Below are 56,277 nucleotides of genomic sequence, written 5' to 3'. Positions count from 1 at the left end.
TAAGCAAAAAGCAGGGGTGTTTCACACTGCCCATAGGTCGTAATGTTACGGGTAAGGCTTACTTTATTATGGGAGAGGCAAGGTGAGTACAAAATTCTTGCACCACTTTCTGCAGCCGGCATCGCTGGCCGTTATTGGCGCTTCGGAAGATTCTGAGTCTCTAGGCGGGCTGGTGCTGCGCAACGTTCAGGAAGGCGGCTTTCGCGGCAAACTGTGGGCGGTCGATCAACGCGGCGAAGCGGAAGTTTTTGGCGTCTCCCGTGTAGCGCAGATTAGTGAATTGCCGGTTATCCCGGACCTGGCGGTTATCTGTACCGATATTGAAAGCGTGCCGGGGCTCATTGATGAGCTGGGGACGTTGGGCGCCAAGGCGGCACTGGTTCTTTCCGGTGGCGCCCATCTGGATCGTGACCGTCACGATCAGGAGTCGGTGAAAAAGCGCATGCTGAGCGCTGCCCGAACATCAGGCATACGCCTTTTGGGGCCAGAGTGCATGGGCATTATCGTGCCCGGCAGAAAGCTCAACGCGTCTTACGCCAGTCAACCGGTCAAGGCCGGACGAGTGGCCTACCTTGGGCAGTCAGGCATGCTGGCCAACGCCATGATCGACTGGGCCGCCGGACGCGATATCGGCTTTTCTCATGTGGTTACGGTGGGAAACAGCGTTGATGTGTTGCTTCCCGATGTGCTGGACTACATCAACCAGTATTCCCCCGCTCAGGCCATTTTGCTGCACCTTGAGCACATTCGTGATGCCCAGCATTTTATGACGGCACTGCGCGATGCCTCACGTAACCACTTGGTGGTTGCGATCAAAAGCGGGCGCACATCCGCTGCGGCACTGACCGAGCCTTTGGTCACACCGGGCATTGCCCATCGCGATGCTGTTTTCGACGCGGCGTTTTCCCGGGCCGGCGTTGTACGCGTCGACGACTCTGACGATCTCTTGGATGCGCTGGAAACGCTATCGCACATGCGCCCGCTTAAAGGCGACCGGCTGGCCATTGTGTCAAATGGCCTGGGCCCGGCCATGCTGGCGATTGATAAGCTCATCAGCGCCGGTGGCAGGCTGGCCCGCTTTAGCAATGAAACCCGTGAAATTCTTGAGCAGCAGGGGCTGGACATCAGCAAGCCGGGAGAAAACCCGGTGGATCTCAGCGGCAACGCGACGCCGTCCCGCCTGGTCAAGGCGCTGGCTATCGTCAGCGCCGACCCGGGTGTCGATGCTGTATTGCTGGTGCATGCCGCTACCCGTCTTGCGCCGTCTCAAGAAACGGCGCAGGCGCTGATTGAGCAGCGGCCCAAAGTGCGGCGAAACCTGCTCACCAGCTGGATGGGGCTTAAAGAAGCGCAGGCCGCGCGCCATGCCTGTAGCCAAGCGAGCATTCCAACGTATATATCTCCAGAGAAAGCGGTCAAGGCTTTTATGCATATGGTGAACTACCAGCGCGTGCAGACGCTGCTGCAGGAAACACCGCCGAGCCTGCCGTTTGCAACCAGCGCCACTATTCGTGCTCACTGTCATGGTTTGATTCAAGCAGCCCGTGCCGACGGCCGGCAAACGCTTACCCACGGGGAAACCGCCCAGGTGCTCAGCGCGTACGGCATCCCCACAGCCCACAGCCTATATCTGCATACGCCGGCAGATGCGCGGGAAAAAGCCGCGCAGATTGCAGGCCCCAAGGCGCTGAAGGTTGTCCATGAAGGCAACTGTCGACCGTTTCGCTATCGCAAGCATCCACACAAGATTTCTGCCGGCCTGCTGCAGGATCTGGAAACGCCCGAGCAGGTCGCCGACGGAATCGTGCGCCTGGGCGATAAAGTACGAGAAAAATTTCCCGATTACACGATCCGCGAATATTGCCTGCAGCCCATGCAGCGGGGCAAGCACTCCATGCAGGTGTGTGCCGGTATTACCCGCGATGCGGTGTTTGGGCCGCTGATTGTTTTCGGCACCGGCGGGTATAAAGCCAACGTGCTGGCGGACCGCCAGGTCGCACTACCGCCGCTGAACATGAGCCTGGCCGCCGACGTAGTAGGGCGTACGCACGTGGCATCGCTGATACGTGAACATTCGGCAGAGCCGGAGCACGACATTAAGCAGCTTTGCGAGCTGCTGGTCAAACTTTCGCAGATGGCAACGGACTTGCTGGAACTGCAAGGGCTTGAGCTCAATCCGCTGCTGCTCAACCGTGACGGTATGGTAGCGGTAGACTTTGCCATGGACCTGGGCAAGCCGGCACGCTTTGCGATCATGCCGTATCCTGAAGAGCTTAGGGAATGGACGACGCTGAAAAACGGCTGGCCGGTTGAAGTGCGCCCGGTACGTGCCGAAGATGCACCGCTGATTAGTGCTTTTCATCGCCGGCTTTCTGAACAGAGCATTCGCTTTCGCTACTTCCACAACAAAGCCGATCTTTCCCAGCGGGATCTGTCTATCCTTTCGCATATTAACTATGACCGCCAGATGGCCTTTATTGCCGAGTATCAGCCGGAAGAGGGCGAGCGTGAAATGCTCGGTGTCGTGCGCGTATGGAATGATCCGGATAATCTACGCACGGAATTTTCCATTATTATCCGCGATGATTTGCAGGGGCTGGGGATCGGTAGCCTGTTAATGCAAAAAATGATCAGCTATTGCCGCCATATCGGCATTATCGAAATGGTCGGCACTATCATGATGGATAATCGTCCCATGCGGGCACTGATGAAACACTTGGGATTCAAGTGCCGTTTTGATATGGAAGAGCAGGTAGTAGAGGCCGTTTTACGGCTGAACGAGCCGGAAAACGAGTGGCAGCGCCACCGGCTGGAAAGCTCCGTATAAAGAGCGCCGTCACGCCGTAAACGGCCTCCTGGATCGCTGCCAACGGCTCAGGGCGCCAGACGAAAGCGCTGCCAGCTCTCGCTGTCGCGGCGCTCGTAACGAATCCGGTCATGCAGTCGGCTTGGCTGACCCTGCCAGAATTCGATCATGTCCGGCAGTACACGGTAGCCCCCCCAGTGAATGGGCCGTGGAACTTCCTGATTGTCGTACGCTTGTTCAAAGCGCTGCTGGCGTTCTTCAATCCAGTTGCGATCGGGGATGATGACGCTTTGAGTGGCGATCCATGTACCCAGCTGACTGTTGCGCGGGCGGCTGTTGAAATACGCGTCGGATTCATCGGCATCTACCTGCTCGACGCTGCCTTCAATGCGCACCTGGCGAGACAGCGCCGGCCACCAGAACGTCAGCGCTGCATAGGGCACGTTGCTCAGCTCGCTGCCCTTGTGGCTATGGTAGTTGGTATAAAATACCATGCCGTTTGCATCAAAACCTTTGAGCAGCACAACCCGTGCGTGCGGGCGCCCCTGGCTATCCGCTGTGGCCAGCGTCATGGCATTGCCGTCTTCGCCTTCCTTTTCCAGCGCCAGCGTTATCCATTCATCGAATAACGTGAACGGATCGGCGGGCGTTTGCGAGTCGTCAAGACGACCGCCTTCATAGTCACGCCTGATATCGGCTATGTTGCGTGTCATGGGGTTTCTCTCTTGAATGTATGCATCATGTTGGCTGCTATAATAGCAAAGCTCAACCCGATCAGCTCAGCTGAACCATGAGCATGTAGGCTACGGTGCCCAGCACAATGGAAAGCAAGGCGTTGCGTCGCCATACGTGCAAGCCGGCCACCACCAGCGAAGCGAACACCAGCGGCAGGCCGCTGTCGCCCATGTTCAGCTGCCAGCTCGACGTTAGCGGCGTAAAGTCACGCAGGGCATAGATTACCAGAATCAGCATGACGGCCGGCGGTAAATAGCGGCCAAGATGCAAGACCAGCGGGTGATCGGCCTGTCGTGACAGGGCAATAAAGGGAAGAATACGGGTCGCGAAGGTGGCAAGTGCGCAAACCACGATCAGTTGCCATACCGGGTCAGACAGCATGAGAATTCTTCCGGCGTTGGTCATGAGAGTAATGCGCCAGCAGTAATAAACTGGCGCTGCTGATAGCGCCCAGCAGCAAATGGCGTTCCGGCAGCAAAAAAACGGCGCCGAGCCCTGTCAGCAGGGCGATGCCAAAGGGCAACGCCTGTTTCAGCCGCTTGGCCTGCTCAAGCGTAAGGACAATAAACAGCGCAGTCAGAGCGAACTCTATTCCCTGGCTATTAAACAGCTGGGCGCTGCCTACCGCAATACCGATTAGAGTGCCGGTAAACCACCAAAGATGATTGAGCAGGCTGATGCGAAACCCCAGCGCATGAGAATAGGCCGACTGGCTGGTCAAAAGCGAATAGGTTTCGTCGGTCAGGGCAAAGATCATGTAGAGCTTGCGCCAGCCCGCGCCTTGAAAGCGCTTTAGCAAGGATAAGCCGTAAAACACATGGCGCGAATTGAGCATCATCGTCGCCACGGCGACCTCGGTTAGCCCCGCGCCTGCAGCCAGCAGCGTCGTCGCCAGGAACTGCCCGGCACCGGCATAGATGATCAGCGACATCACCGCGGCTGCATACCAGGGAATGCCCACTTCAATGGCCACGATGCCAAAGGCGGCCCCCAGCGGTAAGTATCCAAACATGACCGGCAGGGTTTGCTTGCCGGCTTCGCGCCACGTTTGACTGATCACGTGCCTGTCTCCTTGATCACACACTTTCCCTTGGTGGAACTATACCGTCCGGCATGCTTGTTTACCCGGCTCATATTCTATGAGAAAGACAAAATAAATGCGAAACTGCTCTATCGATATGTCATCGGCTAATCTGAGGAGCAGGCTATGCAGCGTATTCGTGTCTGGGATGTTTATGTAAGGCTTTTTCATTGGGCGTTGGTCCTTGCCGTGCTGGTATCGTTTTACACCATGAAAACCGAAGCCAAGCCGTTTCTCTTCCCGGCAGAGGTACATGCCAAGGCGGGCTATATTGTCCTTGGGCTGCTGGCCTTTCGCTGGTTCTGGGGCATTGTCGGCAGCTTTTTTGCACGCTTCGCGACATTTCTGCGCTCTCCGCAAACGTCTCTGGATTACGCTTGGGGCCTGATCAAGCGAAATCCCCAACCCTATGCCGGACACAATCCCATCGGCGGCTGGATGGTATTGGTGATGCTGCTGTCACTGACGTTTCAGGGAGTGAGCGGTTTATTTCTCAGCGATGATATCTTTTTTGAAGCGCCGCTTTACGCCGCGCTGGGACAAGACGTTAGCAAAACGCTGCTGACGCTACACAATTACAACGCGACGCTGCTGCTGGTACTGATCGGCTTGCATCTGGGGGCCATTGTGTTACATCGACTGCTGGGCGAGAAGCTGGTGGGTGCCATGTTCACCGGCAACAAGCGCTTGCCCGGCCCGCCCGTGGATGCCGCTCCCGATTCGCCTACGCTGACGCAGCGTCCGCTATGGCTGGGCCTGGTGGCTATTGCCGGTGCCGCGAGCGTCAGCTTGACGTGGTGGTTCTGGTAAAACGCTCACACGCCTGAAAAACATACGCGCTAAAAAAGTACATACGCACTAAAAAGGACATGCGTACTGAGAAATACAAAAGCGGGAAGCCGCAGCTTCCCGCTAAAAGCTATTCGGAAAAGTCGCCCGAAAGCCGGCAGCGCCGCTATGCGGCGGCTGGTTTATTCGGCGCGATAGTCGTCGTGGCAGTTTTTGCAGGTTTTGCCTACTTTGGACAGCTGGGCGCGCGAGGTACGAAAATCCTTTTCCTGGGCAATCTTGGCCAGTTTTTGTGCCTCGTCCATCATATCCTGCTGCTTTTGCTGAAAGTCATCCGGATTGTCGGCAATCTTGGCAAGCGCATCGGTGTTGATGCCGTGGCCGTCGTTTTGGTAGGTGCCATCGACAAACCCTTCCCACGGCATGGAAGCCAAATCCGCTACGTTTTGCGCGCGACGGGCAAATTCGTCGGCGTCGTATTCCACGTCGCCCTTGGCCATATCCGCAATCGGGCTGAAGTGCCAGCCTATAACGCCAAACGCCGACTGACGATAGTGAATCGCGTCTTCAGGCTCAGCGGCACTGGCCGTAGCCCCCAGAGTCAAAAGCACGGCACAGGCCGCAGCGCTCAGGCCGGTTTTCATAATACGCATCAGGTTTCTCCTTTATCTTTTACACGGCTATATCTTTACAGGACGATTACACAGCAGCGATCGCGCACGATTTCTGGCACGCTGCGGTGCAACGTCTATAGCGGTTAACGCATTCTACGTCCGCTTACCTTAGCTTAATAAACTTATTACCTGAAGATGTAAAAAAGTAGCACCTTACGCAGAGCGCGCGATTCAGCTATCGGCGCGCTCGCGCAGTAGCCGGCTGCGAAATCGTGCGTAGCCCATGCAGCCGGTGAATAGCGCCAGCGCCACCCCGGCTTCGAGCAGGCCGCGAAAGTGCTGACCGGGCAGGGTGGCGACCATCACGCCCTGCATGAAATACAGCAGGCTAACAAACGCAAGCCAGGCATGCCCGCGCGGACGCTGGCCAATTACCGAGGGCAGAAACAGCACCAGCGGAAGCACAAACGCCACGATAGGGCGCCAGTTGAAACCGGCGTCGTCTTGAATCAGCAGGCCGCGATAGACCATCAGCGCCAGCAGTACGATAAAGCTTACGATGACCAACCGGCGAGCGCGCCGGGTTAACGTGGCAAGGCCTTGCCGTTGCTCCAGCTCCTCCAGCCATTGGCGCATCACCTCGCCTCCCGCATGGCCGCAAGTGCAAGCCCCAAACGGGCCATGCGTTTGCCCTGGGCCACGCACAGCGCGCGCTCATGCTCATCCACCGGACGGTCGCTGCGCGGGCCGGCAAGGTGACTGGCGCCGTAGGGCGTACCGCCGCCCTGGGTTTCCAGCAGTGCGGTTTCGCTGTAAGGAATGCCGGCATACACCATGCCGTGATGCAAAAGCGGCAGCAGCATGGACACCAGCGTCGTTTCCTGGCCGCCGTGAAGGCTGGCGGTTGAAGTAAATGCGCAGGCCGGCTTATCGATCATCGCACCGTTGAGCCACAGGCTGCTGGTGGTATCAAGAAAATACTTGACCGGCGAGGCCATGTTGCCAAAACGCGTGGGGCTGCCCAATGCCAGGCCGCTGGCGTGGCGCAGGTCATCGTGGTCGACATACACGGCGCCTTGTTCGGGAATTTCCGGCGCCACTGCCTCAGACACCGGCGATACCGGCGGCACAGTGCGCAGGCGCGCCTCAATCCCGGGGATGCTTTCGACCCCTTTGGCGATCTGTCGCGCCATGTCGGCTGTCGCGCCGGAGCGGGAATAGTACAAAACAAGAATATACGGCAGTTCGGAACGCATTAGCGGGCTCCCTGGTGGGCATCGTTGTCCACGCTGATGGTATCAGAGCCGGGGCACCCCATGGGGGTTTGCCCGTCACCGCTTGGTGATAATCGCCGGTAGACCCAGGCTTGAGTGCCGTCAGCAAGCGTGATCAACCGGCGAGTATAGCGAACGCCAAGCCGTTCATAGCGGTCAAGCCGGGAAAGCTCAGCGGCAGACGCGCGAAATACCTGGCCGGCTACCCGGCCGTTTTTTGCCGGGGCGATATTGAGCCCGCAGCGCCGAAAACCGGGCAGGGTGGCATCATCAATACGCCCAGCAGTGCCCATCACTACATAGCGTACCGGCGCGTAGCGCAGGGTGCCGTAAACAAACACCTGATGCGAACCGGGGCGTACAGGCGCCAGATCCGCCGGACGCTGATAGCCCCAGGGGCTCAGCCAGACAAACCACCACCACACCGCCAAGGCCAGCAGCACCGTGCCGACAAGTGCTATACCATAGGCCACGATACGCTTAAGCCGCCTGGCGGGTTTTGGTACGCTGGCGTCGTCAGCAACGCCGTGGGAATGCGCGCTGTCTCGATGAGCGTTTCGATGAGCGTTGTTCCGATTCCATCGCGTCATGGGTTGTCAGCCGGAGGTAAGAAAAATGAGCCAGCCACTGCGTGACCAGGCAGACTTTGCGGCCATGGTCGGCGAGGTAACGCCGCTCAAGCGCGATAACCGCGCCGATCCGGGCAAGGCGCCGCCGGACAGTGCCGATGCCGGGCAGGCCCGGCGCGACGCGGCGGAGCAAGACGTCAGCGAGCGCAACTTCCTGTCGGATGATTTTGTCGAGCTGCTGGCACCGAATGATCCTATGGCGTACCGCCAAAACGGCATTCAGCAGGGCGTGGCCGACAGGCTGAGGCACGGCGGCTACCCGGCGCAGGCACAGCTTCATCTGCTGCGTTTGCCGCTGACCGAGTGTCGAAGGCAGCTGTTTGCCTTTATCGAAGAGGCCGGCAGCAGCGATCTGCGCGCCGTGCTGATTGTGCACGGTCGCGGGCGAGAAATCGACAGCCCCGCCAACGTGCTGCGTTCCTACATCGCCAAGTGGCTACCCCAGTTTGACAGGGTGCAGGCGTACGCCTCGGCGCAGCCGGCAGACGGCGGCCTGGGGGCCACTTGGGTTATGCTGCGCAAAAGCCCGCGCGCCCGGGCCAACAACCGCGAGCGCCAGCAAAAACGCCGCGGCTAGTTGCGTCTCAGGCTAAGCCGGGTCGTAGGAGAGCACAGGCGCCAGCCAGCGTTCCATATCATCCAGCGGGCGGCCCTTGCGCGCGGCGAGCGCTTCGACCTGATCCCGAGTGATCTTGCCGGTGGAAAAGTATTTCGACTGCGGATGAGAAAAATACCAGCCGGCCACGGCAGCGGCCGGCCACATGGCAAAGTTCTCGGTCAGCTCAAGGCCGGTGTGCTCGGTGGCATCCAGCAGCGCGAACAGCTTGGTTTTCTCGGTGTGGTCCGGGCAGGCCGGATAGCCCGGTGCCGGGCGAATGCCCTGGTAGTGTTCGGCAATCAGCTCGGCGTTGTCCAGGGTTTCCTCCGGCACATAGCCCCAGTATTCCTTGCGCACTCGCTCATGGAGCAGCTCGGCGAAGGCCTCGGCCATGCGGTCGGTGAGCGCTTGCACCATAATGGCGCTGTAGTCGTCGCCGGCATCCTTGTAAGTTTGGCTGAGTTCGTCCACGCCGTGGCCGGTGGTTACGGCAAAGCCGCCGATCCAGTCGGGCTTGCCGGTGTCTTTGGGTGCGACGAAGTCGGCCAGGCTATAGCACAGGCCGTCCCGGCCCTTGGTAGTTTGCTGGCGGATGTGATGGAGCCGTTCGACCACCTCGGTGCGGGATTCATCGCGGTAGATTTCAATTTCATCGTCGTTGACGCTGTTGGCCGGCCACAGGCCGATGACGCCCTTGGCCCGAATGCGCTTTTCGCTGATCATCTTGTCGAGCATGGCGCGGGCGTCGGCAAACAGGCTGCGCGCCGCTTCGCCGACCACCTTGTCATCGAGAATTTTCGGGTACTTGCCGGCCAGCTGCCAGCTCATGAAAAACGGCGTCCAGTCGATAAAATCGACGATCGCTTCGAGATCGTAGTCGTCAAACGTCACCAACCCCTGGGTGTGAGGTGCCGGCGGCGTATAGGCTTCCCAGTCGGTACGAAAGCGCCGCTTGCGCGCCTGCTCGTAGGTCAGATCGGCGGCTTTGGGCCGGCGCTTGGCGTTACGCTCGCGCACCTTGTCGTAGTCGGCGCTGATTTCGGCCACGTAGGCGTCTTTCAGATTGTCCGCCAGCAGCCGGCTGGCCACGCCCACCGCGCGGGAAGCGTCGGTGACGTAAATCACCGGGTTTTGATACTGCGGGTCGACCTTGACCGCCGTGTGCGCCTTGGAGGTGGTGGCCCCGCCGATCAAAAGCGGCAGCTCGAACTTTCGGCGCTGCATTTCCTTGGCGACGCTGACCATCTCGTCCAGCGACGGCGTAATCAGTCCGGAAAGCCCGATCATGTCGGCGTTTTCGTCGATAGCGGTTTGCAAGATCTTCTCCGCCGGCACCATGACGCCAAGGTCAATCACCTCGTAATTGTTGCACTGCAGCACCACGCCGACGATGTTCTTGCCGATATCGTGAACGTCGCCTTTCACCGTGGCCATGACAATCTTGCCCTTGGCCTGGGCATTTTCGTCCTTTTCCGCCTCGATATAGGGCAGCAGATGCGCGACCGCCTGCTTCATCACCCGGGCAGACTTGACCACCTGGGGCAGAAACATCTTGCCCGCGCCGAACAGATCGCCCACCACGTTCATGCCGTCCATCAGCGGGCCTTCGATGACCTCGATGGGGCGGTCGAACTGCTGGCGGGCCTGTTCGGTGTCGTCAACGATGTGGCTGGTGATGCCCTTGACCAGGGCGTGTTCGATGCGCTTGGCGACGTCGTATTCACGCCATTCCAGGTCTTCTTTTTTGGACCCACCGCCGGCGGCCTCGTTTTTGTACGTTTCTGCAAGGTCAAGCAGGCGCTCGGTGGCGTCGTCCCGGCGGTTGAGTACTACGTCTTCCACGGCGTCGCGCAGCTCGGCGTCCAGGTCGTCGTACACCCCCAGCTGGCCGGCGTTGACGATGCCCATGGAAAGGCCCGCCTTGACCGCGTGATACAAAAATACCGAGTGAATGGCCTCGCGCACGGCGTTGTTGCCGCGAAACGAGAACGACACGTTGGAAACGCCGCCGGAGACCATGGCGTGGGGCAGGTTGTCGCGAATCCACTCCGTGGCCTGAATAAAGTCCACGCCGTAGTTGTTGTGCTCTTCAATGCCGGTAGCGATGGCAAAGATATTGGGGTCGAAGATGATATCTTCGGCGGGAAAGCCGATGTCGTCCACCAGCAGGCGGTAGGCGCGCGCGCAGATTTCTGTCTTGCGCTGGAACGTATCCGCCTGGCCGTCTTCGTCAAACGCCATGACCACGACCGCCGCGCCAAAGCGCCGGCATTTGGTCGCCTGCTCGCGGAATTGCGCCTCGCCTTCCTTGAGCGAGATGGAGTTGACCACGGCCTTGCCCTGAATGCAGGCAAGGCCCGCCTCGATGATCTCCCACTTGGAGGAGTCGATCATGATCGGCACCCGGGCAATATCGGGCTCGCCGGCGATCAGGTTGAGAAAGCGCACCATGGCATCCCGGGATTCGAGCATCCCTTCGTCCATGTTGATGTCGATGACCTGGGCGCCGTTTTCCACCTGCTCCAGCGCGACCTCCAGCGCGGTGGTGTAGTCTTCTTCCTTGATCAGCCGCTTGAAACGCGCCGAACCCGTCACGTTGGTGCGCTCGCCGACGTTGACGAACAGCGAGTCGGCCTCGATGTTGAACGGCTCAAGGCCTGAAAGCCGGCAGGCGGCGGGGCGCTTGGGGATCTCGCGAGGGGCCATGCCGGCCACGGCCTCGGCGATCATGCGGATATGCTCGGGCGCCGAGCCGCAGCAGCCGCCGATGATGTTGACCAGCCCGCTTTCGGCGAACTCGGCGACGATGGACGACATTTCCTCGGCGGACTGGTCGTATTCGCCAAACTCGTTGGGCAGCCCGGCGTTGGGGTGGGCCGAGACAAAGGTATCGGCCTTTTCCGCCAGCTCGGCCAGATAGGGGCGCAGCTCCTCGGCGCCCAGCGCGCAGTTAAGGCCGACGGAAAACGGCTTGGCGTGGCGCACGGAGTTCCAGAACGCCTCGGTGGTCTGGCCGGAGAGCGTGCGCCCGGAGGCATCGGTAATGGTGCCGGAAATCATCACCGGGGTGCGCTCGCCGCGCGCCTCGAACAGCTCTTCCAGCGCATAGATGGCCGCCTTGGCGTTGAGCGTGTCGAAGACCGTTTCGATAAGGATCAGGTCCGCGCCGCCGTCCACCAGCGCGGCAGCCGCTTCGAGATAGTTTTCCCGCAGCGCATCGAAAGTTACGTTGCGTTTGGACGGGTCGTTGACGTCCGGAGACAATGACGCGGTGCGCGAGGTCGGCCCCAGCACCCCGGCCACGTAGCGCGGCGTGCCGGTCTCACTGGCCACCGCGTCGCAGACGTCGCGCGCCAGTCGTGCCGCTTCGAAGTTGAGCTCGCCGACCAGCGTTTCCATGCCGTAGTCCGACTGGGACAGCCGGGTGCTGTTAAACGTGTTGGTTTCGATGATATCGGCGCCGGCCTCAAGGTAGTCGCGGTGAATCCGCGTCACCACGTCCGGGCAGGTCAGTACCAGCAGGTCGTTATTGCCCTTTAGATCGCTCGGCCAGTCGCTGAAGCGCTCGCCTCGAAACTCGGCCTCGCTGAGCTGCGCGTTTTGCAGCATGGTGCCCATGCCGCCGTCGAGAATCAGAATGCGTTGCGCAAGGCGCTCTTCAAGGGTCGCGGTTACAGCACTAGCAGCCATAGCAGAGGGAGATCTCCAGCGTCACCGTAAAAGTTGGATTTGTGTTGCGCTGCCGGCAGGTGAGCGGGCACGGCAGGCGGGCAAGCTACTATATCAAAGCGCACGCCTGGGCGCAGCTTGCCGGGTAAAGCCGAGTAAAACGGTCAGGATTGTGTCGGCGTCCGGTTTTGCTTACCATTGGGGAAATATTTGCCGCAATGCGCAGCCCGGCTGCCACGGGAGAAAAGAAACCTCATGACCACAACCGCTGAAGCGCAAGACACCAAAACACAGCAAAGCGCCGACCCCCAGGGCATCGAGATCACCCCAAGCGCGCAGGACTACCTCGCTGAGCTTCTGGCCAAGCAAAACGTCGAGGGCATCGCCGTGCGCATTTTCATTACTCAGCCCGGCACGCCCTACGCCGAGACCTGCCTGGCGTACTGCCGTCCGGGGGAAGAAGAGCCCGATGACGTCGCTTTGGAGCTGGAGAAAATTCGCGTCTTTCTGGAAAAAAACAGCGTCAACTTTCTGGAAGAGGCCGTGGTTGACTTCAACGCCGATCGCATGGGAGGGCAGCTGACCATCAAGGCGCCCAACGCTAAAATGCCCAAGGTCAACGCCGACAGCCCGCTGGAAGATCGTATCAACTACGTGCTCTACAGCGAAATCAATCCGGGGCTTGCCGCCCACGGCGGTGAGATTCGCCTGGTTGAGCTGACCGACGACAACGTCGCCGTGCTGTCTTTCGGCGGCGGCTGCCAAGGCTGTGCGGCGGTCGATATCACGCTCAAACACGGCGTTGAGCGCACCTTGCTTGAGCGCATTCCCGAAATGAGCGGCATTCGCGACGTTACCGACCACTCCGACACCACGAACGCGTACTACAAATAGCGTCGCACTGTCGTTTCCCGTCCTCCGACGCCCCGCTTACTAGCGGGGCGTTTTGCGCTGTAGCGTTGTTATTCAGTATCGCCATTCTGCGCCGGCGTGGCCGCAGGCAAACTGGCTACCTGATGCTGCAAAGCCTCCAGCCGCTGGCTCAGGCTGGCCTGCCAGCGAGCATCCTGGGCGTGGCGCTTGCGCTCTTCTTCCAGCGTGTGCTGCGTCCGATGCAGCTGCTCTTGCAGACGCTGGGCGCGGCGGCGGGCTTCTTCGGCGGCGGCTTTTTCCTCCTGCAAACCGCTTTTTAGCGCCTCGCCGTGGCGCTGCCAGCTTGCACCGGCCTCCTGGGCGGCTTTTAGCTGGTGCTGTACCTGTTCGTTTTCTTCACTGAGCGCTTCCAGGCGTTTCTCAAGCCGGCGCGTGCGCTTTTGCTGGGCCTTGTGGTCGTCGGCACGCTCTTGGCGCACGCCGTCCAGCAGCGCCAGCAGTTTTCCCTCAGTGGCTTCGTTGCGCTGCTGCTCTTCGGCGAGCTGGCGGTCAAAGGCCTCTCTCTGCTCTCTGACCTCATCGCGATGCGCCTGGTCTTGCCGGGTCAGCCTGGCGTGCTGCTCGGCGCTTTCTTTTTTCAGCTTCTCGCTTTTCTGCTCGGCGCTATCGCAGCGTGCGGCGAGCTGCTCTTGTTTTTCACGGCTTTCGGCAAGCTGAGTGCTCAGCCCTTCGATGTGCGCTTCCCGGTGGCGCAGGTGCTCGGCCAAGGCGCTTTCCCGCTGGGCGGCATTGTCGGCTTCCTGCCGGGCCTTTTGCGCCTCTTCCTGCGCCGCCGCCACCTCACGCTTGGCCTCTTCACGGTAATGGGTGAGCCCTTCATTGGCAGCTTCCTGGGCCTGGCGCCACATATCAGCTGCCAGCGATACGATCGCCTCCGGTATTTCTCGAGGCGAGGGCACATCACGATTTTTCTCGCACTCATCGCGCCAGCGGCGGACATGATCGCTGATGGTGGTAAAGCTGCCCGTGCCCAACACTTCGCGAATGCGCTGCACGCTCGGGTTATCGCCCCGGGCAATGAGCTCATCAATCGCCCGGCGGACGTCGGCGTATTGAATGCCGCTGCGTGCCATCTGTTGCCCTCTCTGTTTTGTGCCTGCTGGCTTTGGTGATTTTGGCGGCTGCTTGTTTGCGCAGCTGCGTATAGGCGTATTGTCAGCATTGAGGTGATAAAAAGCAATAATTACATAATACGTATTACGTAACTTTTATTATGAAATCGCCTATAAATTCAGGATTACCCGCCTTATCTTGAGTTTTTCTTTGCGTAACGCCAGACTAAGCCCACACCTGCAAGGAGCCATACAGCGACCATGACAGATATGCCCACTGCGCTGAATACAACGCTTCCCAGCGACGGTGTCATTGACACCCCGAGCAGCGATAAAGCGCTTATTCAGGCAACAACGGACGGCCAGGCCGTAGCCCAGTGGCTGGCGGAATACCGCGATACGCCGCAGACCCTGCGTGCCTACCGGCGCGAGGCCAAGCGGCTTTTGCTGTGGCTTAACGCGCGCGGTATATGCCTGGCCGAGGTGAATCGTGAAACGCTGCGCCGCTTCGAGGCGTTTTTGGCCGACCCGCCGGCAGACTGGTGCGGCCCTACGCGGGCCGAGGATCATCCGGACTGGCGCCCGTTTCGCGGAGCACTGTCACCGGCCAGCCGGCGCCAGGCGCTGGTGATACTGCAGGGCATGTTCGGCTGGCTGGCAGAAGCCGGGTGGGTCGCCCACAACCCGTTCCGGCTGATGCGGGATAAATCGCGCCGGCTCAACAATCAGCGCACGCGCATCGAACGCTACCTGGAGCGGGATCTATGGGACTGGCTGTGGCAGTGGCTGAACCGGCCGCTGGCCGTTGAGGCCACCCCGCGCACGCGCTATAAGCAGCAACGCCTGCGCTTTGCGTTTGGTTTTGCCTACCTGCTGGCCCCTCGCATCAGTGAAATGGCCGCTGCGCGCATGGACGACTTTTACACCCGAGAAGGGCGCCTTTGGTGGCACGTGGTGGGAAAGGGCGACAAGCAGGCCGAAGTGCCGGTGCCGGATGATTTTGCCACCTGCCTGAGACAGTGGCGAGAAACGCTCGGCCTGGCGCCGCTGCCGGGCCACGATGAAGCGACGCCGCTGATGCGCGCGCTGGACGGCAAACGCGGGATCACCGATAACCAGCTCTATCGGCTGATGCGCGATACCTTCATGCGCGGGGCCGCAGCGCTAAAGGCCGAGGGCGGCGACCCCGCTTGGGCGGCGACCCTGCGGCAGGCGACGCCGCACTGGCTGCGCCACACGTCGATTACCCACCAGGCCCAGGCCGGCATTGATTTGCACTACCTTGCAGAAAGTGCGCGCCATTCACGGCTGGATACCACCTCGCGCTACCTGCACACCGAAAACGCCCGCTGGCACGCCGAGCAGCAGCGCCACCGCCTGATGCCCGCACCGGACGAAGAACGGCCCGGCGTTTCACCGGGGCGCTAACGCGTTATAATGCGCCCGTATTCACCTGACGAAAAAGGACTCGCCATGAGCGCCGAACAGGCCCAGCAAGAGCTCGTTGAAGAGTTCGAGATGTTTGACAACTGGATGGACCGCTACCAGTACATTATTGACATGGGCAAACAGCTGCCGACTTTCCCCGAGACGTGGAAAATCGAGGAATACAAGATCAAGGGCTGCCAGTCCAACGTCTGGATGAACCACGAAGAGCAAGACGGCCAGCTGACGTTTTACGCCACCTCGGATGCGGCCATTGTGTCCGGGCTGATCGCGGTGCTGCTGCGCATCTACAGCGAGCGCAGCGCCGAGGAAATCTGCGCCGCCGAGCCGCATTTTCTGGCCGACCTGGGGCTGGATAAACACCTTTCGCCCACGCGCAGCAACGGCCTGCACGCCATGCTGCAGCGCATCTTTCAGGTGGCCGAGCAGGAAGCCGCACGCACGCCATGAGTGCCGACGACCCGCGACGCCACAGCCCGGCAGCAAGCCGCAACCGCGAGCCGATCCTGGCGGTGCTGCGCGAGCATCTGCCGGCCAACGCCCGGGTGCTGGAGCTGGCCAGCGGCAGCGGCGAGCACGGCGTCCATTTTGCCCGCGCCATGCCCGGCTGGCTGTGGCAGCCAAGCGATACCGCACCGGAGGCGCTTGCATCAATTCAGGCCTGGCGGCGGCTTGAGCAAAAAGAAGGGCGGGGCGATAACCTGCGGGCTCCGGTCGCGTTGGACGTCATCGCCGGCTGGCCGGATGGCTGGCGCGACACGACGTTTGACGCCGTGGTGGCCATCAACCTGATTCATATTTCACCCTGGCAGGCCACCGTCGCGCTGATGCACCGGGCAGGCCAGTATCTTGCGGAAAACGGCATACTGTTTCTCTACGGCCCGTACCGGCGTCGGGGCATGCCAACCGCGCCTGGCAATCGAGCGTTCGACGAAGACTTGAAAACGCGCAACCCGGCCTGGGGCCTGCGTTGCCTGGAGAGCGTCGAGGCTGAGGCAGCCGCCCACGGTTTGGCACTGGATGCCGTGGTGGAAATGCCGGCCAACAATCTGAGCGTGGTCTTTCGCCGCCGCGCCGCTTAACGGTCGGCGCCCTCCGACTGGCGCGGGCGAAAGTGTTCGTCGAGCTCGGGGTCTTCCCGGCACAGGGCCTCGCTTGGCCCGCCCGGTACCGGATCGATGCCGCCGTCGCTCCCCGGATGGCAGCGGACGATGCGCCTGGCAGCCAAGACAACGCCCCTGAGCGGGCCGTGCACCTTGAGTGCCTCCACCGTATAGGCGCTGCAGCTGGGCCAAAACCGGCAGCGCGGTCCCAGCAGCGGGCTTATGCCCCACTGATACCCTCGCACGATCCCAACCAGCACCGCCGTCAGGCCGCGGCGTAACAAGCGTGTCACGGCGTGCTTCCGTAGAGGCTTGCCGGGTCCACCAGCGGGGCGCTGGCGATGCGGGGCGTGGCCGTCACATCCACATAAAAGCAGCTGCGCCGGCCGCTGTGGCAGGCCGCGCCGGTCTGGTCTACCTGTAGCAGCAGCGTGTCGCCGTCGCAGTCGAGAAAGGCGGCCTTGAGCCGCTGCTGCTGGCCGGAGGTTTCTCCCTTGCGCCACAGCGTGCCCCGTGAGCGAGAGAAATAGCACACGCGGGCGGTGCGCAGAGTTTCTTCCAGCGCTTCGCGATTCATCCACGCCATCATCAGCACTTCACCGCTGTCGTGCTGCTGAGCGACGGCAGGAATCAGCCCGTCGGCGTTGAAGCGCGCCGCGTTCAGCACTTCCGCGGCGGCGGGCAGGGCATCGTCGGGCCGGGCGCTTTCCAGCCGTTTGAACAGCGTATCGGCGGGTTCACTTGCGATAAGCGGCATGGCAGGGTACTCCCGATGAAGTTAAGGGGTGTCAGACAGTGTCTGGCAGCGCGTACATAAACCGATCAGTTCGATGGTCTGGCGTTGTACGGCAAAGCCGGCGCGGCGGGCGCGTTCGGCCAGCTGCTGGCTGATATCGTCAAAATGGATCTCTTCTACGTAGCCGCAAGTGCTGCAGATCAGCAGCTGAAAGCCGTGGGCGTGCTCGGGGCAGGCGCAGGCGACATAGGCGTTTTGCGACTCGATGCGATGCACCAGCCCTTGCCGGGTTAAAAACGCCAGTGCGCGATAGATCGTCGGCGGGCGCGCCGCGGCGTGCTCGGCAGACAGCTGATCGAGCAGGTCATAGGCTTTCAGGCCGCCGCTGCTGGCGGCAATCAATTCCAGCACGCGCCGGCGTATCGGGGTGAAACGTGCGCCGCGCGACAGACAGCGGGCTTCCGCCTGCGCCAGCAGGGTGTGCAGTTCACTCATGGGCGACCTACCTGAAAACGGCTAGGCATCGGTGGCACCGGACGGCTCGACAAGCTCGCTTTGCCGGGCAAAGTGGTGCTGCGAGAACGCCACGCGCTCGGCAGGCGAAACATCGTCAGGCTGACGCTCGATCAGATCAAGCCGGCGGCGCAGGCCCTCGCCGTTGGTCATCTGAATGGCAAGCCCCGGGCGAGCGTTCAGCTCCAGCAGCATCGGCCCGTGCTGGCGGTCAAGCACCATATCGGTGCCCAGATAGCCAAGCCCGGTCATTTCATAGCAGCTGGCGGCAAGGTTCAACAGCGTATGCCACTGGGGAACGGCAAGGCTTGCCAGGTCGTGCCGAGTATCCGGATGCTGATGGCAGGGCAAATCAAACTGCACGCCGCGCAGCGCCTGGCCGCTGGCCATGTCGATGCCGACGCCGACCGCCCCTTGATGCAGGTTGGCCTTGCCGTCCGAGGCCGCGGTGGAAAGCCGCATCATGGCCATGACCGGGTAGCCCTTGAACACGATAACGCGAATATCCGGCACGCCTTCGTAGGTATAGGCCATCAGGCTGTCTTCAAAGTTGATCAGCGTTTCGACCACGGCCACGTCCGGCGAGCCGCCGAGCGAATAAAGCCCGGACAGGATATTGGACACGTGACGCTCGATGTCGGCAAGCGTCAGGCGCGTACCGCTGGGCTTGAAAAAGCCGTCGGCATCGGCGCTTTCCACCACCAGAATGCCCTTGCCGCCGCTGCCCTTGGCCGGCTTGATCACAAACCCCGGGCACCCCTTGAGCATGGTGCCCATGCGCTTGACGCTGAACTGGGTTGTAACGGTGCCGATCAGCGCCGGGGTGGTAACGCCGTGGCGCTGTGCCAGCAGCTTGGTCTGCAGTTTGTCGTCAACCAGCGGATACAGCCGGCGGTCATTATAGCGGCCGATATAGTAGATGTTGCGCCGGTTCATGCCCACGATGCCCTTGGCTTTCAGGCGCGAAGGGCGGGCCCAGTGACGTAGCCAGCTCATGTGCCGGGCTCGTCGTCGGTAATGGGCTTGAAACGACGCAGTTCAAGCAGCCGATAGCCGGTATAGTTGCCCAGCAGCAAAATCAGCGCCATGAGAATCAGCTGCACGCCCAGAAAGTTGAAGGTGATATGGCGTACCACCGGGTTGTTCATCGCCAGATAGACGACCACCGCGGTCATCAGGCTGCCGCCGCCTTGGATCATTACCTCCTTGGGGCCTTCTTCTTCCCAGAGAATCGACATGCGCTCGATGGTCCAGGAAAGAATGATCATGGGGAAGAAGGTAATGGTCAGCCCGGCGTTGAGCCCCATGCGATAGGCAATCACCGAAAAGACAGAAATAATCGCAATAACCGTAATGATCACCGCCGACACCCGCGCCACCAGCAGCAGGTTCAAATACGACAGATAGTTACGAATGACCAGCCCTACGGCCACCACCAGCAAAAACCCCAGCAGCCCGGTGATCAGCGATGTCTGGATGAACGCCAGTGCGATGAGCACCGGCATGAAAGTGCCTGATGTCTTGATGCCCACCAGCACGCGCAGAACGACCACCACCAGTGCGCCGATGGGAATCAGCAAAATGGTCTGAAACAGCGCCTGTTCTTCCAGCGGCAGGCTGTGAATCGAAAAATTCAGCAGGGTATCGTCGGAATGATGATTGCGCACCGCCGCGGCGGCCGGCTGAGAGTGGGTCAGCATGGAAAACGTCACGCGCGAATCGCGACCGCCTTCCACCTCCAGCACGGCCTCACCGCCGGCTTCCCACAGCAGCAGGTTCTCCGGCTTGCCTTGTTCTCCGGTGGCCGGGTTGAACAGCCACCATTGCTGGTCGTCTTCGCTGTATACCTGTATCCAGCTGTTCAGCGTTTGTCGGCGGCGGCCGTTTTCAAGGGTCAGGCCGCTAACCGCGCGGGCCCTTACCTTAGCCTGGTGCAGTAGCCGCACAATCAGCTCGGTGGCTTCAAACTGTGTTAGCAGCAGGCGCGCGTTTTCTCCCTGCCGCTCGCCGTTGATGTCTCGAATCAGCTCACGCGCAAAGGTGGCGTTATCGGCACTGCGCGACCAGGCGCGCTCGATGACCTGACGCGCTGCGGTGCCGTAGGGGCGCTCCCAGGCCGTGGCAGCCGCCAGCTTGGGCGGCGGCGGGGCATTGACGCGAGACTCCGGGGAAACCAGCAGCTGAACGGAATAGTAAAGCTGCTGCTGGCCGACCGCACTGCGAGTCGTCCAGTTGGCGCGTCGGCCGTACGCACTGGCCTCGTAGGCCAGGCCGTAGCCCGACGAGGCGGTGTTTTCGGTCAGTACGCGATACCCTTGCTGATGCGAGGGCAGGGCAAAGTCAACCGAGACAGGCCCGTCTTCAGCGTTGAAGGTGATCATCGCCTCGACTTCCCAGACCTGGCGCTGTTCGCCGGGCAGCCAGGGAATTTCGAACTGCAAATGGCGATGGGCAGTCATGGCGATGCCGGCAGTCAGCAAAACGCCGACGATCAAGTAAAACGCGAGCCGTGACATGCAAAAATCCTTGTGAGCAAAGCGGGCGCCAAGCAGCCGCGCGCTATGGGGCGTTATCTCTTGCAGGCGAAGCGGCGTCGTCTTTGTTTGAACCGGCGTTCTGCTCAAAGGAAGGTCGCTTGTGAATATAGCGCTGAGCCACGTCGATCAGCGCGATATCAAGCAGAAATCGCCGACCTAAAAGCACCGGGTAATCCAGATGGGCGCGGTCGTTGAGGGTAAACGCCACGTTTTGGCGAATCGGCCCAAGGGTCATCAGCAAAGAGATCACCGGGCGCGTTTCTTCGCCGGTTGCCTGAACAATCCGCACGCGGCGATCAACCGGCGCTTCAATCCATTTGCCGCGCTGGGCATCCACCACGGCATCGTCGTCAGTCAGCGAAAGCTTAAAGCGTACCCAGTCATCGCCGTCGCGCTCAAACGCGGTAATATCGTCAGCCGAGAGAGAAGAGGTCTTGGCACCGGAGTCGATGCGTGCCTTGAGGTAGGTTTCCAGTTTGGGCAGTCCCACCCATTCATTGCGGCCCACCAGCGTTTTTGTGCTCAGCAGGCTGTCGGCTTCACAGGCTTTGCGCACTACGGTGGGCTGGTCGCTTTGCTTTTGCAGCGCTGAGATATCCTCGCGCAGGCGACGCAGCAGACCGCCGACTTCTCGTACATCCGCCGTCAGGCTCTGGCGATAGCGGCGCTGATCCGCCAGCAGGTCAGACGCGTCACACTGCCGGTCAACCTGTGCTTGCAGCTGAGCCATACGCGCATCGAAGGCCGGCGTCGTTAGCGGGGCAGGCGTCGGCGTTGGCGGCTGTAGGAAAGAGCAGCCGGCAAGCGTTAGCGCAAACATCGCTGCCAGCCCGGCAAAGCCGTAGCGCATACGAGCATCCTTGGTTTATGACAATACGCGATGATAAGGACAATGCCGTTGCGTTGTCCATTGCTGGGGCATCCGGGGCATAAGGTTTTTGCGATATACACACTTGGTGCACGTTTGCCTGCAAGCGCCTTTCTATGCGGATCCTTGTGGGTTCCGCGATTTAACATAATATATATTATGCGAACCTATGCGTTGGCCAGTGATTCTGCTTTCTCTGCGTTTCCAGCCGTATCCCCCATACCGAAAAGCCTCGCACGTGCGAGGCTTTCAGCGGCGGCCGGCAGCTCATCAGCCAGCCGCCGGCCTGGTACAGGCGTGACGCTTACTGTTCGCCGGCCGGCGCGTAAGAGCCGTCTTCACGATGCACTTCGTTACCGGTCAGACCGGGCGTGAAAACGCAGGCCAAATGCATGGTCTTGGAAGCGCGCAGCAGATGTTCATCGTGCTGGTCGAGAATATAAATATCGCCGGGCTTGATCGGCCAGATCTTGCCGTCGGCCAGCGTTTCCACTTCCCCTTCGCCTTCCATGCAGTACACGGCTTCGAAGTGGTTTTTGTAATGAATGTGGGTTTCGGTTCCGGCGAAAATCCGCGTGATGTGAAACGAGCAGTTTCCGCCGTCGTCGGCCAGCGACAGACGCGTGCTGTCCCAGTTGCCGTTTTCCGCGGTTACTTTGCGATCGGTCTGACGCGCTTGCTCAAGGTTGCGAACAATCATGGTTAAGGCTCCCAAAAAAAGCGGCCCGTAGCGGGCCGCTGGAAAATCAGTTAAGCGGCTATCAGTTGGCTGATACGTCCGTTTACCGGCTTTATGGTATCGGCGCTGCGCCGGCGCGCAACCCTTTATGCGGTAGCCGCGGCCTGTTTGCCTGTTACGGCTTTTACAGAAGCTTCAAGGATATCGAGACCCTGCTGCAGATCTTCATCGCTGATGGTCAGCGGGCACAGGCATTTGACCACTTCACCGTCGTGGCCGCTGGTTTCGATGATCAGGCCGTGCTCGAAAGCTTTGCCGGTGATCTTATCGGCCACGTCGCCGGTCTGCACATCAATACCGCGCATCATGCCGCGACCGCGCTCGGACGCCGGCATACCCGCCTCGGTCAGCATGGCGGCCAGTTTCTGGAAACGCTCTTCGATGATCTTGCCCTTGCGCTGAACGTCTTTTTCCAGCGCATCGTCGGACCAGTACTGCTTGATGGCCGCCGCAGCCGTAATCATGGCCAAGTTAAAGCCGCGGAACGTGCCGTTGTACTGGCCGGGCTGCCACTGGTCGAGCTCGGGCCGCATGAGCACGTGGGAAAACGGCAGGCCAAAGCCGGAAAGCGACTTGGAGTTGGTTACCATGTCGGGCACGATGCCGGCATGTTCAAAGCTGAAGAACTTGCCGGTGCGGCCGCAGCCGGCCTGGATGTCGTCCACGATCAGCAGGATATCGTGGGCGTGGCAAATGCTTTCCAGGCGCTTGAGCCACTCCAGGCCGGAAACGTTGATACCGCCCTCGCCCTGCACGGTTTCCACGATAACCGCCGCCGGCAGGTCCAGACCGCCGGACTTGTCGCCCAGCAGCTTTTCAAAGTAGTCCAGCGTGTTGGTCGCCTCGCCCATATAGCCGTCATACGGCACGAAGCTGGCGCCGGTCATGGGAATGCCGCCGGTGTTTTCACGGAACTTGCGGTTGCCGGTGGTGGCCAGCGCGCCCATGGTGACGCCGTGGAAGCCGTTGGTGAAGGTGACGATGTTGTGGCGGTTTTTGACCTTGCGCGCCAGGCGAATGGCGGCTTCGACTGCGTTGGTACCGGTCGGCCCCGGCAGCTGGATCTTGTAGTCGAGGTTACGCGGCTTGAGAATCAGCTGTTCAAGCGCTTCAAAGTATTCGCGCTTGGCCGAGGTCCACATGTCAAGGCCGTGCACGACGCCGTCGGTGGCCAGATAGTCCACCATGGCTTTTTTCAGGTGCGGGTTGTTGTGGCCGTAGTTAAGCGTGCCGGCGCCGGCAAGAAAGTCGATGTATTCACGGCCGTTTTCGTCGGTCAGTCGCGCGCCCTGCGCTTTGGTGAAGACCACCGGGAAAGAGCGCGAATAGGTGCGAACGTTCGATTCCATGCGTTCAAGCGTCTGGGTCTGCATGATCGATCTCCTTTTTTGGATCGTGTTCCGGACAGTGAAAAAGATAAAGCCGCTGCGGGTGTCGTAGACCCGCTGTGCGATGACAAACCCGCACCGGCTGTGTCAATCGGGGCAATGCCTAGATGGCACTGGTCTGGAAAGGACCGATACGTACAAGGTTTTCCGGATCATGCTCACCTCCCAACTGCTCGGTCGAGAAATATTCGCGGCTGTTAAGCGGCGTCTGCCAGCGCGTTGCCAGGCGACGAAACAGCCCCCAGGAAGCCAGATTATCCGGGGTAATCGTGGTTTCGAGATGATGTACGCTGTCAAGTTCCGGACGCGTCATGATGGCCTCTATCAGCCGGCGGGCAAGCCCGGTTCCCCGGGCTTTCTCTCCGACTGCGACCTGCCACAAAAAGTAGGTATCCGGCGCGTTATCCTTGACGTAGCCGGAAACAAAGCCCACCACTTCGCCTTCTTCATTGGTCGCTACCGCACACGTATCACGAAACTGCGTAGCAAGCAAAAGATAGGCGTAGCCTGAGTTAACGTCCAGCGGCGGGCAGGACTTGATCAGCTCGTAAATACCCCAGCCGTCTTCCGCGTTGGGCTTGCGGATAAACAGCGGCATTTCCGTGCGGCCCACTACGGCGTCAGCCACGGTAGGCCGCACAAGATCAGCAGAGGGAGTAAACGGCTGTATAGGTTTGCTCATGTCGTTACGTTTGCGGTTGCGAGATTGCGGCCATGGTAACAGCCGCTTTTTGCAAATTCAAAAGTGCAATTATTCACTATGCCTTTTTCCATAATTACAGTTTATAGTTAAGATCTATAGTTCAGCTCTATAGTTCAGCGCCGGCTTAGAGTACGCAGCGTGACAAACTCTTCGGCACTGGTGGGATGAATGCCCACGGTGCGGTCAAAGTCGGCTTTTGTGAGGCCGGCGCGTACGGCAATAGCGATGCCCTGAATTAGCTCACCGGCGCTGTCGCCGACCATGTGCGCGCCGATCACCACGTCGGTGGCATCGTCTACCACAAGCTTCATCAGTGTGCGCTCGCCGCTGCCGGACAGCGTATGCTGCATGGCGCGAAAGTTCGTGGCATAAACGCGAATATCGCTGTGCCGTTCGCGGGCCTCTTCTTCAGACAGGCCTACGGTTGCAATGTTGGGATGGCAGAATACGGCGGTAGGAATGCTTGAATAATCCAGCGGCTGCGGTGCGCTCTGGGAAAAATGGCTGGCCACCAGCTGCATGGCCTCGGCCAGCGCCACCGGGGTCAATTCCGGGCCGTCGATGACATCGCCCAGCGCAAGTATTGACGGGACTGCGGTTTCAAAGCGCTCGTTGACCGGAATCTTGCCGTGCGCGTTGAGGGTAATCCCCAGCGTATCAAGCCCCAGCCCCTGGATATTGGCATGGCGTCCGGTGGCGGCGAGCACGGCGTCCACTTCCAGCACCTTGCCGTCGGTGAGCGTTACGCGATAGCCGCTTTCGCTTTTGTCGATTTGCGCGATATTGACGTTGAAATGCAGGTGGGTGCCCTTGCGCTGCATTTCGTCTCGCGTGAACGCGCGCACCTCGTGGTCAAAGCCGCGCAGAAACAGATCACGCCGATAAATCAGATGCGTCTCGCTGCCCAGGCCGTTGAAGATGCTGGCAAACTCCACGGCGATATAGCCACCGCCCAGCACCAGAAAACGCTCGGGAAAGGTTTCCAGATCAAAAACTCGGTTGGAGTCGACGACGTGCTCACAGCCGGGAAAGTCCGGCACCCAAGGCCAGCCGCCGGTGGCCACTAGAATTTTCGCAGCCGTAATATGCTGTTCGCCCTGGTCGCTTACCAGCATGACCGTATGCGCATCGACCACCGTGGCTCGCGCGTTGAACAAGGCCACGCCGGCTTTATCCAGAAGATGCTGGTAGATACCGTTAAGCCGTTTTATTTCGCCTTTTTTGTTTTCCCGCAGAGTGGCCCAGTTAAACCGGGCCGGGGTATCCAGCTCCCAGCCAAAGCCTGCCGCATCGTCGAAACTGTCGTGAAAATGCGCGGCATAGGAATACAGCTTTTTTGGCACGCAGCCCACGTTGACACAGGTACCGCCCAGGTAGCGGTCTTCCGCGATTCCCACACGCGCGCCTTCTGCGGCGGCTGTGCGCGCCGCGCGCACGCCGCCCGAGCCGGCACCGATAACAAAAAGGTCATACTCATAGGATGCTGCATCTGCCATTATGGGCTCCTGTGCAAAAGCACTGTCAATGATAAACGGTAGCGTGGCGAGTGCCGATCCGGCCGTCATACGTGCTGATACGCTAGCAGCGCAGGCGAGTGTCGTCACGGGATTTCCGGGCGCCATACGCCCGCGGCTTGCGCGCTTTCAATCGCTGACCGAGTGACGTTTTGTCAATCACCCACCGACGGAAATACGACCCGAGACTTTCATGCCAGACTCGCTAAATCACCTTCTGGATAATAATCGCGAATGGGCCGAGCATATCTGTAAAGAAGACCCCGACTATTTTGCTCGCCTGTCTCGCCAGCAAAACCCCGACTACATGTGGATCGGCTGTTCGGATAGTCGGGTACCCGCCAACCAGATTATTGCCCTGCCGCCGGGGGAAGTGTTTGTCCACCGCAACGTGGCCAACCTGCTCAACCATACCGACATGAACGCGCTATCCGTTGTGCAATACGCAGTGGACGTGCTCAAGGTCAAGCACGTCCTGATCGTTGGGCATTACGGCTGCGGCGGCATCAAAGCGGCGATTGAAGGCGGTGAATGCGGCATGGTGGACTATTGGCTGCATTCGGTACGCGAACTGTACAACCGCCATCGCGAATCGCTGGACCACCTGCCTGCCGCCGAACAGGTGGATCGCATGTGCGAGCTTAACGTCAAAGCGCAGGTCAACAGCCTATGTCGCACCAAGATTTTGCAGCGGGCCTGGCAGCGCGGTGAAGACGTCGCGGTTCACGGCTGGGTCTACGGGCTCAGCGACGGACGGGTAAAAAACCTCAACTGCACCGTTTCCGGCCTGGATCAGGTTGAAACCCTCTACCGCATTGATCGTTTGCATCCCAGCGAATGACGCCGCCCTGCCCGCTTGCCGCCCGGCGGTGTCTGCTAGGCCGTGGGACAGCGCACCCCGGTTCCTTTCAGGCCGCAGTAGCCGCCGGGATTTTTCGCCAGATACTGCTGATGGTAGCCCTCAGCGTAGTAAAACTGCGCCAGCGGACGAATTTCCGTGGTGATGTCACCGCGCCCGGCCGCGCTAAGTGAGGCCTGAAACGCCGCCGCGCTTTGCTCTGCGGCGTTTTTCTGGGCCTGACGTGTGGTCAGAATAATGGAACGATACTGCGAACCGATATCGTTGCCCTGCCGATTGCCCTGGGTGGGATCGTGGTTTTCCCAAAACGTTTTCAGCAGCGTGTCGATGCTGACGACTGCAGGGTCGTACACCACCTTCACCACTTCTGCGTGCCCGGTGCGGCCGGTGCAGGTTTCTTCATAGGTTGGATGGGGCGTTTGGCCACCGGCGTAGCCGGCGGCGGTGACAAACACGCCCGGCTGCTGCCAGAAAAGCAGCTCCACACCCCAAAAGCAGCCCATGCCCAGCACGATGACCTCGCACGCTTGAGGAAACGGCGGATGCAGCGAGCGGCCGTTGACCGCATGGGTGTCGCTGGTGCTGATCGGCGTATCGCGCCCCTTCAGGGCGCCGGCAAATAACGTCATGGCGTTTGACTCCTTCGCTTTTTCAGTCGCTTTTGGGCTGGATTGTGTCGCTTCTGCCGTTGTTTTGCAGCGTTTTCGGATTGCCCTCGCGGCTGAACTGATAAATCAGATCGACCGCCTGATTGGCCCCGGAAACGGCCTCCAGGTACAGGTCGCGCCACAGGGTATACCGCAGGGTGAGCTCGGCAATCGGTGAAAATATCCCGACGCCGTAGCTGACCCGCAGCTTGTCGCTGAGCTGCCCGCTTACCGCGACCTGGCTGCTCTCGCCGGCGCCGGTGGTATCCAGGGTCAGATCATCAATGCCAAACGCCTCACCTACCGAGCCGACCGCGCCGCCGGCGCGCCCCAGGGACATACCGATGAGAGCGGTCGTCAGCGCCGTGTCCACGCCGCCGCCGGAGGCGTCCGGCGCACGACCGCGCAGCAGATAGGACAGTGCCCGGGTTTCATTCATGGCCGGTTCGGCAAAAATGGCAATATTGGGCTCGGCGGCAATGCCGGTAACCTTCACCCCGGCCACCACGTCATCTTCGGTGACCTCCGGGTTGCGGATGGCCTCGAAATCCAGCGACGGCAGCCCCGGCGGCCCGCTGAAATAGATCTTGCCCCGGCGGATTAACAGATCCTGGCCGAATGCCTTGAAGCGCCCGTCCACCAGGCTGACATCGCCGAAAAGCTGCAGCCCGCCGTTGTCCTGGCGCACTTCCAGCGAGCCGGCAAGGCCCGATTCCAGCCCGTAGGCGGCCAGCTGCATATCCTCGCCCAGCGTCACCGTCAGGCGTACGTCGGTGGCCATGCCGGCACTTTGCAGCTCGTCGGCGGCGCTTGGCGTATCAGGCTTTTCGGCGCGGCGCTTGGCTTTCTCGTCTTCGCGCTCGGTGATGATGACCTCATCGGCGCTGGGCGTTGTGGCCGATGCGGGGATCTCACCAACCTCCAGACGCGCCCAGGGTACATTGACGTCGCCACGCACTTGCAGCCGCTCGGGATTGATCCGAATGCGAATATCCGGCGAGGCTTCCAGCCGGCCAAACTGCGCCAGCGCCACCCGTAGCGGCGAGGGCGCGTCAAGATCGACGTTGACCCGCCAGGCATCGCCGCTGGGCCACGCAGCATCGCCGCTGATGTTCAAGCGCCCGCGCTCGGCGGCCAGAAAGCCGTCAATAGTGCCGCGTTCGCCGTTGAACGACACCTTGACTTCCCCGTCCGGGACGGTGACCGGAATATCCGGTCCGGCAACGTTGATTCCGGTGAGCTGCAGCGCGCCTTGCAGGTCGGGGTTTTGCGTTGAGCCGGCGATATTGATCCGGCCGTCAAGGCGGCCGGCCAGCTGCGACATGCCCACCACCAGCGGCCGGTAGGGAGTCAGCGAGATATCGTCCAGCGCCAGCGCCCCGCTCAGGCTACCGCTCCCCAGCGGGTCGTTCACGGTGACGTCCAGCCGGGCCTCGCCGGCTTCGGCAAAAGACAGCGTCACGTTGCCCCCCGCCTGCGCGGTATCGGCGCTGAGGTTGGCGTCAAGGGTCAGCCGCGGCAGCTCCACCGGCTGGCCGTAGTCGTTGCGTGCCGTGATCGAGGCGTCGCTGCGCACCTGGCCGCTTGCGGCAAAGCGCTCGCCGCCCGCCGACCAGGACGCTTCGATATCTGCGGTGGTATCGCCACTTAGCTGCCAGCCGTCGGGCAAAAACGGCTCGGCGGCATCCATGGGCACGTCGCGCAGAGCGAAAGCCGCCTGCCCTTTATCCGCCGAGGCCGTCAAAGGCTCGGATGAACACAGCGCGCCACCCTGGGCACGCCGCAAACAGAACGGCGACAGCCGAGCCTCGCCGGTGTTTATGGCGTAGCGAATGTCCAGCGGCGCTTCCAGGCGCACGTCACCGGCGCTGGCATCCGCGCGAAGCGTGGAAAGCGTGCCCTGATAGCGGCTGCGCGCCTGATCAAGGCCGCCGTTCAGCGCCAGACGCGCCCGGTTCAGCATGTCGTTGCCTTCACCGCCGCGGGCATCCAGCGTCAGCCGGTGCTTTGAGAGCTTGCCGGCAAGCTCAAGCACGACGTTTTCCAGCGACTGGCCGCCGGCCTGCAGGTCGGCAAGCTCGAGCGCTATGTCCATCGCCGGATCATCGATGCCGCGCACCTCGGCATCGAGGCGCAGCTGGCGCAGCCGGTTGCCGGCAAAACGGAGGGCATCGCCGCGCAGGTCGGCCTGGATCTGAGGCGCGGACACGCTGCCACGAGCGGTGACAGCCCCGGTCAGCGTGCCGGCCAGCTCGGTAGAAATGCTTTCCAACTCGCCAAGATTGATATCGGCGTCAAGGTCGAGCGCGTCCTGGCTTACCTGGCCGCTGGCGGTCAGCCGGTTGTTGCCCTGGGCAAACGCCAGCCGGCGAATGTTCATGTTCAGGCGGCTGTCGGCGTCAAGCGCGGCGTCGAGCGTCAGCGGATAGCCCTGCAGCGTGCCGTCAACGTTGATCCCCGGCACGTTAATCGTCCACTGATCGCCTGTCTGGCGCAGGTTGAATTCGGCGCTGCCGCTTAGTCGACCTTCCAGCGATTCAACAAACGTCTGCGGATTGATGTCCTCCAGCGCCAGGGTGGCCTCGGCATTGAACGGTGTTAGCCACTCGACCCGGCCGCGGCTTTGCAGGCGGCCGTCTCCGGTGTCCACTTCAAGCGGCGCCCAGGCAAAATGCGTGATATCGCCGCTGCCGGTGAGGGCTACGTTCGTTGGCGGCACGCTTGGCCCTTCGGCCTGAAACGTCAGTTTCGTCCGGTAGCCATCCAGGCTGCCGCTGGCGGAAAGATCCAGCGAGCGCAGCCGATACGGCGTGGCCTGCAACTGCGGCGCCGATTCAGATGCAGGGCCGGACTCGGCGCCGCGGGGCGGCAGCGGCCACTGCAGCGACTCGCTTTGCACCTGCAGCTCGAACGGTACGGTCGGGGCCAGGAGATTAGCATTGGCGGTAAAGCTTGCGTTGACCGTACCGCTGGCGTTGAGTTCGGCGTGCAGGTCGTCCAGCGCCCCGGAAAGCCCAAGGGTCAGCTCTTCGCCGCTAAGCTCAGGCATCAGCTCGGGCAAAAACAGCACGACGTGCAAGTCGGCCGACAGCGGATAGGTGCGGCTCAGCGTGGTACTTGCGTCCAGTCGGGCGCGGGCATCCGGCGTGACCAGATTGAACCGGGTGAGCGTTAGCTCATCGCCGTTGCCTTCAAGCCCTAAACGCAGTTCGTTGACCGTGTAGGCCGCCGCGCCGCTGACGACAAAGTCGTCGACCGCCAGCTGCTCCAGTGCGACGTTGATCGGCAGCTGTATCGCCGGCAGCTCGATGGGCGTACGCGCGGCAAGGGCTTCATCAAGAGGTCGCGCTTTTGTTGATGCGTCTTCGCCGGTATTCGGCGGCGCTTTCGAGGGTTTTTGCAGCGCCAGTGCGGCATCGATGCCTTCGGCGTAAAGCGGGGTATCCACGTTCCGGGTCAAGCGTACGCCGGGGCTGGGCGGCAAATAAAGCCGGGGCTTGTCCCACGTCGTGGGCGATACCGTGATCTGGTTGCCTTCGGCGTTGACCGCGGTCTCGAAATGCGCCCAGCTCAGGCGAGTGCCGTTACCCAGCTGCACGCTGACGTCGTCGAGCACCAGCTGGCGCAGCGCCACGGGAAACGGCAGGGCTACTGCGCCGGCCGATGCCGGCCGCTTTTCCGGTTCGGGCGGGGGTGCGCTGTTGTCCGACGGAGACAAGCGAATGTCCGCGCCTGCCACGCGCAGCGTATTCAGGCACAGCCGGCCGGAAAGCAGGCAGTCATCCGCCCAGGCCAGCTCAAACTCGTCGATCCGAGCCTGCACGCCGAACGCGTCCATGGCAAAGCCCTGCAGGCGAAACTCGTCGAGCAGCCCGCCCTGGTGCTGCTCGACGCTTATCAGGTCGCGTTTTTCTGCCTGGGAAAGCAAAAAGCCGGTACCGAACGGTGCAAGCACCAGCCCCAGCACAAGCATCAGCAAGGCCAAAAGCCACAGCGGCAGCCAAAAACAAAGGCGCAGCAGCGCCCAGGCAAAACCGCCGAGGCGCTGTTTGCCGTTCATCCGCCGGCGGCCGGCCGGCGTGGGGGAAGTATCAGGCACTACGCCTCCTAAAATTCCGGTCCGATGGAGAAGTGGATTCGCCAGCTGTCGTCGTCATCGTCAAACGGGTGGGCCACGTCAAAGCGCACCGGCCCTACCGGCGAGACCCAGCGCACGCCCAGCCCGGCCCCGGTTTTCAGATCATCCGGGGCCCAGCTGTCAAAGGCGTCGCCGGTGTCAACGAAGGCGGCCCCCCACCAGTTGCCGGTGACGTTACGCTGATATTCGGCGCTTGCGGTCACCATCTGCTGGCCGCCGCGCAGTTTTCCTTTGTCGTTGCGCGGCGCCAGGCTTTCATAGGAGTAGCCGCGCACGCTGTTGTCGCCGCCGGCGAAAAAGCGCAGCGACGGGGGAATCATGGCAAAGTCGTCGGTTTCGATGGCGCCGACGCCAAGACCGCCCACAAAGCGATTTTTCTCGCCCAGCGTGCGAATCCACTGGGTATCGCCGGTCAGGCGGAAAAACTGCGCGTCCGAGCCCCAGGCCGTATCCGAATACTCAAGCGAGAGCTGCTGGCGATCCCCCCAGACGGGAAAGCGCTGCTCGCGCGTGCGGGTGCGCGTCCATTGAATACCGGGATAGTAGATAAGGACTTTTTCGCTCTCGCCGCCCTGGGTGAAGTCTTCATAGGTGGTGCGCAGATACACCGACTGTACCCAGTCGTTGTCGAACTGCCAGCGGCGGGCCAGCTCCACGGTGCCTTCCAGGGAGTTGGTATCGCCGTCGTCGCGGTTTTTAATGCCGTACTGCAGGCGGTAGCTGTCGCGCAGCGGGTTGGCCAGCGGCACTTCGTAGACGCCGGAAAAACGCTGCTCGGGGCCCGACAGGTAAAGATCGTGGTTGAGGCTGTGGCCGTAGCGGTTGATCCAGGGCTGATCCCAGGAAAAGCGCAGGCGCGGCCCGACATCGGTGGCATAGCCTACGCCGGCTTCGAACTGGTGGCGCTTGGCCGGGGTCACCACGGCATCAATCGGCAGGCGGGTATTGCGGCGACGATGTAGTTGCATCGCGCTACCCAGCGCGCTACGTGCGAGCTGCTGCGTTTTGGCGGCGGTGCTGCCTGTGGCCTGATGCCACCAGCTTTGCCCTTGCGACGCCGGCGTTATGGCCAGCTCTTGAGCGCTATCCAGCCGGGGGCGCACCGTGACCGAGCCGAACCAGCCGGTTTCGGCCAGGCGCTGGTTATATTCAGCAATCGAGCGCGCCAGATACGGCTCGCCCGGCGCAAACGTGCGTATGGCCTCAAGCCGATCGGGCTGAATATGGCTACCGCTGATGACCACCTCGCCGAAGCGATAGCGCGGGCCGCTGTCGAAATCCAGATACAGCCGCGCGCTTTGCCGGTACGGACGCACTTCCATGCGCTGCTGCGCAAAACGCCAATCGAAATAGCCGCGCTCAAGCGCCTTTGCCGAAAGGCGACTGCTTAGCGTATCCCACGGGGCGTGGCGCAGCGGATCTCCCTGTGCCAATGGAAACGCCTCCACCGCGCGGCGAAACGGCGGGTCGTTGCGAGCGTCGCCTTCCAGATGAATCGCCAGGGTTTCAATTCGGACCTGCTCGCCGGGGGCCACCTTGATGCGCACGCTTTTTTTACCGCCCGGCTTTTTATCATCCTGCTGGCCGGGACGGTCCTTCGGCTGTGCGGGCGTGCCCTTTGTATCCACGGTGACGCTGATGTCAGGTTCATAATAGCCGTACACGCGCATGGCCTCGCCGCTGCGCCGCTTGATCTCGCTGGCCAAACGCTCAGGGGTGTATTCGGTAGCCTCTATGTTTTGCAGATACGCTTCGATGTTGGCCTTGACCTCGCCTTCAACACCGTCGATAGCGGTATCCAGAGCAAACGCCAGCGGCGCAACACAAAGCAGCGGCAGCGCTGCATAGCGCGCAATCCGGCCGGCATTATGGCGGTGGGGGGGTGGTTCCATCACGGGTATCCTGGGTGTTCTGATCGGTCAGGCGCGCATCGGCTAGCGCAGCATTTCCAGCTGGGCGCTGAGCGCCAGCTGCGACTGGCGTAGCTGGCGCACTTCGTTTTCCAGCGTATCAAGCCGCTGGCGAAAGGTGCCTGCGTCCGCGAAAAGCGTTTCCATGCGCTCACTGAGCCGCCGATGTTCGCTTTCCGCGCTGCGCTCCAGCGCCGCAAGCGATTCGCTAAGCGCAGTTAGCTGATCATCTCGCAGGCCGGCCGCCTCTTGTTGCTTTTTCACCTGCGTCAGCAGGGCTTCAATGGCATCGGCGGAGACCCTGTCATCGCTTGCCGGGATCAGCGTCAGCAGCTCGTCGCGGGTGGCGTTAAAGCGCATTGAGAGCTGCTCTTGCTCTTGGAACAGCGTGCGTACCTGCGCTTGTACCAAGGCTATCTTGTCTTGTACATCGCTGTCATCCGCGGCCAGCCGCGCGTGCAGGTTGGAGACTTCGCCGCTCACGCGCTCCAGCTCCCCCAACAGCCGCTCGCGCTCCAGCCAGGCGCCGCCGGCTAACGCCACCGTGGCTGCCGTCAGCGTGACGATCATCAGCCACAGCGGCCACAGGCGCGGCTTGGGCGGGCGCTGCCGCAGGTGCTGGGAACTCAGGCTCTGATCAACGTCAGGGACGATGCGCGAAAAGGCAGAGGCATCTGACATGGGCACTCCTTACGGCCATGGTGCGCTTTTCATGAAATAACCGGGCGTCAACAGGTCGCAAACACCGCTTCAGGGATCTGCACGCCGGCCAATACCCCGATAAAAAAGCCCGCAGCTTGCAACAAAGCCGGGATCATAAATATTGCGCCCGTCCAGTACCAGTTTAGCGCGTAACGTGCAGGCCAGGCGGTGCCAGTCCGGGTTCCAGTAGGTTTTCCACTCGGTTACCAGCATCAGCGCGTCGGCACCGTCGCACGCCTGGTACGGATCTGCGGTGAATGTCGTCAGGTCATCACGCTCACCGACGGCATCGAGCAGCGCGGGAATCGCGGCGGGATCGTGCAGCCTGACCTGCACTCCCTGGGCCCAGAGGGCTTCAAGCAGGGTGAGCACCGGGGCGTGGTCGATGCGTGCGGTGCCCGGCTTGAACGCCGCCCCCCAGATCGCGATGGTTTTGCCCTGCAGCTCGCCGCCGAAATGCGACCAAAGCTTGCGAAACAGGGTTTCTTTTTTCTGCTCGTTGATGTCCATGACCCGATCGAGCAGTGCCGAGGCGCGTCCGCTGGAGGACTGCACGTCGACCAGCCGCATCAGATCCCGGGAAAAGCTTGGCCCGCCAAAGCCGCAGCCCGGATAAAGGTATTCAAAGCCGATGCGCGTGTCAGCGCCCATGCCCTGGCGCACGTGCTCAACGTCAACGCCGAGGGTATCGGCCAGGCCGGCAATTTCATTCATATAGCTGATGCGAGTGGCGAGCATGCCGTTGATCGCAAGCTTGGTCAGCTCAGCGGCGCGGCGCGGCATCCGCTGAAATACCTCGCTGCGCCGGTTGAAGGCGCGCAGCAGCTCGCGCACCTGGCGCTCACCGTAAGGGTCGTCGCAGCCCAGCAGCCAGCGCGTGGGCCGGGTAAACGTCGCCCACGCGCGGCCTTCTTCCAGCATGTCGGGCAGGGCCACGCCGATGTGGGGGGCGCCCAGGCACTGCTCCAAACGCTCGGTTTCGCCCACGGGAAAGGTGGCGTTATTGACCAGCATCAGCCGTTCGTTGCCGTGAACCGCCGGCTGGCGCAAAAGCGCCCCGGCGTCTTCGCGCTGAGAAGGAGAAAGACCAAGCCAGAGCGTGTCCACGGCGGGAAGGGATTCGACGCTGTCCACCAGGGCAAGGTGCCCGTTGGCCAGGCTTTGCTCCAGCTGAGCGAAAAGCTGGGGCTCCCGGCGCAGCCAGTCGGCGTCTCGCAAGGTGGACCAGGGCTGATCGGCATGGGGCAGCCAGGTGACCCGGTGCCCTACCCAGGCCAACGCCGCCGCTGCGGTGGCCGCACTGAGTTCACTGCCATACACCAGCACTCGCACGGCTATGCTCCCCGGTAGCGCGCCATCAGGGCGCAAACGTCATCGCCCAGCGTCGGATGACGACGCCCGTAGGCCAGCGTGGCTTCCAGATAGCCAAGCGGCTGGCCGCAGTCATAGGTGACGCCCTGCATGCGGTAGGCCTGAACGCCGCGACGGCGGCGCAGCGACTCGATGGCGTCGGTCAGCTGGATCTCGTTGCCGGCGCCGGGCGCGGTGGCCGCCAGCAGCGGGAAAATTTCGCCGGGCAGCGCATAGCGGCCGATCACCGCCAGATTCGACGGCGCCTGCTCACGCGCGGGCTTTTCCACCACGCCGGCTACCGCCGCGGCCGCGCCGGGGGCCGGTATTGTGCCTGTCGGGGCGACGATGCCGTAACGCTCGACGTGTGCCCAGTCGACCTCTTCCACCATCAGCTGGGCCTGGCGGCTGTGCTCGAACGCCGCCAGCATGCCGCACAGATCGCTGCCCGCTGCGCCGCCGCGCTCGGCCTCATCGACCAGCACGTCCGGCAGCAGCACGGCAAAGGGCTCGTCGTCGCCGATGACCGGGCGCGCGCAGAGCACGGCATGCCCCAGCCCCAGCGGCTTGCCCTGGCGTACGCTGATGATATTAACGTCGTCAGGAATGATATCGCGGATGCTTTCCAGCAGCGCCTGCTTGCCCTTGGCCGCCAGGCTGGCCTCAAGCTCGGCGTGGGTGTCAAAGTGGTTTTCGATGGCACTTTTGCTGGCGCTGGTGACCAGCACAATCTCGCTGATACCGGCCGCTATGGCTTCTTCCACCACATACTGGATCACCGGGCGATCGACCACGGTGATCATCTCCTTGGGGATCGCCTTCGACGCGGGCAAACAACGTGTGCCGAATCCGGCGACGGGCAGTACAGCCTTGCGAATCATAGCGGTCCTTAATCGTGCTTACCGGTCATGCTTTCCGGTCCGTGAGTGAGTAGAATGATCATCATACACGACACACTGCCCACAAGGAGGCGCTACATGCACGCCAAAACCCAGGATGCCCCGCGCGGCAACGTCGACGCCGCGGAAGTTGCCAAGTTTGAAGCGCTGGCCGATCACTGGTGGGACCGCGAGGGCGACTTCAAGCCGCTGCACGACATCAACCCGCTGCGGCTGGATTTTATCGACGCCCGCGCCGGACTGGCCGGCAAGCGCGTGCTGGACGTGGGCTGCGGAGGCGGCATCCTGAGCGAGTCGATGGCCCACCGCGGGGCGCAAGTGACGGCGATCGACCTGGGCGAAGCGCCGCTGGAAGCCGCGCGGCGCCACGCCGAGGAAAGCGACGTGCGTATTGACTATCGGCACGTGGCAGTAGAAGCGCTCGCCGAGGAAATGCCCGGTCAGTTCGATGTGGTGACCTGCATGGAAATGCTGGAGCACGTGCCCGACCCGGCATCCATCATCGCCGCCTGCAGCCGCCTGCTGCGTCCGGGTGGGCAGGCATTTTTCTCGACGCTGAACCGCACGCCCAAGGCCCGAGCGCTGGCGATTGTCGGCGCCGAGTATATTCTCGGCCTGCTGCCCCGGGGCACGCACGACTACGCCAAGTTCATTCGCCCGTCGGAAATGGCCGCCTGGTGCCGGCAAAGCCGGCTGGACGTCAGCGAACAGACCGGCCTGACGTATAACCCGTTGACCCGGCGCTACCGGCTGGCGCCGCGCGATGTTTCGGTCAACTACATGATGGCCTGCCGTAAACAGGAAGACGAGGCGTGAGGCCTGCCCTGCCCAGAGCCGTTCTTTTCGACCTCGACGGCACGCTGGTGGATACCGCCCCGGACCTCGCCGCTGCCACCAACGCGCTGCGTCGCTATCACGGCCTTGATCCTTTGCCGTTTGACGTCATTCGCGGCCAGGTATCCAACGGCGGCAGCGCCCTGGTGACGCTGGCGCTGGGGCTTGGCGCTGATCATCCGGCCCACGATGGCGCACGCGCGGTGCTGCTGGCAGCCTATGAGCAGGCGCTTGCCATTCACAGCCGGGTTTTTGCACCGCTGGATCTCTGGCTTGCCGGCTGGCACCGCGAGCGGCGCCCCTGGGGAATTGTCACCAACAAGCCCCGGCGCTACGCCGCACCGCTGATCGAAACGCTGGCCCTGCGCCCCGGCGCGCTGCTGTGCGCTGACGATCTGCCGGTCAAAAAGCCTGCCCCGGAGCCGCTGTGGGAAGCCGCCAGGCAGCTGGCAATAAAGCCTGAAGACTGCTGGTACGTCGGCGACCACCTGCGCGATATGGAAGCCGCCAGAGCCGCAGGCATGACCGCCGTCGCCGTGGGCTACGGCTACATCGACGAACAGGACGACTACCGCCAGTGGCCGGCAGATCTCTGGTTTGACGACTGCGCGGCCCTGGTAAAAGCCCTGAGCGGCGCATAGCGCGAAGGCGCCGGCGCCGAGCCGGCGCCGGTGCTACTGGCGCGGCGGCTGAGCGTCGATCTTTTCGCCGCTGACGCCCTGGCTGTCCGGGCCCATCAGCCACAGGTAGGTGGGCATGATATCGTCAGGCGTGCGCAGCGCCTCTGGATCTTCGCCGGGAAACGCGGTGCGCCGCATCTGGGTGCGCGTAGCCCCGGGGTTTAGCGTATTGACGCGAATGGCGTGCTGATTTTCCATTTCATCGGCCAGCACTTCCATAAAGCCTTCGGTGGCAAACTTGGACACCGCATACGCTCCCCAGTACGCGCGCCCCTTGCGCCCCACCCCGGAAGACGTGAACACGACCGAGGCGTCGCTGGATTCCTTGAGCAGCGGCAGCAGCGCCTGGGTCATCCACACCGGGCCTGTGACGTTGACCTGCATGACCTGCGCCCAGAGCTCGGGGTTGTACTGCTCGAAAGGCGTGATGCGACCCAGCAGTCCGGCATTGTGCAAAATGCCGTCCAGACGCCCAAACTCCTGATAAAGCGTTTCGGCCATATCTAGATAGTCGCTGTGGGTGGCTCCTTCCAGGTTGAGCGGGAAAATCGCCGGCTGTGGCCCGCCGGCCTGCTCAATGGCGTCGTAGGTACTCTCCAGCTTGGCAATGGTGCGGCCCAGCAGAATAACGGTGGCACCGTGGCGGGCATAGGCCAGCGCCGCGGCGCGGCCGATGCCGTCCCCTGCCCCGGTCACCAGGATCGTGCGCCCTTGCAGCAGATCCGCTGCCGGCCGGTAGTCGATGTGACAGTGCATAATAATCCTTAAACGATAGGCAGTACTTGAAAACGGCGCGCCTTAATCGGCCGATTGGCGCAAATAGTCGCTGGCAAGCCCGGCGGCGCTGCTCTGCGGATAGTCTTGCTGAACCTGCTCAAGCAGCTCGCGGCTGCGCTCGATGTTTCCCTGCCGCGCTTTCATCAAGCCCAGCTTATACATGGCATCGGGCATTTTGCTGCTCTGGGTGTGCTGCTCGATCACCCGGGTAAAGGCCTGGTCGGCGGCGTCCAGCTGATCACCTGCGGCATACAGTTCCCCCAGCCAGTAATAGCCGTTGGGCGTCAGCCGGGTATCCGGATAGTCGCTGACAAACTGCTGAAACGCGGTAATGGCCTGATCAAACTCTCGGGCTTGAACGTGGGCAAAAGCCGTTTGATACGCCTTTTGCGCCTGCTTGTCAGCCGCCTGGCTGCTCTGCGCTGGGCGATCGCTTTGCCCGGCCGCGTCGCTTTTGGCCTGTGCGTCTGGCGCGGACGCCTCGTTTGCCGATGTTTCTGAGGTTGTCGATGCCTCTTGCGACGCCGCAGCCCCAGCGCCGGTGGTGTTGGCCAGCCGCTGATCAAGGTCCAGATAGCGCTTTTGCGACTGGCGGCGCAGCTTTTCCAACGCGTGGCGCAGCTCTTCAATGCCGCCGCGCAGCTCTTTTAGTTCGCGCTGCTGCTCTTGTATCTGATTGAAAAGCACCAGGCTGCCCGGCGAACGGCGCGTTTCGGTCTGGTCGTAAAACCCGTCCGGCGAGCCGGAAAGATGCTGGGCCGCCGGCTGCTGGGCCAGGGTACATACCGGCCAGACGGCAACGGCCAGCATCAGGCAGTGCAGTGGTCGCATCGACAGATGACTTGGTTTCATGAAGGCTCCTGGGCGCGATAAGAAACGGCCAAAAGGCCTGAACGCTAAGCGCTTTGGCGCCGCGTCTTAAGCTCGCTTAATAGGTGAACTCGACGCGGCGGTTTTTGGTATAGGCGGCTTCCCCCTGCCCGCGCGCTGCCGGGCGCTCTTCTCCATAGCTGACCACGTTTACCTGGGAGCCGGAAACGCCCTGCACGCGCAAAAAACGCTTGACGGCGTTGGCCCGGCGCTCGCCCAGCGCCAGGTTGTATTCACGCGTGCCGCGTTCATCGGTGTGGCCTTTCAGGATGATGCGGGTGTCGTCGTTGGCGCGCAGATAGCGGGCATGGGCCATGACCACGGATTCGTATTCGTCTTTAATGGTATCGCGGTCAAAGTCGAAATAGATAGTGCGTACCTCGGGGATACGCGCATCAGCCTGCTGACCGACCGCGCCGGTGCCTGAACCGTACTGGCTGCCGGTGCCGGTGCCGGCGCCTGCAGTGCCGGCAGCGGTGCTCTGGGCACTGCCACCGTAGGCGCTGTCATCATGGGTGGCGTTACCGGACGCCCCCGTTTGGGTCGCGCCGGTAGAGCAGCCGGCCACGGCCGCGATAGCCAGCGCCGCGGCAAGCGAGCGGGCCAGCGGCGTTAGCGAAGGCATGGATGCAAACATGGTGTCACTCCTGGGCTACAGTTTGATAAGGCAAAACGAGGGCTAGAAAAACGGTGACCACGCGGGCTCGCGCACGTCTCCCTGCGCTGCCGGCAAGCGAAACGATGCGCGGCCGTCGGCCGAGACCGCACTCAACACGCCTCGCCCGCCCTGCTGGGTGGCAAAGAGTACCATGGTGCCGTTGGGCGCAATACTTGGTGATTCATCGTGGGTGGTTTCGCTAAGGATCACCAGCCGGCCGGATTCTAGCGTCTGGCGCGCAATCTGATAGCCGTCCCGGGAACGGTGGACCATGAAAATTCGCTCACCGTCCGGCCCGAAGCGGCCCCGCGCGTTGTATTTGCCGGTGAAAGTCAGCCGTTCGGCGTGATCACGGGCCAGACGATAGCGATACAGCTGAGGGCCGCCGCTGCGGTCCGAGGTAAACAGCAGGCTGCGTCCGTCCGGGGCCCAGTCAGGCTCGGTATCGATGCTGGCATTGTGCGTCAGGCGCTGCAGGCTGCGGTTGGCCAGGTTCATCACGTAGATTTCCGGCTGGCCGTCCTTGGAAAGTGACATGGCCAGCTTACGCCCGTCCGGCGACCAGGCGGGGGCGCCGTTGATGCCCTCGAAATCGGTCAGTTTGATGCGCTCGCCGCTGGCCACCTGCTGCACGTAGATGGCCGGGCGCTGGCTTTCAAACGATACATAGGCCAGCTTTTCACCGTCCGGCGACCAGGCCGGTGACATGATCGGCTCGTCCGAGCGGAGCACCCGGCGGCCGTTATGGCCGTCAGCATCGGCCACGTAAAGCCCGTAATCGATGCGCTCGCCCACGCCTTTTGACGTCACGTAGGCAATACGGGTAGAAAACGCGCCGGGAATATCGGTGACGGCTTCAAAGACGGCGTCGCTGATGCGATGTGCTGCCCCGCGCAGGCTATTGCCGTTGGCGGTGATGCGCTCTTGCAGCATCGGCCGGCCGCCGCTGATGTCCAGCAAGTCGTAGGCAATCTGGTAGCCGCCGTCGGCGGATTCGGCGCGCCCGACCAGCAGGTAGCGCACGTCCAGCGAGCGCCACTCGCCAAAGGCAACATCGTCGGCGCGATGCGGACGGGCCAGCATGGCATCGCGGCCGAGTGGGGCAAAATAGCCGCTGCGTTTGAGATCATTTTGAACAATCTGTGCGACGTCTTCGGGCATGCCCTCGGCGCCGGCGAACGGCACTACGCCGATGGGCAAGGCCCTATCGCTGCCCCGGGTGATTTCGATGGTCAGGTTGGCGCTCGCCGCGCTGCTGAACAGTACGACAGCCAACAGCACGGCGATCTGCACAAACCGTGCGGCGCGGCACAGGGAAAGGTATCCTGGCGTTATCATCAGCGAATTTCTCCGGGTGTGAAACGTAGGTTGAATCGGCGCAGTTCAGCCTGCTGCGCCGGCGGCAGGTCGAGAAGCTCGGCAAACGGCGCGGCGGCTTCCACGGCCTGTACCGCTGCATTGTCGAAGCCGTCGCTACCGCTTGACTGCGCCACCGTCGCGGCCAGCACTTCGCCAGAGGGGCCCAGACGCACGCGGACCGTAGCACGCATGTGGTCGCCAGCCCGCGGTGGAATGCGCCAGGCCTGCTCGACGGCGCTGCGCACAACGGCGATAAAGCTGTTGGCGGCTTTTTCGGCCTGGCGCGCCTTGGCCGCGGCCTGTTGTTCGCCTTCAAGCTTACGCTGCAGCGCCGCTTCGGCGGCTTCCCGTTCGCGCTTTTGCTGCTCGGCGCGTTCCTTGGCCGCTTGCGCTTGCCGGCGTTTTTCTTCGGCTTCGCGCTTTTGGCGGGCTTTTTCGGCCTTTTCTTGGGCGGCTTGTTCCGCTGCGGCCTTTTCAGCCGCTTCGCGCTTGCGCCGGGCTTCGGCTTGGGCACGCTCTTTTTTGCGCTCGGCGGCTTCCCGGGCTTTTTGGCGTGCTTTTTCAGTACGGCGTTCGGCCTCGGCCCGGGCGCTGGCCTTGGCCTGTTCCAGCGCTTTTTGCTTGCGCTGTGTGGCCATGTCCCGGGCCTGGTCGATGATTTTTTGCTCCAGCTTTTGCTTCTGCTCTTTTGGCGGGGCTGGTTCGGACCTCGGCTCGGGCGCCGGTTTTGCTGGCTGATTGCCGGCAGCGGCCGGCGGCGCTTCAACCTGCTGGGCTTTATCGGTGCGGGTTTCAGTGCTGATCAGTCTCGCCTGGACAATAGCGGAAGACTCGGGCGTTGCTTCGCCCCGGGGCAGGGTCACCAGGCTCAGCGCCGCTACCCCCAGATGCAGCGCCACGGCCCATACCGTCGGCCAGAAATAGCGGTTGGCGGCGCGCTTACTCATCGCGACTCGGCTCGGACATCAGCCCGACGCTGGCCACGCCCGAGCGCTGCAGCGTCGTCATTAACGCCACTACCTGGCCGTAGGCGACGTGGCGATCGCCGCGCACCATGACCGGCGTTTCAGGGCGACGCTGTACGATAGCGCCGACGCGGCGGGAGAGTTCGTCAGCCGCAACGGCGCTGGTGTCCTCGCCCAGCGTGATGTAGTAGTCGCCGGCCTTGTCGACTGAGACAATCACCGGCTCGATGTTGTCCGGGGTGTCGATAGGCTCGGCGGACGCCTGGGGCAGCGCCACGTCAACGCCCTGATGGAGCATGGGGGCGGTAATCATGAAGATGACCAGCAGTACCAGCATCACGTCGATAAACGGTACCACGTTGATTTCCGCCATCGGGCGGCGCCGGCCGCGGCGATTGAAAGGTCCCTGCATGGAAATCTCCCGATTTAGCGGGCAGGGGCGTCACCGCGCCCCTGCAAATTGCGATGCAGTATGGCGTAGAACTCTTCGGCAAAGTTTTCGTACTCGCCCAGCAGGCGCGAGGCCCGGCTTGACAGGCGGTTATAGAAAATCACGGCGGGAATCGCTGCCAGCAGGCCCATGGCCGTGGCGATTAGCGCTTCGGCAATCCAGGGAGCGACCGTGGCAAGAGTGGCCTGTTGGGCCATGGAAAGCGATTGAAACGAGCCCATAATGCCCCACACGGTGCCGAAAAGGCCGATATAAGGGCTGGCCGAGGCAACCGTGGCGAGAAAAACCAGATGGCGGTTCAGGCGCTCTTCTTCACGCGACCAGGCTACGCGCATGCTGCGCTGCACGCCTTCCAGGACCGTATCGGCGCGCGGCGTTTTAGGCGCCAGGCGGTGAAATTCACGAAATCCGGCCTGAAAAATGTGCTCACTGCCCTGGCGGGCGTCATCGGCGGAAATATTGCCGTAGAGATCGTTAAGATCCACCCCGGACCAAAAGGTAGCCTCAAAGGCCTTGTGGGCTTTCCCGGCGCGGCGCAGGGCAAAGCTGCGCTGAAAAATAACCACCCAGGAAAACACCGAGCCGACGAGGAGCAGCAATATCACAAGCTGAACCACCGGGCTGGCGTTGGCGATCAAATGAGGGATGGACAGGGAGGTAGCGTTCACGGTCGTCCTCTTTCCAGGTGGTGAAAAGTGTGGTGCTGATCGGACCTGCAGCAGGCTTTAGGGTAACGCGTCTATACGCTGGCAGCGCTGAAAACGCCCGGCAGCGCGATATTTTCACGTTGCTTGTGCAATCCCGGCAAGCGCTTCCGGCCAGGCGCGCGGCCGCATACGGCGGGCGTCCAGGCAGGCAATCTCGACGTTGGCGCAGCACAGCTGGGTGTCGTCATGCCAGACTTCCTGAGCAAACGTCATGCGGCAGCGGCTCTGCGCTACCACGCTGGCGGTCACCGCCAGGGCGTCGTCAAGCCGGGCCGGACGGGCATAGTGGCAGTCCAGCCGGTAGACCACCAGCTGAATCTGCTCGGCCAGCAGCGAGGCTTGGGTAAAACCGCGCTCGCGCAGCCACTCGCTGCGGGCGCGCTCCATGAACTTGAGATAGTTGACGTAATAGACGATGCCGCCGGCGTCGGTGTCCTCAATATACACGCGCACCGGCAGCGTGAACGTATGGTGCTGATGCGTGTCCTGACAGCTCACGGGCGTACCTCCCCGGCCGCTTGTACGGCGTCTTCATGGGGCGCGCGGCCGAAGTGCGACCAGGCCTGGCGGGTTACCACGCGCCCGCGGGGCGTGCGCATCATTAGCCCCTGCTGAATCAAATAAGGCTCGATGACGTCTTCAATGGTATCGCGCTCCTCGCCGATGGCCGCTGCGAGGGAGTCCACGCCGACCGGACCGCCGTCAAACTTGTCCATCATGGCAAGCAACAGCCGGCGGTCCATATGATCCAGGCCGTGATGGTCGACGTTGAGCATGTTGAGCGCGGCGTCCGCGATGGCTACGTTGATATGCCCCTCGCCTTTGATATCGGCATAGTCGCGTACCCGGCGCAGCAGGCGGTTGGCAATGCGCGGCGTGCCACGCGAACGCCGGGCGATTTCCACCGCGCCGTCGTCGCTTGCCGCTACCTGCAAAAGCCTGGCCGAGCGCGTCACGATGGTGGCAAGCTCTTCCAGATTATAAAACTCCAAACGCTGAACGATACCGAAACGGTCGCGCAGCGGCGAAGTCAAAAGCCCGGCCCGGGTGGTGGCGCCCACCAGGGTAAAGCGCGGCAAATCAAGCTTGATCGAGCGCGCCGCGGGGCCTTCGCCGATCATGATATCCAGCTGGAAGTCTTCCATGGCGGGATACAGCACTTCTTCGACGACCGGCGAAAGCCGGTGAATTTCGTCGATAAACAGCACATCCCCCGGCTCCAGATTGGTTAAAATCGCGGCCAGATCGCCGGCACGCTCAAGCACCGGCCCGGAGGTGGACTTGAGCCCCACGCCCATTTCCGCGGCGATGATGTTGGCCAGCGTGGTTTTGCCAAGCCCGGGCGGGCCAAACACCAGGGTGTGATCCAGACTTTCTTCGCGCAGCCGCGCGGCCCCGATAAAAATTTCGAGCTGTTCACGCACCCGGGGCTGGCCGATGTAATCGGCAAGATGCCGCGGGCGGATGGCATGGTCGATTTTGATATCGCCCTGTTCGGGTTCGGCGGCAATCAGCCGGTCATGCTCGATCATAAAGACGCTCTACTTATGAAGGATGGCGCAGGCAAGCGCCGGCGTTAGCGGCCCATTCGCCGGGTCAGCGCCGCTTTGATCAGTGCTTCGGTGGTCTGGCCGGGATCCAGATCGGCAAGCATTTTGGCCGCTTCGCCGGGTTTGTATCCCAGGCTGATAAGCGCCGCTTCGGCCTCGGCGAGCGTGTCTTGGCAAACGGATGCGGCGGCCTCCAGCGGCAGCGGTGACGCCCCCTGCTGCCATTCGGGAAAGCGATCACGCATTTCGATGATCAGCCGTTCGGCGGTTTTCTTGCCGACCCCGGGCAGTTTGGTCAGCGCCTTGGCATCGTCGTCGTGTACGCAGCGCATGAACGCATCTTCGTCCATCCCCGAAAGGATCGCCAGCGCCAGTTTGGGGCCCACTCCGTTGACTTTGATCAGCGCGCGAAACAGCGCCCGCTCGCCTTCACGAATGAATCCGTACAGCAGGTGGGCATCGTCACGCACGGTCAGATGGGTGTAGAGCACGACGGTTTCGCCCACGGCCGGCAGCGCGACCAGCGTGGTCATCGACGCCTCGATTTCATAGCCGACGCCGCTGACGTCAAGCAACAGCCAAGGCGGCTGTTTTTCCTGAAGCTGCCCGGTCAAACGTCCGATCATGATATGCGTCCTGTATTCACTGCGTTATCCAGCGCGTTTTGCGCTACAGCCGCCAGCGTCCGCTGCGCCGGCGCGCGCTGCGAGAAGAGCTGACGGGCACCTGGCCGCTTTGAGCGTAGGCATGGGTCAGCGCAATCGCCAACGCATCGGCGGCGTCTTCCTGGGGTGTGGCGGAAAGGCGCAGCATTGCCGTTACCATGTGCTGCACCTGTGTTTTATCCGCCCCGCCCTGGCCGGTGACGGCCTGTTTTACCTGGCGGGCGGCGTATTCGGCCACTGCCAGGCCGTGGTTGGCCAAGCATACCAGAGCGCTTCCGCGGGCCTGGCCCAGCTTGAGCGCAGAATCGGGGTTTTTGGCCAGAAATACGCGCTCGATGGCGGCATCGTCCGGACGGTACTCGCTGGTAACGTTGGCAAGTCCTGCGTAAATGCGTGCCAGGCGCTGCTCAAGTGCCCCGTCTCCGGTACGGATGCAGCCGCTTGCCACGTAGCGCGGCTTGCCGTTTAGCACATCGATCACGCCATAGCCGGTGATCCGCGAGCCGGGGTCAACGCCCAATAGGCGCAGGGTCGGCGTGCTGGCCTGCGGCGCGGCAGATGTCATGGCACGTCTCCTGTCGGGTATCTTGCCTTGCAAGACAAAAACACCGGCGCCCGTGGGCGCCGGCGCAGGCGGTTTACGCTCAGCCGCGCGTGGCCTATTCCGCCGTATTATCGGCCTTGGCCTTGTGGCGCAGGCGAATGTTGAGGTCTTTGAGCTGCTCGGACGTTACCGCACCGGGCGCATCGGTCATCAGGCAAGCCGCACTCTGGGTTTTGGGGAAAGCGATGACTTCGCGAATGGTGCTGGCGCCGGTCATCAGCATCACCAGCCGGTCAAGACCGAAGGCCAGGCCGCCGTGGGGCGGCGCGCCGTACTGCAGCGCGTCCAGCAGAAAGCCGAACTTCTCCTGCGCTTCTTCTTCACCGATCCCCAGGATGTCGAGCACCGTGCGCTGCATCTGCTGGTCGTGGATACGGATCGAGCCGCCGCCGAGCTCGGTGCCGTTGAGCACCATGTCGTAGGCGCGGGACAGTGCCCGGGCCGGATCAGCCTTGAGCTCGTCAGGGGTACAGGCCGGCGCGGTGAACGGGTGGTGCAGCGGGCTCAAGCGGCCGTTGCCGTCGGTTTCAAACATGGGAAAATCGACGACCCACAGCGGCGCCCAGTTTTGGGTATACAGGTCGAGATCGCCCCCCAGGCGCACACGCAGCGCACCGATGGCTTCGTTAACCACGCTGGCCTTGTCGGCACCGAAGAAGATGATATCGCCGTCCTTTGCGTCCAGACGGTCGAGCAGGTCTTCGATGATGGTGTCCATGAACTTGACGATGGGCGACTGCAGCCCGTCAATGCCCTTGGCACGCTCGTTGACCTTGATCCAGGCCAGCCCCTTGGCGCCGTAGATGCCCACAAAGCGGGTGTACTCGTCGATGGCCTTGCGCGAAAGCGACGCGCCGCCGGGTACCTTGAGCGCGGCCACGCGGCCGTCGTCGTCGTTGGCCGGCCCGGAGAACACCTTGAAGTTGACGTCTTTCATCAAATCGTCAACGTCGGTGAGCTCCAGCGGAATGCGCAGGTCGGGCTTGTCCGAGCCGAAGCGGCGCATGGCCTCGTGCCAGGTCATGCGCGGAAACTCGGGCAGCGAGACGTCGAGCACCTCGGCAAACAGCTGGCGAATCATGGACTCGGTGATGCCCATGATATCGCCCTCTTCGACAAAGGACGCCTCGATATCAATCTGGGTAAATTCCGGCTGGCGGTCGGCGCGCAGGTCTTCGTCGCGGAAGCACTTGGCGATCTGGTAGTAGCGGTCAAGCCCCGACACCATCAGCAGCTGCTTGAACAGCTGGGGCGACTGGGGCAGCGCGAAAAACTCGCCCGGGTGCGTACGGCTGGGCACCAGGTAGTCCCGCGCGCCTTCCGGCGTGGCCCGGGTCAGCACCGGCGTTTCAATATCGAGAAAGCCTTCCTTTTCCAGAAACGCGCGCACGCTGTGAGAAATACGCGAACGCAGGCGCAGCTTGTCGATCATGTCCGGGTGGCGCAGATCAATGTAGCGGTGCTTGAGGCGAACTTCTTCGCCTACCTTGCCGTGCTCGTCAAGCTGGAACGGCGGCGTGGCGGCAGTGTTGAGGATTTCGACGTCTTTTGCCAGCACTTCGATCATGCCGGTGGGCATATCCGGGTTCTGCGTGCCTTCCGGGCGCAGGCGCACCAGACCGGTAAGACGCAGCACGTATTCACTGCGCGAGCGGTCGGCGTTGGCGAACGCATCGGCGGTATCGGGATCGACCACGAACTGGGCGATGCCATCGCGATCGCGCATGTCGAGGAAAATGACCCCGCCGTGATCGCGGCGACGATGTACCCAACCGCAAACGGTAACCGTTTGATCCACCCATGTTTCGTTCAGCTGGCCGCAATAATGGCTGCGCATGTCAAATCCTGTTGTGTTACGTGGCAAATGAGTACGTAGAAAATCAGTACGTAGAGAGTAAGTACGGAAAATGGATCCGTGGCAAAGTAAGGTGCCGGGCACCGAGCGCCGGCCGGCGCCGTTGCGTATTCGCCTGCCTGCCGGGTAGCAAGCAAACGCCTAAGCGCCTATTGTCAAAGCGAGCATTATACCCTTTTGTTACCCTTGGCGAGCAAGGCCATCCGCGTAAAAGGCCACCGGCGCAAAGCGCCCGCTGCTTAGCAGGCGCTCCATTTGCATGGCGCGCCGATTACCACTGACACGGAGACCACCATGACCCATGCCGTAATGCTGGATGCCCAAAGTTTAGGACCAGCCGTTGATTTAACGCCTGTGCGTCAGCAGGTTGATCGCTTAACGGTATATGACAAAAGTACGGCGCAAAACGCCGCCGGCAGGCTGGCCGATGCCGATATTGCTATTGTCAACAAAGTCGTACTGAACGCACAGACGCTGGCGGCTCTGCCGCAGCTTAAACTGATCTGCGTGCTGGCAACGGGGCTTAACAACGTGGACCTTGACGCCGCGCGGGAACGGCGCATTGCCGTTAAAAACGTGGCCGGGTATGGCACCCGTAGCGTATCTCAGCACACCATGATGCTGATGCTGGCGCTTGCCCATCGCCTGCCCCGCTACCAGCGCGACGTTGCCGGCGGCGAATGGCAGCGCAGCGACTTTTTTTGCCTGCAGGATCACCCCACGCTGGAGCTGACGGGCAAACACCTGGTGGTAGTGGGCCAGGGCGAACTGGGCCGCGCCGTGGGCAGGCTGGCACAGGCGTTTGGTATGCGCGTCAGCTTTTGTGCCCGTCCGGGAAACAATGCCGATGACGCCCGCCCTACGCTGGATGCGCTGCTTCCTCAGGCGGACGTGCTCAGCCTTCACTGCCCGCTGACCGACGCTACGCGCCACCTGATCGATGAAGATGCGCTACGGCGGGCCAAATCCTCGCTGCTGCTGATCAACTGCGCCCGGGGCGGCATCATTGACGAACATGCCGCGCTCAGCGCTCTGCGCGAAGGCCGGCTGGGCGGGCTGGGCGTGGATACCCTGCCGCAGGAGCCGCCCTGTGACGGCCATGCGCTGCTGGACGCCCTTGAGGAGCCGCTGAACTTGATTGTCACGCCTCATAACGCCTGGATAACGCCCGAGGCGCGGCAAAAAATTGTGGCATTGACTGCCGAGAACCTTGCTGCATGGCGCCCGTCATAAGCCGGCCTTGGCGCGCCAAGCCCCTGGCGCGCCGAATTTTAGCGAGTTGTGAAATCTGCCGGCGCGCGCTCCTCGGCCGGCACGTCTCGCGATTCAAATTCAACGTGGGTGACATGGGCAGCGGGCGGGCCCTGCCATAGCCACTCGCACAGTTCGGCAAGTGCCTCGCGACGGCCGTACATAACCACCTCAACGCGGCCGTCTGCCAGGTTTATCGCGTGGCCGGTAATCTGGCGCAACAGCGCCTGCGCCTGGGTCGCCCGGCGAAACCCTACGCCTTGTACCTTGCCGGTCACCGTTGCTTTGTAACACTGTGTCATGGACCGTGTCATGGCAGCCCTCCTTGGTGTTTGAAAGGAACAAAATCAGTGTTGAAAACGACGTTAGTTTTGAAAACGACGTTAGTGTTGAACCAGCTCGCGCTTGACCAGCACGGCGGTATTGCGCGGCAGCAGCGAATGGCCGCGCCGCAACAGCAAGGCGCGCGTAAAGGCCGCGCCAAACAAAAGTATAAGAGACGAATAATAGACCCACAGCAAAATCATAACGACCGAGCCTGCCGCACCGTAGGTTGATGCCGTGGCGGTATACGTCAAATACAGCGCAATCACGCTACGTCCGAGAGTAAACAGCACGGCTGTTACTATTGCGCCGATCAACACGTCTTTCCACCGCAGTATCACATCGGGTAATACTTTGAAAATTGTGGCAAACAGCAGGGTCACCACGGCCAGTGATACCAGCGCCTCAACGCCTTGCGTCAAAAGTGCGGCGTACGGGAACAGATAATTGGCGGCATGCAGCATGGCGCTGACTACTACGCCCAAGACCAGTGAAACCAGCAGGGTAAAGCCGATGGATAGCACCACCGTCAGCGACAGCAGTCGATTTTTAATGAAAATCAACAAACTGTTGGTGGTAGGTTTAGCGGTAACGCCCCAGATTGTATTGAGTGAAAACTGCATCTGAGCAAAAACGGTGGTTGCCCCGATGAGCAACGTGCCGATGCCTAGCAGCGTGGGCAAAATACCGGCCTGTTCAATGCGCGACTGGGCCACTGCCTGCTCAATGGCCTTTGCCACCTCCGGACCAAGCGTATCCTGCAGCTGCGTGACGATCTGCCCCTGGGCGGCTTCTGGCCCCATCACCACGCCGATGACGGTCACGGCGATAATCATGGTAGGTGCCAGAGAAAACAGCGTGTAAAACGCCAGCGATCCGGCATAGCTGAAAGCGTTACGTGCCAGCCATACGCTGACGGCGTCTTGCAACACGTTGACCCAGAAGAGAATCGTGCGTTTCATTACCTACCTTCCTGTGGTTGTGTATCGTGTGCCCAGCATATCGAACCTGCTCAGGTTTCGCTGGGGCGCTTCGTTACACGTTTAGCGTTCGGCTGCCACAATGGCGCCTTCAACGGCGTGTTTACCCTGAACGTGCTTCCTATTAAAGGACATCAATATGGTGCAAGGCCGTACGGTCGCAACGCGATTTGATTTTGACTGCCTGGTTTTCATCGGCCGTTTCCAGCCGCCGCACTTGGGCCACGTTGCGGTTATTCGTGAGGCGCTCAAACGCGCCCGCCAGGTTATCGTGCTGGTGGGGTCGGCCTGGCAGGCACGTTCGCTGCGCAATCCCTGGCGCTTTGACGAACGTCAGGCCATGCTGCGCTCGGGGTTTGACGATGATGACAACCAGCGATTGGAAATCAGCCCGCTGCTGGACGCGTTATATAACGATGATGTCTGGGTGCGCGATGTGCAAAGCCGGGTGCGCGATCTCACCGTGTCAGGCAACGCGCGCCTGCCGCGCATCGGCCTGATTGGCGCCAGTCGCGGGCAGTCCAGCTACTATCTATCGCTTTTTCCCCAGTGGGAGTCGGTCAGCGTTGCGCTGGTTGAAGGCATCTCGGCCAGCCAGATACGCGAGCGCGTGTTTCGCTCGTCGATCTCCAGCGCCGACTATTTAAGCACCGGCGCCTTTCATGAACTGCCGCCGGGCGTAGTAGCACGCATCGAGGCATTTTGCCAAACGCCGCCGTATCATCAGCTGATCGAGGAGCAGCGTCTGCTGGAGCAGTATCGCCGCGCCTGGGCGGATGCCCCCTACCCGCCGATTTTTGTCACCGTCAATGCAGTTGTGGTGCAATCTGGGCATATTTTGCTGGCCCGGCGCAGCGCCGCGCCGGGAAAAGGCCTGTATGCACTGCCCGGCGGCTTTATCAGCCCCCACGAGCGGCTGTTGGATGCCTGCCTGCGCGAGCTGCGCGAACGCATTCGGCTCAAGGTGCCCGAACCTGTGCTTAAAGGATCACTGCGGGGGCAGCGGCTTTTCGATGAACCGCACCGCAGCTGGCGCGGGCGCACCCTGGCCGAGGCATTTTACTTTGCCCTGCGCCCGGACCAGCAGCTACCGCGCTTGAAACCGGTCAAGGGCGGCGATCACGCCCGCTGGGTAGCGCTGGCCGATCTGGAGCCGGAAAGTCTGTTTGAGGATCATTTCTTTATCATTCAAAACTTTCTTGGTCTGCCTGCCGATTTTGGCAGCAGCATTTAAGTAACGCTCAGGCCTGAAGAAAGTCGCGCGGCAGCTCCATCATTTGCTTCCAGAGCCGTTCCACGCCGGGTTTGTGTACCAGCGAGCAGCGATATAGGCGAATTTCCAGGGGGATATCCCAGGTTTCGCCGCCGGCGCGTACCAAACGGCCGGTTCTCAGCTCGTCTCGAATGCAAAAGTCGGGAATCCAGGCAACGCCAAAGCCGTGCAGCACCATGCTTTTGAGCCCCTCGGCCATGGCGGTTTCGTATACGGTACGCAGTCGCAGACGCAGCGGATCGTTTTTTAACAGCATCCGTACGCTGCGTCCGAGAAATGCGCCTTGCGTGTAGGCCATATAAGGAATCGGCCCTGCGTCGGTCAGCGAATAGCGCGGCGCACCGCTGTTATCCGGCAGCGTTACCGGCAGCATTTTGACCTTGCCGACAGAAAACGACGGGAACACGTCCTGGTCCAGCTGCATGGTGGCAAACGGATCGTAATACGCCAGCATCAGGTCGCAGTTGCCCTCGCGCAATACGTGAATGGCATCGCCAACGTTCATTGCTACCAGGCGCGTGGGCAGCTCTCCGAGCCCTTTTTGTAAACGCGAAATCCATGGCGGGAAAAAGCTTAGCGCCAGGGAATGAGCGGCCACGATATCCAGCGCTTCGTTGGCAATGGAAAGCCCGCGCAGATGGCTCAGCGACTCGTTGAGCTGCTCAACCAGGTGGCGTGCCGTTACCAAAAACAGCTGCCCTTCTGCGGTTAGGCCGATAGGCGTTGTGGAACGATCGACCAGGGTGGCTCCCACGGCCTGTTCAAGCGCACGAATGCGCCGGCTAAAGGCCGGCTGGGTAACGTGTCGCTGGCGTGCCGATCCCGAAAAGCTGCGCGTATTGGCCAGGGCGACAAAATCTTCGAGCCATTTTGTTTCCAGGTTCACCCTTGTCTCCTTTTTGCCCCGGACGTTTCTGTACGTAGTCAACGTGGTGTTAGCAGGTCATCTCATTTATCGATGCAGGAAAACCGTTTAACGATAAAGGGCGCCAGCAAGCGTGTGCTACGGCAGCTATTGGATAGGGGAAGTTAAATACGCCGCGCGTGATATGACTTTTTTCCATAGCGGCTGCCCTCGCAGCTCGTCAAGGCTGACCTCACGGCACTGGTGAAAATCACGGCGTAGCATAGCATCAACGTCAGCGGCAAAGTGGGTGCAAGGGAGAAAAGCAGTGATTTCAAAATTTAGCCGAAATGAGCGATTATCAAGATTAACAGTCCCAATGCTTGCTGCATCGCTGTCAATTAGAATAACTTTTTGGTGTAAGAATCCGGGTAGGTAACGGTATATTTTTACGCCACCGCGCAGCATGTCCGGTAAAAATGCCAGCGCCGACCAGTATACCAGCAGATGATCAGGCCGCTCCGGCATCATCACGCGTACGTCAACGCCGCGCATGGCCGCCAGGCGCAGCGCATCTTGCACGCCCTGATCGGGAACAAAGTACGGGCTGGTCAACCATAGCCGCTCTTTGGCGCTATAAATCAGGTTTTGCACCAGCAAGCTGGCGGTATCCTGCTGGTCTGCCGGGCCAGACGGCACGATAACCACCGGATGGTCTGCCGTTTTGGCAACGCAAGGCTGCCAGTCAAGTTCGAGCACCTCGCCTGTCGCCCAGTGCCAGTCTTCCCAAAAGGCTTCTTGAAGCCCCAGTACGCTGGGCCCTTCAAGTGCCAGGTGAGTATCACGCCAGGCGCCGTGACGCTTGCTTTGCCCTAGATATTCCACGCCCACGTTCAGGCCGCCAACCCAGCCCTTTTGGCCGTCTACCACGGTGACCTTGCGATGGTTGCGAAAATTAATCTGGAAACGATGGCGCAGCCCCCGGGAGGAACGAAACGGACTTACAGATACGCCTGCCGCATTCAGTTCGGCCAGGTATGCCTCGCTCAGCGCGTGACTGCCGATCTCGTCGTAGAGAAAGTGCACCTGCACGCCTCGCTCTACCGCCTTAAACAGGTGTTTTTTCAACCGCTGGCCCAAGGCATCATCACGGACAATGAAAAACTGCACCAGGATATATTTTTGCGCGCTATCCAGACCGGCAAACAGGCTACTGAAGGTGGCCTTACCGTCAATCAGCAGGTCAGCCTGGTTCCCCCGGGTCAGCGGCATCATCGCAAGCTGTTCGACGGCTTGAATTTCGGTGCTGCCCGGCTTGGCCAAGTGCGGCATGATCTGCGCGCGATAGCCGGAAAGTGCTTGGCGCAGTACGCTGTCGCGTGCGCCTCTGGCAGAGACATAGCCGTAAAAACGTGGGCGACCAAACAGCCAGTAGGCGGGTACCGCCACGTAAGGAAAGGTGAGCAACGAAATGATCCAGGCCACCGCGCCTTGCGAGGTGCGACTCGACATCAGCGCCATTACCACTGATACCAGGCCCAGCAAGTAAAACAGCGCCACCATCACGCCCACTAGCGAAGACGTCATAAAGACTCCATCGACAAGAACAACAGCGCCACAAGGCAATAAAAAGCCCCGCCGGGCGGGGCTTTATGCAGACAAATGGCGTCCACTCATCAGCGTTCTATATTACGCTTTTTCCGCGATAATCGCCTGCCATTTTGCCGGGCCCGTCTGGTGAATAGACGTTCCCTGGGTATCCACCGCAACGGTGACCGGCATATCTTCTACTTCAAACTCGTAGATGGCTTCCATGCCCAAGTCTTCAAAGCCCACGACGCGTGAGCGCTTGATCGCTTGGGCTACCAGGTAGGCTGAGCCGCCTACCGCCATTAGATAAACGGCCTGATTGTCGCGGATGGCCTCAATCGCTGCTTCACCACGTTCGGCCTTGCCCACCATACCCAGAAGACCGGTGTCTTCCAAAAGGGTGCGGGTGAACTTATCCATGCGCGTGGCGGTGGTCGGCCCTGCCGGCCCCACCACTTCTTCGCCTACCGGGTCGACCGGGCCGACGTAGTAGATAAACCGCCCTTTCAGCTCCACCGGCAGCGGCTCGCCGCGGCCGAGTATATCGATCATGCGCTTGTGGGCAGCGTCACGGCCGGTAAGCAATTTACCGCTGAGCAGCAGCGTATCTCCTGGCTGCCAGTGTTTGACGTCGTCCGGGGTGATGCTGTCGAGGTTGACGCGCTTGACGTTATCCCCGGCTTCTCGGGTAATTTCCGGCCAGTTTTCGAGTTTGGGCGCGGGCAGTGCCGCCGGTCCGGTGCCGTCCAGGATAAAATGCGCGTGGCGTGTTGCCGCACAGTTGGGAATGATTGCTACCGGCTTGTTGGCCGCGTGGGTCGGGTAGTCCTTGACCTTGATATCCAGCACCGTGGTCAGCCCGCCCAGCCCCTGGGCGCCGATGCCGCTGGCGTTGACCCGCTCGAAAAGCTCCAGGCGCAGCTCTTCGGAGCGGTTCTGCGCGCCGCGCTCCTTGAGCGCCTGGATATCGATAGGATCAAGCAGCGCTTCTTTCGCCAGCAGCATGGCTTTCTCGGCGGTGCCGCCAATGCCGATGCCCAGCATGCCCGGCGGGCACCAGCCGGCGCCCATCTTGGGCAGCTGCTCCATTACCCAGTCGACCACGCTGTCCGACGGGTTGAGCATGGCAAACTTCGACTTGGCTTCGCTGCCGCCGCCCTTGGCCGCTACGTGAATCTCGACCGTGTCGCCGGGCACCAGATGGTGGTGAATAATCGCCGGGGTGTTGTCCCGTGTGTTTTGCCGCGCCCCGTCCGGATCGGCGAGCACGGAGGCGCGCAGCACGTTATCGGGTAGCTTGTAGGCTCGGCGCACGCCCTCGTTGACCATGTCATCAAGGCTCATGCCATCGGCATCAAAGCGTACGTTCATGCCTACGTGGACAAACACCGTGACAATGCCGGTGTCCTGACAGATCGGCCGGTGGCCGAAAGCGCACATCCGCGAGTTGATCAGGATCTGGGCGATAGCGTCCTTGGCGGCGGGGTTTTCCTCACGCTCATGGGCATCGGCCATGGCGTCGATAAAATCCTTGGGATGATAGTAGGAAATATACTGCAGCGCATCGGCGACGCTTTGTATTACGTCGTCTCGGGTAATCACGGTCATGGACATACGGCCTCACGGGGTTTTTTCGTTGACACTTCTATTGTACCCGTCCTGTTCTGCCTGCGCGTAGTTGGCTAAGTGTAGTTTTTTAGTTTATGTAACTATTCAGGTGGCGTCGGGTGAGACTCGCCAACCCGCTGTTCCTTCAGGCATAGTACCGTCATTCGACTCCCCCACCCAGCAGGCAACATGACCATCAG

The 56,277-nt window shown here is 61.5% G+C and carries 54 protein-coding genes; 12 read left to right on the top strand and 42 right to left on the bottom strand.

The window, feature by feature from the left end; genetic code table 11:
- Nucleotides 1–82 precede the first annotated feature (82 nt).
- Nucleotides 83–2,827, top strand: a complete 2,745-nt coding sequence (locus ABD654_RS09955) for a bifunctional acetate--CoA ligase family protein/GNAT family N-acetyltransferase (protein ID WP_344704732.1) — start codon at nt 83–85, stop codon at nt 2,825–2,827.
- Nucleotides 2,828–2,874: 47 nt separating this feature from the next.
- Here the strand turns inward: ABD654_RS09955 and pdxH are convergent, their stop codons facing one another.
- The 3 genes from pdxH to ABD654_RS09940 form a co-directional block, all read right to left on the bottom strand.
- Entirely contained in the window at nt 2,875–3,519 is a 645-nt protein-coding gene (gene pdxH / locus ABD654_RS09950) for a pyridoxamine 5'-phosphate oxidase (RefSeq protein WP_344704731.1), read from the bottom strand.
- A 61-nt stretch (nt 3,520–3,580) separates the two neighbouring features.
- Complete coding sequence (locus ABD654_RS09945; protein ID WP_344704730.1) at nt 3,581–3,922, bottom strand: branched-chain amino acid transporter permease; 342 nt, start codon at nt 3,920–3,922, stop codon at nt 3,581–3,583.
- The gene (locus ABD654_RS09940) at nt 3,912–4,601 is read right to left on the bottom strand and encodes an AzlC family ABC transporter permease (protein ID WP_344704729.1); all 690 of its coding nucleotides are present in this window, start codon (nt 4,599–4,601) and stop codon (nt 3,912–3,914) included. The genes ABD654_RS09945 and ABD654_RS09940 overlap by 11 nt, the downstream gene beginning before the upstream one ends.
- Before the next feature lie 147 nt (nt 4,602–4,748).
- On the opposite strand from ABD654_RS09940, the gene ABD654_RS09935 reads away from it, so the two are divergent.
- Nucleotides 4,749–5,432, top strand: a complete 684-nt coding sequence (locus ABD654_RS09935) for a cytochrome b/b6 domain-containing protein (protein ID WP_344704728.1) — start codon at nt 4,749–4,751, stop codon at nt 5,430–5,432.
- Nucleotides 5,433–5,593: 161 nt separating this feature from the next.
- On the opposite strand, the gene ABD654_RS09930 is transcribed toward ABD654_RS09935, so the two are convergent.
- The 4 genes from ABD654_RS09930 to ABD654_RS09915 form a co-directional block, all read right to left on the bottom strand.
- Entirely contained in the window at nt 5,594–6,064 is a 471-nt protein-coding gene (locus ABD654_RS09930) for a c-type cytochrome (RefSeq protein ID WP_344704727.1), read from the bottom strand.
- Nucleotides 6,065–6,256: 192 nt separating this feature from the next.
- The gene (locus tag ABD654_RS09925; protein WP_344704726.1) at nt 6,257–6,661 is read right to left on the bottom strand and encodes a DUF2069 domain-containing protein; all 405 of its coding nucleotides are present in this window, start codon (nt 6,659–6,661) and stop codon (nt 6,257–6,259) included.
- On the bottom strand, nt 6,661–7,281 hold the full coding sequence (wrbA, locus tag ABD654_RS09920) for an NAD(P)H:quinone oxidoreductase (protein ID WP_344704725.1): 621 nt from the start codon (nt 7,279–7,281) through the stop codon (nt 6,661–6,663). Before wrbA ends, ABD654_RS09925 begins: the two co-directional genes overlap by 1 nt.
- Nucleotides 7,281–7,772 carry a gamma-glutamylcyclotransferase family protein gene (locus ABD654_RS09915; protein WP_344704724.1) on the bottom strand — a complete coding sequence of 164 codons (492 nt, stop codon included), beginning with the start codon at nt 7,770–7,772 and terminating at the stop codon, nt 7,281–7,283. Before ABD654_RS09915 ends, wrbA begins: the two co-directional genes overlap by 1 nt.
- A 142-nt stretch (nt 7,773–7,914) precedes the next feature.
- Between ABD654_RS09915 and smrA the strand changes: the two genes are divergently transcribed.
- A complete protein-coding gene (gene smrA / locus ABD654_RS09910) occupies nt 7,915–8,505 on the top strand; it encodes a DNA endonuclease SmrA (RefSeq protein ID WP_344704723.1) in 591 nt (196 codons plus the stop codon).
- Between the two features lie 12 nt (nt 8,506–8,517).
- Here smrA and metH read toward each other — a convergent pair whose 3' ends face one another.
- Nucleotides 8,518–12,216, bottom strand: a complete 3,699-nt coding sequence (gene metH / locus ABD654_RS09905; protein ID WP_344704722.1) for a methionine synthase — start codon at nt 12,214–12,216, stop codon at nt 8,518–8,520.
- A gap of 234 nt (nt 12,217–12,450) precedes the next feature.
- Here metH and nfuA point away from each other — a divergent pair, with 234 nt between their 5' ends.
- On the top strand, nt 12,451–13,089 hold the full coding sequence (nfuA, locus tag ABD654_RS09900) for a Fe-S biogenesis protein NfuA (RefSeq protein WP_344704721.1): 639 nt from the start codon (nt 12,451–12,453) through the stop codon (nt 13,087–13,089).
- A gap of 68 nt (nt 13,090–13,157) precedes the next feature.
- Here nfuA and ABD654_RS09895 read toward each other — a convergent pair whose 3' ends face one another.
- The gene (locus tag ABD654_RS09895; RefSeq protein WP_344704720.1) at nt 13,158–14,201 is read right to left on the bottom strand and encodes a DNA-binding protein; all 1,044 of its coding nucleotides are present in this window, start codon (nt 14,199–14,201) and stop codon (nt 13,158–13,160) included.
- Between the two features lie 240 nt (nt 14,202–14,441).
- Between ABD654_RS09895 and ABD654_RS09890 the strand changes: the two genes are divergently transcribed.
- The 3 genes from ABD654_RS09890 to ABD654_RS09880 are packed head-to-tail and all read left to right on the top strand — an operon-like array spanning nt 14,442 to nt 16,708.
- Nucleotides 14,442–15,608, top strand: a complete 1,167-nt coding sequence (locus ABD654_RS09890) for a tyrosine-type recombinase/integrase (RefSeq protein WP_344704719.1) — start codon at nt 14,442–14,444, stop codon at nt 15,606–15,608.
- A 45-nt stretch (nt 15,609–15,653) separates the two neighbouring features.
- Complete coding sequence (locus tag ABD654_RS09885; protein WP_344704718.1) at nt 15,654–16,076, top strand: SufE family protein; 423 nt, start codon at nt 15,654–15,656, stop codon at nt 16,074–16,076.
- Nucleotides 16,073–16,708 carry a DUF938 domain-containing protein gene (locus ABD654_RS09880; protein ID WP_344704717.1) on the top strand — a complete coding sequence of 212 codons (636 nt, stop codon included), beginning with the start codon at nt 16,073–16,075 and terminating at the stop codon, nt 16,706–16,708. Before ABD654_RS09885 ends, ABD654_RS09880 begins: the two co-directional genes overlap by 4 nt.
- Here the strand turns inward: ABD654_RS09880 and yidD are convergent.
- The 10 genes from yidD to gorA form a co-directional block, all read right to left on the bottom strand.
- Nucleotides 16,705–17,022, bottom strand: a complete 318-nt coding sequence (yidD, locus tag ABD654_RS09875; protein WP_344704716.1) for a membrane protein insertion efficiency factor YidD — start codon at nt 17,020–17,022, stop codon at nt 16,705–16,707. The two genes, ABD654_RS09880 and yidD, sit on opposite strands and share 4 nt — an antisense overlap.
- The gene (hisI, locus tag ABD654_RS09870) at nt 17,019–17,486 is read right to left on the bottom strand and encodes a phosphoribosyl-AMP cyclohydrolase (protein WP_344704715.1); all 468 of its coding nucleotides are present in this window, start codon (nt 17,484–17,486) and stop codon (nt 17,019–17,021) included. The genes yidD and hisI overlap by 4 nt, the downstream gene beginning before the upstream one ends.
- Nucleotides 17,487–17,507: 21 nt before the next feature.
- On the bottom strand, nt 17,508–17,960 hold the full coding sequence (locus tag ABD654_RS09865) for a transcriptional repressor (RefSeq protein ID WP_344704714.1): 453 nt from the start codon (nt 17,958–17,960) through the stop codon (nt 17,508–17,510).
- Nucleotides 17,961–17,981: 21 nt separating this feature from the next.
- Entirely contained in the window at nt 17,982–18,974 is a 993-nt protein-coding gene (locus ABD654_RS09860; protein WP_344704713.1) for an alpha-L-glutamate ligase-like protein, read from the bottom strand.
- Nucleotides 18,971–20,494 (bottom strand): inactive transglutaminase family protein, encoded by a 1,524-nt coding sequence (locus ABD654_RS09855; protein ID WP_344704712.1) that lies wholly within the window; start codon nt 20,492–20,494, stop codon nt 18,971–18,973. The genes ABD654_RS09860 and ABD654_RS09855 overlap by 4 nt, the downstream gene beginning before the upstream one ends.
- A gap of 43 nt (nt 20,495–20,537) precedes the next feature.
- Complete coding sequence (locus ABD654_RS09850; RefSeq protein ID WP_344704711.1) at nt 20,538–21,365, bottom strand: ATP-dependent zinc protease family protein; 828 nt, start codon at nt 21,363–21,365, stop codon at nt 20,538–20,540.
- A 322-nt stretch (nt 21,366–21,687) separates the two neighbouring features.
- The gene (locus ABD654_RS09845; RefSeq protein ID WP_344704710.1) at nt 21,688–22,083 is read right to left on the bottom strand and encodes an ectoine synthase; all 396 of its coding nucleotides are present in this window, start codon (nt 22,081–22,083) and stop codon (nt 21,688–21,690) included.
- Between the two features lie 125 nt (nt 22,084–22,208).
- On the bottom strand, nt 22,209–23,495 hold the full coding sequence (gene ectB, locus ABD654_RS09840) for a diaminobutyrate--2-oxoglutarate transaminase (protein ID WP_344704709.1): 1,287 nt from the start codon (nt 23,493–23,495) through the stop codon (nt 22,209–22,211).
- A gap of 118 nt (nt 23,496–23,613) precedes the next feature.
- Nucleotides 23,614–24,192, bottom strand: a complete 579-nt coding sequence (ectA, locus tag ABD654_RS09835) for a diaminobutyrate acetyltransferase (RefSeq protein ID WP_344704708.1) — start codon at nt 24,190–24,192, stop codon at nt 23,614–23,616.
- A 134-nt stretch (nt 24,193–24,326) separates the two neighbouring features.
- Nucleotides 24,327–25,709 (bottom strand): glutathione-disulfide reductase, encoded by a 1,383-nt coding sequence (gene gorA / locus ABD654_RS09830; protein ID WP_344704707.1) that lies wholly within the window; start codon nt 25,707–25,709, stop codon nt 24,327–24,329.
- A 211-nt stretch (nt 25,710–25,920) separates the two neighbouring features.
- Here gorA and can point away from each other — a divergent pair, with 211 nt between their 5' ends.
- The gene (gene can / locus ABD654_RS09825) at nt 25,921–26,568 is read left to right on the top strand and encodes a carbonate dehydratase (protein WP_344704706.1); all 648 of its coding nucleotides are present in this window, start codon (nt 25,921–25,923) and stop codon (nt 26,566–26,568) included.
- A 35-nt stretch (nt 26,569–26,603) separates the two neighbouring features.
- Here the strand turns inward: can and msrA are convergent, their stop codons facing one another.
- From msrA to ABD654_RS09795, 6 genes are all read right to left on the bottom strand, one after another.
- Complete coding sequence (msrA, locus tag ABD654_RS09820) at nt 26,604–27,215, bottom strand: peptide-methionine (S)-S-oxide reductase MsrA (protein WP_344704705.1); 612 nt, start codon at nt 27,213–27,215, stop codon at nt 26,604–26,606.
- A gap of 22 nt (nt 27,216–27,237) precedes the next feature.
- Nucleotides 27,238–31,332: an autotransporter assembly complex protein TamB gene (tamB, locus tag ABD654_RS09815; RefSeq protein WP_344704704.1), complete on the bottom strand. Its 4,095-nt coding sequence runs from the start codon at nt 31,330–31,332 to the stop codon at nt 27,238–27,240.
- A gap of 8 nt (nt 31,333–31,340) precedes the next feature.
- Entirely contained in the window at nt 31,341–33,263 is a 1,923-nt protein-coding gene (tamA, locus tag ABD654_RS09810; RefSeq protein WP_344704703.1) for an autotransporter assembly complex protein TamA, read from the bottom strand.
- 42 nt (nt 33,264–33,305) lie between these two features.
- Entirely contained in the window at nt 33,306–33,962 is a 657-nt protein-coding gene (locus tag ABD654_RS09805) for a hypothetical protein (protein ID WP_344704702.1), read from the bottom strand.
- A 69-nt stretch (nt 33,963–34,031) separates the two neighbouring features.
- Complete coding sequence (locus tag ABD654_RS09800) at nt 34,032–35,315, bottom strand: nucleotide sugar dehydrogenase (protein ID WP_344704701.1); 1,284 nt, start codon at nt 35,313–35,315, stop codon at nt 34,032–34,034.
- Between the two features lie 2 nt (nt 35,316–35,317).
- Nucleotides 35,318–36,214 carry a UTP--glucose-1-phosphate uridylyltransferase gene (locus ABD654_RS09795; RefSeq protein WP_344704700.1) on the bottom strand — a complete coding sequence of 299 codons (897 nt, stop codon included), beginning with the start codon at nt 36,212–36,214 and terminating at the stop codon, nt 35,318–35,320.
- A 96-nt stretch (nt 36,215–36,310) separates the two neighbouring features.
- Here ABD654_RS09795 and ubiG point away from each other — a divergent pair, with 96 nt between their 5' ends.
- Nucleotides 36,311–37,048: a bifunctional 2-polyprenyl-6-hydroxyphenol methylase/3-demethylubiquinol 3-O-methyltransferase UbiG gene (gene ubiG, locus ABD654_RS09790; protein ID WP_344704699.1), complete on the top strand. Its 738-nt coding sequence runs from the start codon at nt 36,311–36,313 to the stop codon at nt 37,046–37,048.
- Nucleotides 37,045–37,707, top strand: coding sequence for an HAD-IA family hydrolase (locus tag ABD654_RS09785; RefSeq protein ID WP_344704698.1), 663 nt, complete (start codon nt 37,045–37,047; stop codon nt 37,705–37,707). The genes ubiG and ABD654_RS09785 overlap by 4 nt, the downstream gene beginning before the upstream one ends.
- 33 nt (nt 37,708–37,740) lie before the next feature.
- Here the strand turns inward: ABD654_RS09785 and ABD654_RS09780 are convergent, their stop codons facing one another.
- The 12 genes from ABD654_RS09780 to aspS all read right to left on the bottom strand — a co-directional run bounded on the left by ABD654_RS09780 (nt 37,741) and on the right by aspS (nt 48,189).
- The gene (locus ABD654_RS09780) at nt 37,741–38,502 is read right to left on the bottom strand and encodes a YciK family oxidoreductase (RefSeq protein ID WP_344704697.1); all 762 of its coding nucleotides are present in this window, start codon (nt 38,500–38,502) and stop codon (nt 37,741–37,743) included.
- 42 nt (nt 38,503–38,544) lie between these two features.
- Entirely contained in the window at nt 38,545–39,375 is an 831-nt protein-coding gene (gene ybgF, locus ABD654_RS09775; RefSeq protein ID WP_344704696.1) for a tol-pal system protein YbgF, read from the bottom strand.
- A 76-nt stretch (nt 39,376–39,451) separates the two neighbouring features.
- Complete coding sequence (gene pal / locus ABD654_RS09770; RefSeq protein ID WP_344704695.1) at nt 39,452–40,030, bottom strand: peptidoglycan-associated lipoprotein Pal; 579 nt, start codon at nt 40,028–40,030, stop codon at nt 39,452–39,454.
- Nucleotides 40,031–40,072: 42 nt separating this feature from the next.
- The gene (gene tolB, locus ABD654_RS09765; protein ID WP_344704694.1) at nt 40,073–41,389 is read right to left on the bottom strand and encodes a Tol-Pal system beta propeller repeat protein TolB; all 1,317 of its coding nucleotides are present in this window, start codon (nt 41,387–41,389) and stop codon (nt 40,073–40,075) included.
- On the bottom strand, nt 41,389–42,357 hold the full coding sequence (tolA, locus tag ABD654_RS09760; RefSeq protein WP_344704693.1) for a cell envelope integrity protein TolA: 969 nt from the start codon (nt 42,355–42,357) through the stop codon (nt 41,389–41,391). The genes tolB and tolA overlap by 1 nt, the downstream gene beginning before the upstream one ends.
- The gene (gene tolR, locus ABD654_RS09755; RefSeq protein ID WP_344704692.1) at nt 42,350–42,787 is read right to left on the bottom strand and encodes a protein TolR; all 438 of its coding nucleotides are present in this window, start codon (nt 42,785–42,787) and stop codon (nt 42,350–42,352) included. The genes tolA and tolR overlap by 8 nt, the downstream gene beginning before the upstream one ends.
- A 14-nt stretch (nt 42,788–42,801) precedes the next feature.
- Complete coding sequence (tolQ, locus tag ABD654_RS09750; protein ID WP_344704691.1) at nt 42,802–43,494, bottom strand: protein TolQ; 693 nt, start codon at nt 43,492–43,494, stop codon at nt 42,802–42,804.
- Between the two features lie 114 nt (nt 43,495–43,608).
- Nucleotides 43,609–44,031 (bottom strand): tol-pal system-associated acyl-CoA thioesterase, encoded by a 423-nt coding sequence (gene ybgC, locus ABD654_RS09745; protein WP_344704690.1) that lies wholly within the window; start codon nt 44,029–44,031, stop codon nt 43,609–43,611.
- Nucleotides 44,028–45,065 carry a Holliday junction branch migration DNA helicase RuvB gene (gene ruvB / locus ABD654_RS09740; RefSeq protein ID WP_344704689.1) on the bottom strand — a complete coding sequence of 346 codons (1,038 nt, stop codon included), beginning with the start codon at nt 45,063–45,065 and terminating at the stop codon, nt 44,028–44,030. The genes ybgC and ruvB overlap by 4 nt, the downstream gene beginning before the upstream one ends.
- Before the next feature lie 44 nt (nt 45,066–45,109).
- Nucleotides 45,110–45,709: a Holliday junction branch migration protein RuvA gene (gene ruvA, locus ABD654_RS09735; protein WP_344704687.1), complete on the bottom strand. Its 600-nt coding sequence runs from the start codon at nt 45,707–45,709 to the stop codon at nt 45,110–45,112.
- 43 nt (nt 45,710–45,752) lie between these two features.
- The gene (gene ruvC / locus ABD654_RS09730; RefSeq protein ID WP_344704686.1) at nt 45,753–46,313 is read right to left on the bottom strand and encodes a crossover junction endodeoxyribonuclease RuvC; all 561 of its coding nucleotides are present in this window, start codon (nt 46,311–46,313) and stop codon (nt 45,753–45,755) included.
- Between the two features lie 94 nt (nt 46,314–46,407).
- Nucleotides 46,408–48,189 (bottom strand): aspartate--tRNA ligase, encoded by a 1,782-nt coding sequence (gene aspS, locus ABD654_RS09725; protein ID WP_344704685.1) that lies wholly within the window; start codon nt 48,187–48,189, stop codon nt 46,408–46,410.
- A gap of 312 nt (nt 48,190–48,501) precedes the next feature.
- Between aspS and ABD654_RS09720 the strand changes: the two genes are divergently transcribed.
- Nucleotides 48,502–49,440: a D-2-hydroxyacid dehydrogenase gene (locus tag ABD654_RS09720; RefSeq protein WP_344704684.1), complete on the top strand. Its 939-nt coding sequence runs from the start codon at nt 48,502–48,504 to the stop codon at nt 49,438–49,440.
- Nucleotides 49,441–49,478: 38 nt separating this feature from the next.
- Here ABD654_RS09720 and ABD654_RS09715 read toward each other — a convergent pair whose 3' ends face one another.
- Nucleotides 49,479–49,772, bottom strand: a complete 294-nt coding sequence (locus ABD654_RS09715; RefSeq protein WP_344704683.1) for an acylphosphatase — start codon at nt 49,770–49,772, stop codon at nt 49,479–49,481.
- 69 nt (nt 49,773–49,841) lie between these two features.
- Nucleotides 49,842–50,744: a YihY/virulence factor BrkB family protein gene (locus tag ABD654_RS09710; RefSeq protein WP_344704682.1), complete on the bottom strand. Its 903-nt coding sequence runs from the start codon at nt 50,742–50,744 to the stop codon at nt 49,842–49,844.
- Between the two features lie 157 nt (nt 50,745–50,901).
- Between ABD654_RS09710 and ABD654_RS09705 the strand changes: the two genes are divergently transcribed.
- A complete protein-coding gene (locus ABD654_RS09705) occupies nt 50,902–51,996 on the top strand; it encodes a bifunctional nicotinamide-nucleotide adenylyltransferase/Nudix hydroxylase (protein ID WP_344704681.1) in 1,095 nt (364 codons plus the stop codon).
- A 7-nt stretch (nt 51,997–52,003) separates the two neighbouring features.
- On the opposite strand, the gene ABD654_RS09700 is transcribed toward ABD654_RS09705, so the two are convergent.
- From ABD654_RS09700 to ABD654_RS09690, 3 genes are all read right to left on the bottom strand, one after another.
- A complete protein-coding gene (locus tag ABD654_RS09700; protein ID WP_344704680.1) occupies nt 52,004–52,921 on the bottom strand; it encodes a LysR substrate-binding domain-containing protein in 918 nt (305 codons plus the stop codon).
- A 126-nt stretch (nt 52,922–53,047) separates the two neighbouring features.
- On the bottom strand, nt 53,048–54,466 hold the full coding sequence (gene cls / locus ABD654_RS09695; RefSeq protein WP_344704679.1) for a cardiolipin synthase: 1,419 nt from the start codon (nt 54,464–54,466) through the stop codon (nt 53,048–53,050).
- A gap of 102 nt (nt 54,467–54,568) precedes the next feature.
- Complete coding sequence (locus ABD654_RS09690; RefSeq protein ID WP_344704804.1) at nt 54,569–56,077, bottom strand: fumarate hydratase; 1,509 nt, start codon at nt 56,075–56,077, stop codon at nt 54,569–54,571.
- Nucleotides 56,078–56,277: the final 200 nt, after the last annotated feature.

The sequence above is a fragment of the Halomonas cibimaris genome (assembly GCF_039537045.1).
GTDB classification, from domain to species: domain Bacteria; phylum Pseudomonadota; class Gammaproteobacteria; order Pseudomonadales; family Halomonadaceae; genus Vreelandella; species Vreelandella cibimaris.
The sequence above is the reverse complement of the archived record's forward strand: the minus strand, read 5'-3'. Positions and strand labels throughout refer to the sequence as shown.

What these genes read in the sequence shown, in the direction of transcription:
- pdxH (WP_344704731.1), bottom strand. Translation starts at nt 3,519, where the DNA reads ATGACACGCAACATAGCCGATATCAGGCGTGACTATGAAGGCGGTCGT.
- ABD654_RS09945 (WP_344704730.1), bottom strand. Translation starts at nt 3,922, where the DNA reads ATGCTGTCTGACCCGGTATGGCAACTGATCGTGGTTTGCGCACTTGCC.
- ABD654_RS09935 (WP_344704728.1), top strand. Translation starts at nt 4,749, where the DNA reads ATGCAGCGTATTCGTGTCTGGGATGTTTATGTAAGGCTTTTTCATTGG.
- ABD654_RS09930 (WP_344704727.1), bottom strand. Translation starts at nt 6,064, where the DNA reads ATGCGTATTATGAAAACCGGCCTGAGCGCTGCGGCCTGTGCCGTGCTT.
- ABD654_RS09925 (WP_344704726.1), bottom strand. Translation starts at nt 6,661, where the DNA reads ATGCGCCAATGGCTGGAGGAGCTGGAGCAACGGCAAGGCCTTGCCACG.
- wrbA (WP_344704725.1), bottom strand. Translation starts at nt 7,281, where the DNA reads ATGCGTTCCGAACTGCCGTATATTCTTGTTTTGTACTATTCCCGCTCC.
- smrA (WP_344704723.1), top strand. Translation starts at nt 7,915, where the DNA reads ATGAGCCAGCCACTGCGTGACCAGGCAGACTTTGCGGCCATGGTCGGC.
- metH (WP_344704722.1), bottom strand. Translation starts at nt 12,216, where the DNA reads ATGGCTGCTAGTGCTGTAACCGCGACCCTTGAAGAGCGCCTTGCGCAA.
- nfuA (WP_344704721.1), top strand. Translation starts at nt 12,451, where the DNA reads ATGACCACAACCGCTGAAGCGCAAGACACCAAAACACAGCAAAGCGCC.
- ABD654_RS09895 (WP_344704720.1), bottom strand. Translation starts at nt 14,201, where the DNA reads ATGGCACGCAGCGGCATTCAATACGCCGACGTCCGCCGGGCGATTGAT.
- ABD654_RS09890 (WP_344704719.1), top strand. Translation starts at nt 14,442, where the DNA reads ATGACAGATATGCCCACTGCGCTGAATACAACGCTTCCCAGCGACGGT.
- ABD654_RS09885 (WP_344704718.1), top strand. Translation starts at nt 15,654, where the DNA reads ATGAGCGCCGAACAGGCCCAGCAAGAGCTCGTTGAAGAGTTCGAGATG.
- ABD654_RS09880 (WP_344704717.1), top strand. Translation starts at nt 16,073, where the DNA reads ATGAGTGCCGACGACCCGCGACGCCACAGCCCGGCAGCAAGCCGCAAC.
- hisI (WP_344704715.1), bottom strand. Translation starts at nt 17,486, where the DNA reads ATGCCGCTTATCGCAAGTGAACCCGCCGATACGCTGTTCAAACGGCTG.
- ABD654_RS09865 (WP_344704714.1), bottom strand. Translation starts at nt 17,960, where the DNA reads ATGAGTGAACTGCACACCCTGCTGGCGCAGGCGGAAGCCCGCTGTCTG.
- ABD654_RS09860 (WP_344704713.1), bottom strand. Translation starts at nt 18,974, where the DNA reads ATGAGCTGGCTACGTCACTGGGCCCGCCCTTCGCGCCTGAAAGCCAAG.
- ABD654_RS09855 (WP_344704712.1), bottom strand. Translation starts at nt 20,494, where the DNA reads ATGTCACGGCTCGCGTTTTACTTGATCGTCGGCGTTTTGCTGACTGCC.
- ABD654_RS09850 (WP_344704711.1), bottom strand. Translation starts at nt 21,365, where the DNA reads ATGCGCTACGGCTTTGCCGGGCTGGCAGCGATGTTTGCGCTAACGCTT.
- ABD654_RS09845 (WP_344704710.1), bottom strand. Translation starts at nt 22,083, where the DNA reads ATGATTGTTCGCAACCTTGAGCAAGCGCGTCAGACCGATCGCAAAGTA.
- ectB (WP_344704709.1), bottom strand. Translation starts at nt 23,495, where the DNA reads ATGCAGACCCAGACGCTTGAACGCATGGAATCGAACGTTCGCACCTAT.
- ectA (WP_344704708.1), bottom strand. Translation starts at nt 24,192, where the DNA reads ATGAGCAAACCTATACAGCCGTTTACTCCCTCTGCTGATCTTGTGCGG.
- gorA (WP_344704707.1), bottom strand. Translation starts at nt 25,709, where the DNA reads ATGGCAGATGCAGCATCCTATGAGTATGACCTTTTTGTTATCGGTGCC.
- can (WP_344704706.1), top strand. Translation starts at nt 25,921, where the DNA reads ATGCCAGACTCGCTAAATCACCTTCTGGATAATAATCGCGAATGGGCC.
- msrA (WP_344704705.1), bottom strand. Translation starts at nt 27,215, where the DNA reads ATGACGTTATTTGCCGGCGCCCTGAAGGGGCGCGATACGCCGATCAGC.
- tamA (WP_344704703.1), bottom strand. Translation starts at nt 33,263, where the DNA reads ATGGAACCACCCCCCCACCGCCATAATGCCGGCCGGATTGCGCGCTAT.
- ABD654_RS09805 (WP_344704702.1), bottom strand. Translation starts at nt 33,962, where the DNA reads ATGTCAGATGCCTCTGCCTTTTCGCGCATCGTCCCTGACGTTGATCAG.
- ABD654_RS09795 (WP_344704700.1), bottom strand. Translation starts at nt 36,214, where the DNA reads ATGATTCGCAAGGCTGTACTGCCCGTCGCCGGATTCGGCACACGTTGT.
- ubiG (WP_344704699.1), top strand. Translation starts at nt 36,311, where the DNA reads ATGCACGCCAAAACCCAGGATGCCCCGCGCGGCAACGTCGACGCCGCG.
- ABD654_RS09780 (WP_344704697.1), bottom strand. Translation starts at nt 38,502, where the DNA reads ATGCACTGTCACATCGACTACCGGCCGGCAGCGGATCTGCTGCAAGGG.
- ybgF (WP_344704696.1), bottom strand. Translation starts at nt 39,375, where the DNA reads ATGAAACCAAGTCATCTGTCGATGCGACCACTGCACTGCCTGATGCTG.
- pal (WP_344704695.1), bottom strand. Translation starts at nt 40,030, where the DNA reads ATGTTTGCATCCATGCCTTCGCTAACGCCGCTGGCCCGCTCGCTTGCC.
- tolB (WP_344704694.1), bottom strand. Translation starts at nt 41,389, where the DNA reads ATGATAACGCCAGGATACCTTTCCCTGTGCCGCGCCGCACGGTTTGTG.
- tolA (WP_344704693.1), bottom strand. Translation starts at nt 42,357, where the DNA reads ATGAGTAAGCGCGCCGCCAACCGCTATTTCTGGCCGACGGTATGGGCC.
- tolR (WP_344704692.1), bottom strand. Translation starts at nt 42,787, where the DNA reads ATGCAGGGACCTTTCAATCGCCGCGGCCGGCGCCGCCCGATGGCGGAA.
- ruvB (WP_344704689.1), bottom strand. Translation starts at nt 45,065, where the DNA reads ATGATCGAGCATGACCGGCTGATTGCCGCCGAACCCGAACAGGGCGAT.
- ruvA (WP_344704687.1), bottom strand. Translation starts at nt 45,709, where the DNA reads ATGATCGGACGTTTGACCGGGCAGCTTCAGGAAAAACAGCCGCCTTGG.
- ruvC (WP_344704686.1), bottom strand. Translation starts at nt 46,313, where the DNA reads ATGACATCTGCCGCGCCGCAGGCCAGCACGCCGACCCTGCGCCTATTG.
- aspS (WP_344704685.1), bottom strand. Translation starts at nt 48,189, where the DNA reads ATGCGCAGCCATTATTGCGGCCAGCTGAACGAAACATGGGTGGATCAA.
- ABD654_RS09720 (WP_344704684.1), top strand. Translation starts at nt 48,502, where the DNA reads ATGACCCATGCCGTAATGCTGGATGCCCAAAGTTTAGGACCAGCCGTT.
- ABD654_RS09715 (WP_344704683.1), bottom strand. Translation starts at nt 49,772, where the DNA reads ATGACACGGTCCATGACACAGTGTTACAAAGCAACGGTGACCGGCAAG.
- ABD654_RS09710 (WP_344704682.1), bottom strand. Translation starts at nt 50,744, where the DNA reads ATGAAACGCACGATTCTCTTCTGGGTCAACGTGTTGCAAGACGCCGTC.
- ABD654_RS09705 (WP_344704681.1), top strand. Translation starts at nt 50,902, where the DNA reads ATGGTGCAAGGCCGTACGGTCGCAACGCGATTTGATTTTGACTGCCTG.
- cls (WP_344704679.1), bottom strand. Translation starts at nt 54,466, where the DNA reads ATGACGTCTTCGCTAGTGGGCGTGATGGTGGCGCTGTTTTACTTGCTG.
- ABD654_RS09690 (WP_344704804.1), bottom strand. Translation starts at nt 56,077, where the DNA reads ATGACCGTGATTACCCGAGACGACGTAATACAAAGCGTCGCCGATGCG.